39 protein-coding genes and 3 pseudogenes (2 of these 42 cut by a window edge) are annotated in these 57,671 nt (G+C 72.6%); 21 read left to right on the top strand and 21 right to left on the bottom strand.

Features of this window, described 5'->3' with window-relative positions; genetic code table 11:
• Positions 1–529, top strand: the 3' portion of a protein-coding gene (locus WME89_RS40500; RefSeq protein ID WP_438004927.1) for a hypothetical protein. 389 nt of this gene lie to the left of the window's left edge; the window shows 529 of its 918 coding nt (coding positions 390–918); its start codon lies off the left edge, out of view; its stop codon occupies positions 527–529.
• A gap of 117 nt (positions 530–646) precedes the next feature.
• Here the strand turns inward: WME89_RS40500 and WME89_RS40495 are convergent, their stop codons facing one another.
• On the bottom strand, positions 647–1,606 hold the full coding sequence (locus tag WME89_RS40495; protein ID WP_438004926.1) for a hypothetical protein: 960 nt from the start codon (positions 1,604–1,606) through the stop codon (positions 647–649).
• Positions 1,607–1,881: 275 nt separating this feature from the next.
• Here WME89_RS40495 and WME89_RS40490 point away from each other — a divergent pair, with 275 nt between their 5' ends.
• The 3 genes from WME89_RS40490 to WME89_RS40480 all read left to right on the top strand — a co-directional run bounded on the left by WME89_RS40490 (position 1,882) and on the right by WME89_RS40480 (position 5,090).
• The gene (locus WME89_RS40490) at positions 1,882–3,117 is read left to right on the top strand and encodes a hypothetical protein (RefSeq protein WP_438004925.1); all 1,236 of its coding nucleotides are present in this window, start codon (positions 1,882–1,884) and stop codon (positions 3,115–3,117) included.
• 559 nt (positions 3,118–3,676) lie between these two features.
• The gene (locus WME89_RS40485; protein WP_438004924.1) at positions 3,677–4,030 is read left to right on the top strand and encodes a hypothetical protein; all 354 of its coding nucleotides are present in this window, start codon (positions 3,677–3,679) and stop codon (positions 4,028–4,030) included.
• A gap of 52 nt (positions 4,031–4,082) precedes the next feature.
• The gene (locus tag WME89_RS40480; protein ID WP_438004923.1) at positions 4,083–5,090 is read left to right on the top strand and encodes a cupin-like domain-containing protein; all 1,008 of its coding nucleotides are present in this window, start codon (positions 4,083–4,085) and stop codon (positions 5,088–5,090) included.
• A 499-nt stretch (positions 5,091–5,589) separates the two neighbouring features.
• On the opposite strand, the gene WME89_RS40475 is transcribed toward WME89_RS40480, so the two are convergent.
• Positions 5,590–6,510 (bottom strand): transposase, encoded by a 921-nt coding sequence (locus WME89_RS40475; RefSeq protein ID WP_438012033.1) that lies wholly within the window; start codon positions 6,508–6,510, stop codon positions 5,590–5,592.
• 473 nt (positions 6,511–6,983) lie between these two features.
• Complete coding sequence (locus WME89_RS40470) at positions 6,984–7,646, bottom strand: TetR/AcrR family transcriptional regulator (protein WP_438004922.1); 663 nt, start codon at positions 7,644–7,646, stop codon at positions 6,984–6,986.
• Positions 7,647–7,761: 115 nt separating this feature from the next.
• On the opposite strand from WME89_RS40470, the gene WME89_RS40465 reads away from it, so the two are divergent.
• Both WME89_RS40465 and WME89_RS40460 read left to right on the top strand, forming a co-directional pair.
• Entirely contained in the window at positions 7,762–8,769 is a 1,008-nt protein-coding gene (locus WME89_RS40465) for a hypothetical protein (RefSeq protein WP_438004921.1), read from the top strand.
• 11 nt (positions 8,770–8,780) lie between these two features.
• Positions 8,781–8,885: pseudogene (locus WME89_RS40460) on the top strand (NAD(P)-binding domain-containing protein); the annotation flags it as partial.
• 43 nt (positions 8,886–8,928) lie between these two features.
• On the opposite strand, the gene WME89_RS40455 reads toward WME89_RS40460, so the two are convergent.
• Positions 8,929–9,663: an iron-containing redox enzyme family protein gene (locus tag WME89_RS40455; protein ID WP_438004920.1), complete on the bottom strand. Its 735-nt coding sequence runs from the start codon at positions 9,661–9,663 to the stop codon at positions 8,929–8,931.
• Between the two features lie 1,512 nt (positions 9,664–11,175).
• On the opposite strand from WME89_RS40455, the pseudogene WME89_RS40450 reads away from it, so the two are divergent.
• The 5 genes and pseudogenes from WME89_RS40450 (at position 11,176) to WME89_RS40430 (ending at position 14,959) form a co-directional block, all read left to right on the top strand.
• Positions 11,176–11,512 (top strand): annotated as a pseudogene (locus WME89_RS40450) (GFA family protein).
• A gap of 160 nt (positions 11,513–11,672) precedes the next feature.
• Positions 11,673–12,257, top strand: a complete 585-nt coding sequence (locus WME89_RS40445) for a hypothetical protein (RefSeq protein ID WP_438004919.1) — start codon at positions 11,673–11,675, stop codon at positions 12,255–12,257.
• 154 nt (positions 12,258–12,411) lie between these two features.
• Positions 12,412–12,812, top strand: a pseudogene (locus WME89_RS40440) (aspartate/glutamate racemase family protein); the annotation flags it as partial.
• A gap of 411 nt (positions 12,813–13,223) precedes the next feature.
• On the top strand, positions 13,224–14,072 hold the full coding sequence (locus WME89_RS40435; protein WP_438004918.1) for an STAS domain-containing protein: 849 nt from the start codon (positions 13,224–13,226) through the stop codon (positions 14,070–14,072).
• A gap of 101 nt (positions 14,073–14,173) precedes the next feature.
• On the top strand, positions 14,174–14,959 hold the full coding sequence (locus WME89_RS40430) for a phytanoyl-CoA dioxygenase family protein (RefSeq protein ID WP_438004917.1): 786 nt from the start codon (positions 14,174–14,176) through the stop codon (positions 14,957–14,959).
• 434 nt (positions 14,960–15,393) lie between these two features.
• On the opposite strand, the gene WME89_RS40425 is transcribed toward WME89_RS40430, so the two are convergent.
• Positions 15,394–16,242: a helix-turn-helix transcriptional regulator gene (locus WME89_RS40425; RefSeq protein WP_438004916.1), complete on the bottom strand. Its 849-nt coding sequence runs from the start codon at positions 16,240–16,242 to the stop codon at positions 15,394–15,396.
• A gap of 157 nt (positions 16,243–16,399) precedes the next feature.
• On the opposite strand from WME89_RS40425, the gene WME89_RS40420 reads away from it, so the two are divergent.
• Positions 16,400–17,227, top strand: coding sequence for a class I SAM-dependent methyltransferase (locus WME89_RS40420; protein ID WP_438004915.1), 828 nt, complete (start codon positions 16,400–16,402; stop codon positions 17,225–17,227).
• A gap of 43 nt (positions 17,228–17,270) precedes the next feature.
• Here the strand turns inward: WME89_RS40420 and WME89_RS40415 are convergent, their stop codons facing one another.
• Entirely contained in the window at positions 17,271–17,921 is a 651-nt protein-coding gene (locus WME89_RS40415) for an HAD family hydrolase (RefSeq protein WP_438004914.1), read from the bottom strand.
• A 260-nt stretch (positions 17,922–18,181) separates the two neighbouring features.
• On the opposite strand from WME89_RS40415, the gene WME89_RS40410 reads away from it, so the two are divergent.
• The 3 genes from WME89_RS40410 to WME89_RS40400 all read left to right on the top strand — a co-directional run bounded on the left by WME89_RS40410 (position 18,182) and on the right by WME89_RS40400 (position 20,604).
• Positions 18,182–18,955 (top strand): SDR family NAD(P)-dependent oxidoreductase, encoded by a 774-nt coding sequence (locus tag WME89_RS40410; protein WP_438004913.1) that lies wholly within the window; start codon positions 18,182–18,184, stop codon positions 18,953–18,955.
• The gene (locus WME89_RS40405) at positions 18,930–19,913 is read left to right on the top strand and encodes a DUF1223 domain-containing protein (RefSeq protein ID WP_438004912.1); all 984 of its coding nucleotides are present in this window, start codon (positions 18,930–18,932) and stop codon (positions 19,911–19,913) included. The genes WME89_RS40410 and WME89_RS40405 overlap by 26 nt, the downstream gene beginning before the upstream one ends.
• A 73-nt stretch (positions 19,914–19,986) precedes the next feature.
• Entirely contained in the window at positions 19,987–20,604 is a 618-nt protein-coding gene (locus tag WME89_RS40400; RefSeq protein ID WP_438004911.1) for a hypothetical protein, read from the top strand.
• A 143-nt stretch (positions 20,605–20,747) separates the two neighbouring features.
• On the opposite strand, the gene WME89_RS40395 is transcribed toward WME89_RS40400, so the two are convergent.
• The 3 genes from WME89_RS40395 to WME89_RS40385 form a co-directional block, all read right to left on the bottom strand.
• Positions 20,748–21,722, bottom strand: coding sequence for an aldo/keto reductase (locus tag WME89_RS40395; protein ID WP_438004910.1), 975 nt, complete (start codon positions 21,720–21,722; stop codon positions 20,748–20,750).
• A gap of 14 nt (positions 21,723–21,736) precedes the next feature.
• Entirely contained in the window at positions 21,737–22,480 is a 744-nt protein-coding gene (locus WME89_RS40390; RefSeq protein ID WP_437620131.1) for a dienelactone hydrolase family protein, read from the bottom strand.
• Positions 22,481–22,555: 75 nt separating this feature from the next.
• Complete coding sequence (locus WME89_RS40385) at positions 22,556–23,854, bottom strand: LLM class flavin-dependent oxidoreductase (RefSeq protein ID WP_438012032.1); 1,299 nt, start codon at positions 23,852–23,854, stop codon at positions 22,556–22,558.
• A gap of 642 nt (positions 23,855–24,496) precedes the next feature.
• On the opposite strand from WME89_RS40385, the gene WME89_RS40380 reads away from it, so the two are divergent.
• A complete protein-coding gene (locus WME89_RS40380) occupies positions 24,497–26,656 on the top strand; it encodes a choice-of-anchor Q domain-containing protein (RefSeq protein ID WP_438004909.1) in 2,160 nt (719 codons plus the stop codon).
• 105 nt (positions 26,657–26,761) lie between these two features.
• Here the strand turns inward: WME89_RS40380 and WME89_RS40375 are convergent, their stop codons facing one another.
• The 7 genes from WME89_RS40375 to WME89_RS40345 all read right to left on the bottom strand — a co-directional run bounded on the left by WME89_RS40375 (position 26,762) and on the right by WME89_RS40345 (position 32,976).
• Positions 26,762–27,655 (bottom strand): ABC transporter ATP-binding protein, encoded by an 894-nt coding sequence (locus WME89_RS40375; protein WP_438004908.1) that lies wholly within the window; start codon positions 27,653–27,655, stop codon positions 26,762–26,764.
• Positions 27,652–28,803 (bottom strand): ABC transporter permease subunit, encoded by a 1,152-nt coding sequence (locus WME89_RS40370; protein ID WP_438004907.1) that lies wholly within the window; start codon positions 28,801–28,803, stop codon positions 27,652–27,654. The genes WME89_RS40375 and WME89_RS40370 overlap by 4 nt, the downstream gene beginning before the upstream one ends.
• Positions 28,800–29,873: an ABC transporter substrate-binding protein gene (locus WME89_RS40365; RefSeq protein ID WP_438004906.1), complete on the bottom strand. Its 1,074-nt coding sequence runs from the start codon at positions 29,871–29,873 to the stop codon at positions 28,800–28,802. Before WME89_RS40365 ends, WME89_RS40370 begins: the two co-directional genes overlap by 4 nt.
• A gap of 245 nt (positions 29,874–30,118) precedes the next feature.
• Positions 30,119–30,655 (bottom strand): hypothetical protein, encoded by a 537-nt coding sequence (locus WME89_RS40360; RefSeq protein ID WP_438004905.1) that lies wholly within the window; start codon positions 30,653–30,655, stop codon positions 30,119–30,121.
• Positions 30,656–31,193: 538 nt separating this feature from the next.
• Entirely contained in the window at positions 31,194–31,877 is a 684-nt protein-coding gene (locus WME89_RS40355; protein WP_438004904.1) for a hypothetical protein, read from the bottom strand.
• Positions 31,878–32,149: 272 nt separating this feature from the next.
• Positions 32,150–32,332: a hypothetical protein gene (locus tag WME89_RS40350; RefSeq protein ID WP_437501928.1), complete on the bottom strand. Its 183-nt coding sequence runs from the start codon at positions 32,330–32,332 to the stop codon at positions 32,150–32,152.
• Positions 32,333–32,646: 314 nt separating this feature from the next.
• Entirely contained in the window at positions 32,647–32,976 is a 330-nt protein-coding gene (locus WME89_RS40345) for an RNA recognition motif domain-containing protein (protein WP_437620125.1), read from the bottom strand.
• A gap of 1,009 nt (positions 32,977–33,985) precedes the next feature.
• Here WME89_RS40345 and WME89_RS40340 point away from each other — a divergent pair.
• Both WME89_RS40340 and WME89_RS40335 read left to right on the top strand, forming a co-directional pair.
• A complete protein-coding gene (locus WME89_RS40340) occupies positions 33,986–46,198 on the top strand; it encodes a tetratricopeptide repeat protein (RefSeq protein WP_438004903.1) in 12,213 nt (4,070 codons plus the stop codon).
• A 351-nt stretch (positions 46,199–46,549) separates the two neighbouring features.
• Entirely contained in the window at positions 46,550–46,888 is a 339-nt protein-coding gene (locus WME89_RS40335) for an HU family DNA-binding protein (RefSeq protein WP_436621327.1), read from the top strand.
• A 345-nt stretch (positions 46,889–47,233) separates the two neighbouring features.
• Here WME89_RS40335 and WME89_RS40330 read toward each other — a convergent pair whose 3' ends face one another.
• Positions 47,234–47,839: a hypothetical protein gene (locus WME89_RS40330; RefSeq protein WP_438004902.1), complete on the bottom strand. Its 606-nt coding sequence runs from the start codon at positions 47,837–47,839 to the stop codon at positions 47,234–47,236.
• A gap of 224 nt (positions 47,840–48,063) precedes the next feature.
• On the bottom strand, positions 48,064–48,345 hold the full coding sequence (locus WME89_RS40325; protein WP_438004901.1) for a hypothetical protein: 282 nt from the start codon (positions 48,343–48,345) through the stop codon (positions 48,064–48,066).
• 275 nt (positions 48,346–48,620) lie between these two features.
• Between WME89_RS40325 and WME89_RS40320 the strand changes: the two genes are divergently transcribed.
• Positions 48,621–49,439, top strand: coding sequence for a hypothetical protein (locus WME89_RS40320; RefSeq protein ID WP_438004900.1), 819 nt, complete (start codon positions 48,621–48,623; stop codon positions 49,437–49,439).
• A 231-nt stretch (positions 49,440–49,670) separates the two neighbouring features.
• Here WME89_RS40320 and glyA read toward each other — a convergent pair whose 3' ends face one another.
• Both glyA and WME89_RS40310 read right to left on the bottom strand, forming a co-directional pair.
• A complete protein-coding gene (gene glyA, locus WME89_RS40315) occupies positions 49,671–50,942 on the bottom strand; it encodes a serine hydroxymethyltransferase (RefSeq protein ID WP_438004899.1) in 1,272 nt (423 codons plus the stop codon).
• A complete protein-coding gene (locus WME89_RS40310; protein ID WP_438004898.1) occupies positions 50,939–52,270 on the bottom strand; it encodes a dihydrolipoamide acetyltransferase family protein in 1,332 nt (443 codons plus the stop codon). Before WME89_RS40310 ends, glyA begins: the two co-directional genes overlap by 4 nt.
• Before the next feature lie 379 nt (positions 52,271–52,649).
• On the opposite strand from WME89_RS40310, the gene WME89_RS40305 reads away from it, so the two are divergent.
• Positions 52,650–54,605: a glycosyltransferase family 39 protein gene (locus WME89_RS40305; protein WP_438004897.1), complete on the top strand. Its 1,956-nt coding sequence runs from the start codon at positions 52,650–52,652 to the stop codon at positions 54,603–54,605.
• Positions 54,606–54,732: 127 nt separating this feature from the next.
• Here WME89_RS40305 and WME89_RS40300 read toward each other — a convergent pair whose 3' ends face one another.
• A complete protein-coding gene (locus WME89_RS40300) occupies positions 54,733–56,337 on the bottom strand; it encodes a hypothetical protein (protein ID WP_438004896.1) in 1,605 nt (534 codons plus the stop codon).
• Between the two features lie 352 nt (positions 56,338–56,689).
• Here WME89_RS40300 and WME89_RS40295 point away from each other — a divergent pair, with 352 nt between their 5' ends.
• A protein-coding gene (locus WME89_RS40295) for a glycosyltransferase family 4 protein (RefSeq protein WP_438004895.1) crosses the window boundary here: on the top strand, positions 56,690–57,671 show its 5' portion. The gene runs 65 nt beyond the window's last position; 982 of the gene's 1,047 nt are visible here — the first part of the coding sequence; the start codon lies at positions 56,690–56,692; its stop codon lies beyond the right edge, outside the window.

Here is a 57,671-nt window from a genome sequence, read left to right as displayed (position 1 = left end):
CGCCACGCGCCGTCCGCGCATGGGGATGGACGGCAGCATCGGGACCGTGGTCGCCGACGACCGACCGCCGTCCGAGCCGTGCGCGCGCCTCGTGGTCCTCAAGCTGGCGCCGTATCAGGGGGGCGGCGTCACGCTGCGCGACGCATGGAGTGAGGGCTTCGAGGTGGAGCTCGCGGACGGGCAGCGGGTGCACGTCCCTGCAGGGCGGATCCGCCTCGACGGGCCCCGCAGGTTGGAGCGCGAGCTCCCGGAGGACGAGATCGAAGCGCACCTGCGCCGCGTGGACCCGCTCCGCGCCCCCGGGGCTCGCGGCGAGCCGGACGACCTCTTTCCGTACGTCGAGGGCCGCGTCATCGCGCTGCGACCGGGAGACCGTGTGAAGATCGTCGGGGAGATCGGCCCTGATGTCGCTCACGAGCCAGGGACATACCGTGTCCCGGCGCCGCTGCCGCGCGTGCGCCCCCGCGGCGTGCCGCACCTGCGCTTCTTGCGCGAGGCGCGGCGTGCCGCCACGCCCGGCGCGGGCTGAAGCGGCGCGAGGCGGCTCCCGCTGCGAGGGCGATGGGCCCAGGGCACAACGCCGCTCCGGGACGGCGCGCGCATCAGGCGCTCTTCAGGAGCGGTCGAGCGCTGCGCGGCACGGCCCTCACGGGCCGCAGCCGGCGCGCTCCGCCCCGAGCGCGAGATCGTCGTACCACATGTTCTTGTTTCCGCCGTGGTACTTCTCGAACCCGAGCTTGAAGAGCTTGTAGTCGTACGGGCCCCAGTTCGTGACGTGCAGCTGCTCGACCTCGGTGCCGTCGACGAACACGCGCACCTCGCTGCCAGGCCCGTTGTAGTTGAACTCGAGGCAGTACCAGGTGTTCGCGGCGAGCTTCACGCCGCCGTCGCACGAGTACGTCCCGCCGTTCGAGAGCTTCTCGGCGTCGTCGGTCTTGCGGTTCAGCTCGAGCTGACACTGGTGCTCGCCGATGCGGATGTGCTCACCCTCGTTGGGATCGCCGTTGCCGGTCGTCGCCGCGACATAGGTGTTGTGACCCATCTGGATGGCGGTGTCGCTCTTGACGTAGACCCTGCCCCAGAACGCGCTCGGCACGGGGATGCCGAGCATCTGGCTGAAGCCCGAGCCCGTGACCTTGACCGAGTGCGAGCCGCTGTGGCCCGAGCTGTCCATCGTGACGTAGTCGCCCGCGCTGGCGCGCAGGTACTCGGGGAAGAACTGGAGCTCGGAGGGCAGCGAGCCGCCCTCGAAGTCGGAGCAGAAAATGCTGCACCCACCGGAACCCGTGCTCCCGGTCGCCGTGCTGGTCGTGGTGTCGCCCCCGGTCCCCGTCGTCGCGCCGGTGGTGGCCGCGCTGGTGGTGACGCCGGTGGTCGTGGTGGCGCTGCCCGTCGTGACGCCGGTGGTCGTGGTGGCGCTGCCCGTGGTGACGCCGCTGCCCGTGGTGGCGCCGCCGGTGCCGGAGGAGCTGCTCCCGGGGCCCGCGGTTTCCCCTCCGGAGCCGCCGGCGCCGCCGCTCCCGGAGCTGGAGTCGTCGCCGCACGCGGCCACGGATGCAAGCGTGAGCAGGGTCAACAAGCTGAAGGAACGAGCCAAGAAGGACATGCTGGAGATCTCCTCAACAAAGGGCGCAGAATGGCCCAAGCGATGCGCTCGACTCTATCAGTGAACCCCCCGCATGTCAGGCCCAACCGCAGGAGTGGGCGGCGTGGGCTGTCGTTGCGGGCACGAGCGCGAGGGGCGGTGCGCGAGCCTGCGCCACAAGCCCCCTCTGCCGGGCGCCGCGCCGTGGGACGCTTGATCTCGTCCACCCGCCGCTGCGATTCCTCTCCGTCGAGCTGACGCCGTCGAGCTGACCCGCCCATCGCGCCATCCAGACGATGCTGCCCGCCTCCCCGCCCTCCTTCGAGCTCACGAGCCCCCGCGTCGGGCGGCGCCATGAGGGCCTGGGCCGCGTCTTCGGGGGCCTCGCGCTGCTCGCGATCGGGGGGCCTTTCCTTGCCAGCGTGCTCCTCGTGATGCTGGCGGACTTGCTGGGCGATGCGGGCCTTCGCTCTCACTCTTTCCACACGCTGACCCTGGTGATGCCCGGCGCGCTCGTCGCCCTTGGCCTCGCCCTGGTGAGCGTGTTCCTCTCCACCACGCCCGTCACCCGGCGGGGCCCGGCGCGCGTGGCGGCGGGCGCGGGCGGCCTGCGCCTCACCATCGGCGCCGCGGAGCGCTGGATCCCGCGCGCCGAGGTGCGCTCCGGCCTTGTGCTGCCCGAGCCGCGCATGCGGGTCGAGCTCCACCTGCGCCGCGGGGAGGTGCTCGACGTGCAGGTCGCGAGCGAGGAGGAGGGCGCGCGCCTGCTCGCGGGCCTCGGGATGGGCCCCGCGGAGCGGCGCGTCGCGATCTCGCTCGGCGGCGTCCACCGCGAGCTCGTGGCCGGCTGCGCTGGGCTGCCGGCCTTGATGATCTTCTGGCTCCTCGTGCTCGGGCTCTTCGGGCGCATGAGCGGCGCGCTGGCCGTGGCGTGGCTGGCCCTCACGCTGCTGTCCACCTGGCTCGTCCGCCGCGCCGCCAGGCCCACCCAGGTTGTGGTGGGCAGCGACGGCGTGCGCGTCGAGCGGCCCTTCTCGAGCGCCTGGCTGCCCTACGCCGAGCTCACCGAGATCCGGAAGGACGGCGACGCGCTGCTCCTCGTGAGCCAGAAGAGCGGCACGCTCGTGCTCCAGACGGGGGAGGCCCTGAGCGATGCGGTCGCGAGGCGCATCCGCGAGGCGCACCAGCGCGTCGCCGGCGGGGCCGCGCCGCGCGGGGCCGAGGCGCTGGAGCAGCGCGGCCGCGACGTCGCGGCCTGGCGGGAAGACCTCCGCAAGCTGCTCGCCGCCGGCGACTACCGCGCCGCGGGCCTGGCGCCGGAGGACGCGATCCGCGCGCTCGACGACGCGGACGCCCCGCGGGATCGCCGGATCGGCGCCGCGCTCTTTCTGCGCGTCGCCGGCTACCCCGAGGCGCAGGACCGCATCCGCGTCGCCGCCGGGTCCACGGCCGACGACGCGCTGCGCGCGGCGCTCGAGCAGGCCGCCGAGGAGGAGCTCGACGACGCCGCGCTCGCGCGGGCCCTGCGCTGAGCCATGGGGGGCGCGCGGCGCAGGGGGGCCGGGGTCGCGGGGGCGACAACCACGGTGCGCCGCGGGAGCGACAACCACGGTGCGCCGCGGGAGCGACAACCACGGGAGCGACAACCACGGTGCGCCACGCTCTGCGGGGGCGCGCGGCACCGGGGTTGCGGGTTGCGGGCGGCGGCAACCACGGTGCGCCACGCTCCGGTGCGCCACTCTGGGCCAGGGCAGGGCGAGCGCTTCGGGGCACGGCCGCAGGTCGCGAGATTTCCAGCGGTATCCAGCGGTGAAGCGCTGGCACATGTCCTGCACGACAGCGACAGCGGAGGTGTTCATGTCACGTGTCTTTCTTCAGGATGATGCAGCCTTGCTATCGCCGTTGCCCACGCCCCCGCCGCGAACGGCGGCCCTGATACGGGGGGCGTCCCGCGCTGCCGCCGCGGCTGCCGCCGTCTTCGTGGTCGCCTGTGGTGCGCCGACCACCGATCAGGAAGGAGATCAAGGCGACCAGATCACCACCGAGCCTCAGCCGGAAGAGGGCTGTGGCGAATGGACGCCGATCCCGCCCATGCATCCTCCGCGCGACGACGAAGGCGAGATCATCCCCCCGATGCCGCCTCCACCGCCGGACGGCGAAGACGGCGAGATCATCCCCCCGATGCCGCCTCCACCGCCGGACGGCGAGGAGGGCGAGGTCATCCCGCCCATGCCGCCTCCGCCGCCGTGCGGCGACGAGGGCGAGGTCATCCCGCCGATGCCGCCGCCGCCGCCGGATGACGAGATCATCCCGCCGATGCCGCCGCCGCCGCCGTGCGGCGACGAGGGAGAGATCATCCCCCCGATGCCGCCTCCACCGCCGGACGGCGAGGAGGGCGAGGTCATCCCGCCCATGCCGCCGCCGATGCCTCCCCCGTGCGAGTGAGTCGTTTCAGCGTGGCGCCGGTGCATATCCTGTAACGTCATGGAGGTGGAAGATGGGCGAACGTGATCGCGAGCTCGAGGTCGCGCCCGAATGGTGGCGCTGGACCACGGAGAACCTGCTGCGCGGCGTGGCGGAAGGCCTGGTCTCGGAGCAGCTCCAGGCCGCGGGCGTGAGCGGCGCACAGGCCAGAGAGCTCATCTCGGCGATCGTCGCTTCGCCCATCTTCCTCGCCGCTCGTCCGTTCGCCCGCGCGGCGAGGCAACACGAGATGCTGGCGCGGCTGAAGCAGCGGATGGCGGCGACGGCCTGCGATCCGACGGGAATTCCACGGCGGTCCGGCGTGTCCGCCGCGGAGCTTCGCGACGTGTACGTCGCCGGGAACATTCCGGTCATCCTGACCGACGTGGTGACCCGCTGGCCCGCGTTCGGCCGATGGACACCGGCCTATCTCTCCGAGACGTTCGGCGACGTCGTGGTGGACGTGACGACGGGACGCCTGAGCGACCCCGACTACGATATGCACGCGGCGCGACACACGGAGAGCACGTCGCTGCGCGATTTCGTCGCGCGCATCGAGGCCGCGCGCACAGAGACGAACGACTTCTACATGGTCGCCAACAACCGTGTCCTCGAGCGGACGAGGCTCGGCGCGCTGCTGAACGACGTGGTGCTCCCGGACGGGTATTGCGCCGCGCAGCGGCTCCTGGGCAGCGCGGCGCTGTGGCTCGGCCCCGCGGGGACCGTGACGCCGCTCCACTACGACACGTCCAACATCCTCTTCGGTCAGGTGTACGGCAGGAAGCGCTACCGCATGATCGCGCCGTTCGAGACATCGCTGTTCGAGGGGGCGCGCGCGATGTATGCCGCTCGGGACCCGGAGCAGGGGTCGATGGATCCGGTGCTCGTGAAGGACGTCGTGCTCGAGCCGGGCGAGGCGCTCTTCATTCCGGTTGGCTGGTGGCACCATGTCCGCGCGCTCGACGCGAGCATCAGCCTGGGGATCAACAGCTTCCCGTTCCACAACAACTTCGACTGGTACCGGCCGAGCAACGTCACATAGGTCGCCGGGTTGAACAGAGCGCGATGTGACCGAGACCGACGACGACCCAACCCAGGTTGACTCAGGGCGACCCGACCCGACCCAGGTTGGCTCCGCCGACCCGACCCAGGTTGCCCCGACCCGACCCAGGTTGACTCTGCCGACCCGACCCAGGTTGACTCCGCCGCCGACCCAGGTTGACTCCGCCGACCCGACCTGACCCGGGTTGACCCAGTGTTTCACTCGACGCGGGTCGAGCTATCCAATCCAGCCAGACCCGGGTTGAGTTATCCGGCCGTCGACCGACCCGGGGGGCGGAGTTGGTTCGGAGTTATCCGGCCGACCGACCCGGGTTGTGTTCCGATCGACCCGGCGTTCCGAGCGGCCCGAGCGGCCCGACCGACCCCGAACTCGACCCAGATCGCGGTCTTGGCGCGAGTTGCGGTCTGGGATCTTGACCCGGGTCCCAACCGGCCCGCCCGCTCCTCCCCGTATCGTTGTCGTGCGCACGCGATCGGCTTTACGCCGCGAGCACCGCGTCATTCACGCTGGCCCCATGAAATATGCGCATCCACCATGTCCCCACCGGAAATACAGCGCTGCGCACGCCAGCGCACCATCGTTCGAGCGCAGCGCGGTACGACGCGCGAAACGCACGCACCGCAGCAGCAGCGGTTCGCCACGCATCACCCTGCTCACGACCGACTGCGAATGTCGGATTGCGCTCACGCAGGTCCTCGAAGCTCGTGGCTCGCTCGTAGGGGGAGACATTGCTGGCTCGCTCTGCGCCCAAGAAGTCGAAACCTCGCCGGTGCACCTCCGCATGGGCATGCGCTTCCATACGGGCTAGCTCATCAGCCACCTGATGACGGAAGCCCTCCGCGTTCTCCTGTGCGATGACGGGCGGCAGCACGAGCGGGAGCGTCGCCTCGTCGAGCCACTGCGGATTTTCCGGGTCGAGATACGCCGAGGGACGCGTCGCGTGAAGCGCGCCACGGCCCAGCTCTCCCACATCCACCTTGACACCTGGCCACTCCGTCGCATGCAGGACCAAACCAGCAGCCACCGGATTTGCGAGTACGTAGGCGATCTTCTCCACCACCGCCGCCTGCGTCAGCAGCTTCACCACGCTCGTGGCCTCATGATCCCATACCGGCCCCTCCCACTTGCGCAGCACCTTCGTGCCCAGCGCGACGAGGCGATGGAAGAACTGCAAGAAGCGCGGCAGCACACCCCGCACATCGGTCACAACGAGATGCAGGTGCGTCGACATGGCGCAGAGGGCATGAACCTCGACACCGTAGCGGCGCGCCGAGACGGCCAGGGCATAGACCAACAGCTGGTTGATGGTCGCATCAGGTCGCAACAGCAGGTGCCGGCGCAGGACGCGTCGGGTGATCAGGTATGTGACACCTGGAGCGATCTCGCGAGGCTGGCTCATGGCCGGGGTGAAGAAACAAGCGCTGTGCCGGAAGGTGGCGTGGATCATTTCAAGGATTTGTCCGGCTCAGTGGGTGGCGGTCGCCAGTTCCGCCATGGCGCCGCCATCTCGGCCGATGCGTGCTGCGCTGCCCCGCTGCCCCGAGTTGGGTCGGGTCGCCCTGTGGGTCGCCGCCGGCGCCGCGCTGGCGGGCGCTGGCGCTGCCCCAACCTGGCGCTGGCGCGCTGGCGCTGGCGCTGCCCCAACCTGGGTAACCTGGGTCAGGCCGCCCAACCTGGGTCGGGTCGCCAACCTGGGTCGGGTCGCGGGGTCAGGCCGCCCAACCTGGGTCGGGTCGCGCACGTCAACCTGGGTCGGGTCGCGACCTGGGTCGGGTCGCGGGTCGCGCAACCTGGGTCGGGTCGCGCACGTCAACCTGGGTCGGGTCGCGTCAACCTGGGTCGGGTCGCGCAACCTGGGTCGGGTCGCGCACGTCAACCTGGGTCGGGTCGCGCAACCTGGGTCGGGTCGTGGCTCTTCGAGAGCCACTGCACGATCAGCGACTCGAGCACCTTCGCCGCGGCGGATTCGTCGGTGCGGCCGTGGAACATCTCGGCTGCGAGCGCCTCGGCGGCGCCGATGATCGAGACGCAGCGGAGGTGCAGCTCACGCTTTGGGAGGTGGGCGAACGGCGCGAGCGCGTCCCGGTAGATCATCACGTACCTGTCGAGGAGCTCCTGCTCGACGGCATCCATCTGCTCGTCGCCCTTCAGCGCCGCCAGGATCGCGTGCCACTGAGGGCCGACCGTCGCGCAGCAGTGCATGTACGCGGCGCTGACGACGCGCGCGACGTCTTCGAGCCGCTGGCGCGTCCGCTTCAACGCGTCGAGCAGCGCCGCCACCTGACGGTCGTCGATCTGCCGCGCCAGGGCGATGAGGAGCCCGGACCGCGTCTCGAAATGCTGGTACGCGATCGGCTTGCTGACGCCCGCGCGCTCCGCGAGGTGTCCGAGCGTCAGCGCCTCGGTTCCCTCCTCGCGCACGATCCTCTCGGCCGTCTCGAGCAGCTGCTCGCGGCGCTCCGCCTTCGGCAGGCGCTTGCCGGAGGTCTCGCTCGTCGGCCGGGTCGCGGATCGCGCGGCGTTCGCTCTCGCCATTCGCCTTGACACTACCACGGGTCGGTACATATTACCAAAGGTAACTTACCAACAGTAAGTTCGCGTCGAACACACCTCGGGCGCCCGCGCGACCTGGCGGGAGGAGTCCATCCGCATGACCCAACGAACGATGTCACCTGTCCTCTTGATCGGCGGCTCCGGCCACGTCGGCGCGCGCGCGGCGAAGGCGCTCCGGCGGCTGCAGCCAGACCTCCCGATCGCGATCGCCGGACGCGACGCGCGCAAAGCGTCCGCGGTCGCCGTGGAGGTCGGCGGTCCCACGACGGCGACGACCGTCGACGTCGACCGGGACGATCTCGGTCTCGATCGTGGCGCGTCGTTCAGCGCCCTCGTCGTGTTCGTCAAGGACGGGGCGTCCAACGCCATGAAGCGCGCGCAGGCGGATGGCGTGCCTTACGTCGCCTTCTCTGACTTCGTCTCGGAGATCGGTCCTGTTGTCGCCCATTACATTGCGCGACCGACGCGCGCTCCCATCCTCATGCTGGGCCATGCCCTCGGCGGGACGGCGACGCTCGCGGCGCTGCACCTCGCGCAGGAGCTTCGAAGCGTCGACGCGATCGCGATCGGCTGCGTGATCGACGCCGACGACCACGGCGGTCCCGCAGCGCAGGCCGATTTCGAGCGAAACCAGCAGATCGCGCAGGCTGCGCTCCTCCTCGAGGACGGGAAATGGACCTGGGCGCGAGGCGACGCCTCGACACGGCGCCTCGTCGACGTGGAAGGTGTGGAGGTCGTCGGCCAGGCCTTGCCGCTCCTCGACGTGGTCAGCCTCGCAGCGGCCACCGACGCACGATCGATCCGTGTCGATATCGCCGTGCGAGACGCGGCGAAGCGTGGCGCCGGGCAGGTGACGGATCTCGTCATCGAGGTGTCGGGGCGGCGCCATGACGGGTCGAGCGCGCGGCTGCGCTACGACATCATCGACGCGGACAGCCATGGGCGCCTCAGCGCGTACGGCGCCGCGATCGCGACGGAGCGCCTGCTGGGGCTCGCCGGCGGTCCTCCGGTCGGCCCGGGCCTCTACCACCCGGAGAGCGTGCTCGACCCCGCGCGCTTCCTTGCGCGGCTCGAAGAGCTCGGCGCGCGCATCCGCCGCACCTGAGCGGAGGGCGCATGAAGATCGGAGTCATCGGTGCGGGCCACGTCGGCGGGACGCTCGCGCGCGGCCTCACGGAGGTCGGACACGAGGTGTTCATCGCGAGCTTGCGCGCGGGCCGCACACGCTCGCGGGTCTCCCGCGCTCTTCGCGCGGGAGGCCCCCTCACCCCGGTCGAAGCCCCATCGCGCGCGCCACGCCGTCCCGGTACTCCACCCAGGCCGCGTGCGCTGCGGCCACCGCCGAGGCGACAGCGTCCGCCGTCGGTCCCTCGTCCGGCAGGTGCCCGAGGACCATCTCCCACGCGTCCCGCCGGTGCCCGCCCTCCACCGCCCGGTGCGCCCTCGCCAGGCGCATCTGCTCCGGGGGACATCCGTAGTGACGCACCATGGGGTGCGCGCGCAGCGCCTCCTCGATCGGCAGCACCTCTCGCCGCCCCTCGAGCTCCGCGCGCTCGTGCACGCTGCCCTCCACGAAGATGGTCAGCACCGCCGCGCCCACCACCCACGGCGGCGCCGCGCTCACGCGGTCGAGCAGCGTCCGGTAAGCGCGGGCCTCGGGCTCGAGCGGGATGGACTCGTCCTCGATGGCCGCGCGCGGGATGCCCAGGCCGTCGATCATCTCGAGGAAGAGATCCGGATGCGACGCGCCCAGCGAGAGCTTGCCGGTCTGCTCCTCGAAGAGGTTCTCCGCCAGGGCGCTGCGCACCGGGGCCGGCGGCGACTGGCCGAGCACGCGCGCGAGCAGCACCGGGAAGTCGCGCACGTAGACCCGGTACTCGTGCCGGAAGTGGACCGCGAGCTGGTCGCGCGTGAGGCCAGGGCCCGTGAGGTGCGTCCAGGCCCAGTGGTTCTTGCGGTCCATGATCGCGAGCAGGCGCTCCTGAAGACGGCTCGTCATGCGGCAGCTCCTCGGCAAAGGGAGGCTTTGTTCTACCGCGCGAGCGACGTCTGCCCAGCGCCGTCGCCGCCGTTCGAGCGGAGGAGGTCGCGCCGCCGTCGCGCCGCCACGGCACGCAACCTGGGTCGGGTCGCTCAACCTGGGTCGGGTCGCTCTGCTGCGCTGCGGCGCCAACCTGGGTCGGGTCGCTCTGCTGGTCGCTGGTCGCTGGTCGACCTGGGTCGGGTCGCTGCTCCAACCTGGGTCGGGTCGTTCGCGAGCACGAGCTTAGCCGTCGAGCAGCTCTGCTTTATGATGCGGCGCATGTGGTCGTCTTCCATTCCTGCATCGGGGCGGTGTCGCTGCGTCGGTGGCATGTCGTCGGCTCTCCTGCGGATTTTCCTGGTCGCTGCGCTCGCTGGATGCTCCGCCGAGCAACGCAGCTTCGTCGACAAGAGCTCCGGCGGTGCTGGCGGTGCTGGCGGTGCTGGCGGGACAGGCGGCGCGGACGCCGGTGGGGCAGGCAGCGACGGCGCTTCGAGCACTGGTTCCGGCGAGAGCTGCGTGGCGCCCTCGGACTGTCCTGCCCCGGCGGACCCGTGCCAGATCCCTGCGTGCGTCGAAGGCAGGTGTGGCGTGGCGCCGTTGCCGGAAGGCACCGAGGTTACGCCGGCGGCCGGCGACTGCCAGCAGATCTTCTGCGATGGTCGCGGCGCTTCGATCGTCGTTGCTGCCGATGAGCCCGAGGAGGATGACAATCCGTGCACGTCTGACACCTGCGACGGGACAGCGCCCATCCACTCGCCCCAGCCGGGGCCGTGCCCAGGGGGGCGCTGCGACGACGCTGGCCGCTGCGTGCCGGTCGAGTGCGAGCGCGACGGCGAGTGCGGCAGCTCGACGGAATGTTACCGATACACCTGCGATAACGGGCTCTGCGCGGAGGGTCCCGCGCCGGCAGGTACCTTGTGCAACATGCAGCAGGATCAGTGCAACGGGGCGGGCCAGTGTATCGACTGCGTGAACAGCGGCGGATGCGGAGAATGCTGCGTCTGCACTGCCGGCGGGGTCTGCGTCCCGTGGTGAGCCGCTGTCGGTGAGTCGATCGGACCCAGGCTGGTCGACCCGACCCAGGTTGGCGGCCCGGTGGTCCAGTGCCATTGCTCCATGTGCCGGCGCGCGAGCGGCACCGCGTTCGCCACGAACGCGCCGGTGCACGCCGGCGCGTTTCATATCGAGTGCGAGCGCGACGGCGAGTGCGGCAGCTCGACGGAATGTTACCGATACACCTGCGATAACGGGCTCTGCGCGGAGGGTCCCGCGCCGGCAGGTACCTTGTGCAACATGCAGCAGGATCAGTGCAACGGGGCGGGCCAGTGTATCGACTGCGTGAACAGCGGCGGATGCGGAGAATGCTGCGTCTGCACTGCCGGCGGGGTCTGCGTCCCGTGGTGAGCCGCTGTCGGTGAGTCGATCGGACCCAGGCTGGTCGACCCGACCCAGGTTGGCGGCCCGGTGGTCCAGTGCCATTGCTCCATGTGCCGGCGCGCGAGCGGCACCGCGTTCGCCACGAACGCGCCGGTGCACGCCGGCGCGTTTCATATCGTGCAAGGGCAGGAGCTCATCACCGAGCACGAGGCGTCGCCGGGCATTCTGCTCGCGCTGCGGCTCGCCGCTCTACTCCCGCATGCTCGACCGCCCCGGTATCCGTCGCGTGCGGCTCGGCACGCTCGAGGAGGCCCCGGGCGCCCGCCCGGTGGCCCACATCTGGGTCAGCGCGAAGGCGGCCTGGGACACGCTCTGCGATGATGGGCTGGAGCGGTTTGACGAGGCGCCGCCGCCTTACTACGGCTCACCCGGCCCGCGGCGCTGATGCGAGCCCGCCACGGCTCTCGGTTGATCGCTCTTCGCGGTCATGGTCGGTTATCCTTTCCGCCGGCGGGCGCTTGCCGCTAGGATCGCCGCATCGCGCGCCCGCGCGCAGCCACTGGGCGCCCGTGCGCCGCGACTGGTTGATGACAAGGAGGCCCTCCGTGCACCGTCGACATGCGCTCTGGATCCTGATGCTTTGCCTCGCTCCCCTGCTCGCCGCGTGCGGGCACCCCTGGAAGACAATTCGTCAGGCTGCGCCGAACCCGTTCTACGGCAAGGGGCGTTTCGGGGTCGTCCCGGTGACGTTCATCGCCCTCCAGGTCGGCAACAAATCCGAGGCCGAATGGATGGCGGAGAAGGACGCCGAGCAGCAGCAGAGCTGGCAGGAGGACAAGGCGGGGATCAACGAGCAGTTCACCGCGGCTCTCATGGCGGAGGCAGCGTCGGAGGACGCCATCGTCGTCAAGGCGACGAGCGCGGCCGACGCGCCGTTCTTCATCCGCTCGAACGTGACGTTCTACGAGCCCGGCGTCTTCACCGGCGTCTTCAACATGGACACGGTCGTCAAGGTGACGGTGCAGATCACCGACCCGGCCGGGATGGTGCTCGACGAGGTCCTGTTCGAAGCGAAGTCGCCGGCGTCGCTGATCAATCCGTCGACCGGCGGGCGCGCGCGGGACGCGGCGAGCCAGCTCGGAAAGCTGGCGGCGATGTACCTCAGCCATCGCATCCGCGGCGAGGACTGAGCCCAGGACCGCAGCGCCGCCGTCGAAGCTGACCGCGGCGGCCGACGGCACGCGGCGCCCGGCGGCTCCACGACGTACGCCAGGCAGACGGACATCGGCAGCAGCGCAACGGCCCTCTTGCCCCACGTCATCGAACACGAGCGTCATGCCCCGGCACATCGCCGAGATCGTCGCCGGGGAGGCCGCCCGGCGCGGGCACGGGCGTCTCGGCCTGACGAGAACTCGATGGCTCGTCGAGGGCGAGACCTCTCCGGAGAAGCTCGCGGCGCGCGGGATCGAGCGCGTGCGACCGAGCGCCGCCGAGCGCGAGGAGAGCCACCGCATCATCATGGATGAGCTGGTCCTCGCGCGCTCAGGCCCGAGTCGGTCGCTTGCTTTCAGCGGATCATCGGGTGGATGAAAGAGGTGGGGTGTGACGGCGTCGTGCTCGGCTGCACCGAGATCCCGTTGATCATGAACGACGGGAGCTCCCCGCTGCCGACGCTCGATTCCACACCATGGCTCGGGCGCGCGGCGCTGCTCCGGGCGGTGCGGCGCGCAGCCGCGCCGGCCTGATCCGGGCCCTCCGGATCTGCAGCGGAGGAGGGCCTGCCACACGGACCGACATCGAGCCGGCGACGCCAACCAGCGATGAGCCCTGCGCGTGAGGGCAGCTCGTCCGCCGGCGAGAGGCCTTGCCACGGTTACATCGCTCCGATACGATGGGTGGGTGACGCGATTCACGGTCGTCCAGCCTACTCGAGGATAGCCACCCTGCGGCGTTAGCGCCGGTGTGGCCGGCTCGGGCTGTCCTCGCGGCATGCAGGAAGAGCGCTGTCGAGCGATGGGCGAGGAGAGCGCGTCAGCACGATGGGGGAATGCATGGATGACGAGTTGGCTCACGCAGCTGCGTCCCTTTCCGAGCTCGCCGCGGCGCGGCAGCGGATAGATGCGCTGGAAAGGGCGCTTGCGGAGTCGCAGGCCGCCTTGACGGCGTCGGAGGCCGCGCTGAACGAGGCGCGATCGAGCTATCAGAGCCTGTACGACATGCTCATGCACGCCCAGGCGCCAGTCGCGATGTGGCGAGGCGACGACTTCGTGTTCACCCTCGCGAACCCGCACTACTGCGCCGTCCTGCCGGACCGCACGTTCCTGGGCAGGCCGCTCCTCGACGTCCTTCCCGAGGCGAAGCAGCAAGGGTTCTGGGATCTCGTCGATCAGGTCTATCGCACCGGCAAGCCGTTCGTCGGCAACGAGATGCCCGTGACGTTCCGTCACAAGGACACAGGCCGCGAGGAGCAGCACTGGCTCGACATCGTGTACGCGCCCGTCCGCGATGGGAGAGGTGGGATCGTCGGCGTTTGCCACTTCGGCGTCGAGATCACCGATCAGGTGCGGGCGCGGCAGGCGGCCGAGGCCAGGGCCGACGAGCTGCGGCGGAGCGCCGAGCTGATCGCGGCGCAGCAGGAGACGATACGTGTCATGAGCACGCCGCTCCTGCCTCTGGCCGACGGCGTGCTCGCGATGCCCCTCATCGGGCCGATCGACGCCCGGCGCTCCGAGCAGATCATGGAGGGGCTGCTCCGAGGCGTCGCGAGGGAGGGCACCACGATCGTGATCCTGGATGTCACCGGCGTCGACACGAGCGACACGCAGGCCGCGAACGGCCTGCTACGGGCGGCTCATGCGGTGCGGCTCCTCGGCGCCCGCGTGCTGATCACGGGCATTCAACCCGCGATGGCTCACGTGCTGGTGCAGCTCGGCGTCGATCTACAGGGCATCGCCGCCTACGGCACGCTGCGGTCGGGGATCGCTGCGGCCATGAGCGCGAGGTAGTTGCCGGAGCGACCGATCCCCAGGTAAGGGCAGCCAGAGCGCGGGCGAGCCCGTCCCTGCGTGCTGGCAGGGTCGAGAGAGGCCGTACGGAGTGGAGCCACATGAACGAGCTGAGCCGTTCTCAAGTAGAGCACTTCATTGCGGAGGGATTCGTCCGTATCGACGCGGCGTTTCCTCGGAGCTTCGCCGACGAGGGCCGCGCGATCCTGTGGCGCGACACCGGGATGGACCCGAACGACCCGAAGACGTGGACGAAGCCGGTCGTTCGACTCGGGTTCTACGGTCAGCGACCGTTCGCTGACGCGGCGAGCACGCCGGTGCTTCGGGCCGCGTTCGATCAGCTGGTCGGCCGCGGGCGCTGGCAGCCGCAGACGGTGCTCGGCACGTTCCCCGTTCGCTTCCCGTCGCCGGAGGACCCGGGAGATGCGGGCTGGCATATCGACGCGAGCTTCGGCACCGAGAACCCGGACTTCATGTCGTGGCGCGCGAACGTCGCGTCGCGCGGCCGCGCGCTGCTCATGCTGTTTCTCTTCTCGGATGTCGGCGAGTCCGACGCGCCGACGCGGATCCGAGCTGGGTCGCATCTGGACATCGCGAGGCAGCTCGCGCCGGCGGGCGAGCAGGGGCTGACGTTGCGTGAGCTGGCTGCCAACGCCTTCGAGGAGACAGCGCATCGACCGGAGGTGCTCGCGACGGGCGAGGCGGGGACGGTCTATCTATGTCATCCGTTCCTGGTGCACTCGGCGCAGCCGCACCGCGGCACGCGCCCGCGCTTTCTGGCCCAGCCGCCGCTGCTCCCGGCCGAGCCGCTGCGGCTCGAGCGCGAAGGCGGCCAGTATTCACCCGTGGAGCAGGCCATTCGCGGGGCGCTGAGCGGCGCTCTGTGATCCGCGTGACCCATTCAGGCCGCAGCGACGACGACCCGACCCCGACGACGACCCGACCCAGGTTGGGGACGATGCTGTCGATGCCGTTGTGGATGGAAAATTGAACTTGATTTGAAATGGATCAAGGGGATCACCCGACCCAGGTTGAGGATGACCGACCCAGGTTGAGGATGACCGACCCAGGTTGAGGATGACCGACCCAGGTTGAGGATGACCGACCCAGGTTGAGGATGACCGACCCAGGTTGAGGATGACCGACCCAGGTTGAGGATGACCGACCCAGGTTGAGGATGACCGACCCAGGTTGAGGATGACCGACCCAGGTTGAGGATGACCGACCCAGGTTGGATCACCCGATCCGGCCCGACCGACCCAGGTTGGAAGCGCATGGCTAAAAAAATCGCGCCAGATCGCAGCCTGGGCCGGGCCGCTGCTCAACCTGGGTCGGGTCGCGGGGGCTGCTCGCGGTGCTGGGCGCGCCAGGCGGCGGGGGTGACGCCGTGGTGGCGCCGGAAGAGGCGCACGAAGTGGCTCGGGTCGGCGTAGCCAACGCGCTCGGCGATGACATCGACGTATTCGTCGGTCGCCAGGAGCCGGCGTCGCGCCTCGGCCAGGCGTCCCTCCGCGATCCACGCCCCAACCGTGCGTCCGGTGGCCTGCTTGACCGCGGTGGTCACGTGGGCAGGCGTCCGTCGCACCGCCTCCGCGACCTCCTTGAGCGAGAGCGGCCCCAGGCACCGGGCCTCGATCACGGTCAGCGCCTCCGCCACGATCGAGGGACGCTGCGGCGGCGCGACCCGGACGCTGCCGCTCGCGCGCACGACCTCCGCGAGCACCAGCGCCAGCAGGCTCTCGGCGACCACCGGCATCGCGCCCCCGGCCTGCTGCTCACGCTCGAGCTCCCGGAGCAGATCGAGCACGTACGCCTGTCGCGCCGTCGGTAGCTCGACCACAGGAGACCCCCCGCGGCGGACGCGGTCGATCGGGGCGAGCAACTCGCCGTAGCGCGCCGGGTCGAGGCACGTCCGGCAGAAGCCCAGCCCCCATACCTCGGGGCGGCTCGCGGACAGCACGCGGTGCGCGTCCCCGGCCGGAATGAGGTGGAGGTGTCCGGCCCGCAGCTCGAACTCTCCGCGATGCTCGACCCGCATCCGACCTCCGACATGCACGGCGAGGGCAACGTAGGTGTGGACCGCCGGGCTCCGCATCGGCCTCACGACGTCGCCGCAGCCCGCATGCCGCATGAACCGGATCGGATTGGGGTCGAGATCGTCGTGGCTCACCCGCGGAGCGTACCACCATCGCCGTGGCCTGGCGGCGGCGCGGGGCGCGATCGAAAAGGAGGCCAAGGCCACCGAAAAGGCGTCCAAGGACGCGCGCCTCCACCGGCGTCAGGCTCCTCGTGCCGGACCGACATCCGCACCACCCGAGGATCACCCGATGCCTGACCGAGCTGAGCACCTCGCCACCGGTGACGAGGCGCGCTGGAACGCCGTTGCGGCCAGCTACGAGCGCTGGGCCGAGCCCCTGACATCCCATTTCGCGCGCGCGGCGCTGTCGCTGGCGGGCAACGTCGAGCGCGGCGAGCGCGTGCTCGACGTCGCGGCCGGGACGGGCGCCCTCGCGCTGGCCGCGGCCGAGGCGGGCGCGCGCGTGCTCGCGACCGACTTCTCGCCCGGCATGGTGGCGCGCTTGCGCGACCGACTCCAGCCCTTCCCTGGGAGCGAGGCGCGCGTGATGGACGGGCAGGCGCTGGCGGTGGAGGACGCGACCTTCGATGCGAGCTTCTCCATCTTCGGCGTCATGCTGTTCCCCGACTGGCGGCGCGGACTGGCCGAGCTCGTCCGCGCGACCCGGCCCGGCGGCCGGGTGGCCATGGCAACCTGGGTCAACCCCGAGGGCGCCGGCCCTGCGCCGCTCTTCTTGCAGGCCTATCGACGCGCCTTCCCTGGCGCGGCGATCCCCCCGCCGCCGCCGGGCATGGTGGTCCTCTGCTCGCCGGAGGGCCTGAAGGCGGAGATGGTCCGGGCCGGGTGCGGCGAGGTCGCCGTGCACGCGGTCGACGGCGCCTGGGGCGGGCCCTCGGTGGACCTCGTCATGGGGGACATCGACCAGATCCTGCGTCTGATGCCGCTCTACGCCGCGCTCGACAGCGAGGGGCGCGCCCGGCTGAGCGGACCGCTGCGCGCCGCCATCGAGGCCTGCGCCGAGCCAGGCGGCGCCGTTCGCGTGCCGGCGACGGCGAACGTCGCGATCGGTCGCCGCTGACGCGCGCCCCATTGGCGTCGCCGTGGAGCCGCATCCGGGAGCGCTAGAGGGCGCGTGCTTCACGCGCGATGCCCAGCAACCCGGGGAGCTCCGAGAGGCTGCGCACGACGCGAACGCCGTCCGCGACGCGCTCCTCCGCGCGCTCGCCCAGCAGTGCAACCACGGTCATCCCTGCGGCGAGGCCAGCGGCGATCCCGGGGCCGCTGTCCTCCACGACGACGCACTCGGACGGCGGAATGCCCATCGCGCCCGCTGCATGCAGGAACAATCCGGGGTCCGGCTTCCAGGCGCCTACCTCGTACGAGCTGAAGATGCGGCCCGAGAAGAACGGCAACAGGCCGGTCACCGAGAGGCTCAGCTCGATCTTCTCCCGCGGGCCGCTCGATGCGACGCAGAAAGGGATGGAGAGGGCGCTCACCAGGGCCAGGGCGCCGTCCATCGGGCGCAATCGCTCGCGAAACGCGGTGGCCGTGCGCCGCCTGAGCTCCGCGACGAACGAAGGAGGCAGCGCTCTCCCCGCGCGCGCCTCGAGCGCCGCGACGCAATCCGCCATCTTGCAGCCCCGGAACAGCGCCGTCGCCTCGTCGACCGTCATGCTGACGCCGTATCCGGCCACGTGCTCGACGAGCACCTCGTTGCCCAGGCGCTCGCTGTCCACCAGCGTGCCGTCACAGTCGAAGATGATCGCGCTCATGCGCCCGTCCTCGCCGGCCACGATACCGCATCGCAGCGGGCCGCCTCCGCTGGTCGCCTCCCGGGCGGAAACGGGTCGTGCCCATGCCGGAGCACCAGATCACCACCGGCTGCTGCCTGCGCAGCAGCGCTGGCGGCAGATCCACGTCGCGCGGCGATCTGGGGGGCCGACCCGGTGCCGACCGTGGCGAGCCCGGTGGGCGGCGCGACGCCCTGTGGCGAGCGAGGCAGCGGCATGGGAGTTGTTTTCACAGGAGCACCATGGATCTCGGCTTGAAGGGACAGGTCGCCATCGTCACCGGGGGCAGCGAAGGCATCGGGAGAGCCACCGCTCTGCGGCTCGCAGAGGAGGGGGCGCGGGTGGCGATCGCCGCCCGGCGGCCGGACGTGCTCGCGAGCGCGGAGCGGGAGATCCGGGACCGGGGCGGGGAGGTGCTGGCGATCGTGGCAGACGTCACGAAGCCGGCCGACGTGGAGCGCCTCGTGGCGGACACGGTCGCCCGGTTCGGTCGGCTGGACATCCTGGTCAACAACGCCGGCACCGGACGGGCAAACCACTTCGAGGAGGTCGATGACGAGACCTGGCAGGCCGATCTCGACCTCAAGCTGCACGCGGCGATCCGCACGTCGCGCGCCGCCATACCCCACCTGAAGAAGCAAGGGGGTGGGCGCATCATCAACGTGACGACGCCCGCCGGAAAGCAACCCGGGGCGCGGTCGCTCCCGACGTCGGTCAGCCGCGCGGCGGGCATCGCGCTCACCAAGGCCCTGTCCAAGGACCTGGCCGAGCACGGCATCCTGGTGAACACCGTCTGCGTCGGCGTCATCAAGAGCGGCCAGCAGCGGAGGAACGCCGAGCGCCGCGGGCTCAGCCCCGAGGAGCACTACGCGGCGCTCGGGAAAAACGTGCCGCTCGGGCGCGTGGGCGAGGCCGAGGAGGTGGCCAGCGTGATCGCCTTCCTCGCCTCGAGGGCCGCGAGCTACGTGACCGGCACCAGCATCAACGTGGATGGCGGGACCTCCGGAGCGATCTAGTATCGGCCCTGCGCCGCCGCGGATGTGCTGTCTGTGCAAGGGGCGCTCGCGGGGGCCGTGGGCGGCGTTGACCAAGGCGTCCAGTCGCCAGGCGAAGCGGGCAGCGGGCAGCGGCAGGAGCGTTCGCAGACCGCGTGACGACGATCTCGCCGAAACCGGCGTACACGCCGGCCGTATCGATGGCATGCGCCCTCTGCACGCAACCCTCGCCGCCCTCGCCTCCCTCGCCGTCGCTGTCACCCTTGCCCGCCCGTCGACGAGCAACGTCACGCCCATGGAGCGGCAGCCGGTGCTCGTCGAGCTCTTCTCTTCCGAGGGCTGCTCGAGCTGCCCGCCCGCCGACGCCGTGCTCGCTCGTCTGTCGAAGGAACAGCCTGTGGCAGGCGCGGAGGTCATCGCGCTGGAGCTACACGTCGATTACTGGAACGACCTTGGCTGGAACGATCCGTTCTCGAACGCGGCGTTCACGGAGCGGCAGCGCGCTTACACGGACGCCTTCGGGCAGCGCGGTGCGTACACGCCGCAGATGGTGATCGACGGCCACGCAGAGCTCATCGGTTCGAACGGACCCGCGGCCCGCGCGGCGATCGCGGCCGCAGCGCGCGAGCCGCGGGCGAGGATCGCGATCGCGAGGAGCGGAGACAGGGTGTCGATCACGGTGGAGGGCCTGCCTGATGGAGAGGTGGCCGATCTGTGGCTCGCCATCACCGAAGACGACCTCACCACCGCGGTGCCGCGCGGCGAGAACGCGGGAGAGACGCTCGCGCACGGCCCCGTGGTCCGATCGCTTCGCCGCGTGCTGGAGATCAACCCGGGGACGCGAGGACCGGTGCAGGCAAAGGATGTGTCGGTGAGCGTGGAACCGACCTGGAATCGCGCCGCGCTGCGGGCAGTGGCGTTCGTGCAGCGGCGCGCATCGCGGCGAATCGCCGGAACGGGCGCGGCTTCGCTCAAGTGAAACATCCCTCGATGTGGCGCTCATCATCATCCAGTCAATCCGCAATGGTCCATTTCCCGAGGACTGACACGACATGAACACCCTGCGGCACCTCAAAGGCTGGTCCCTGCTCTGCGCGAGCCTGCTGCTCATCGCCGTACTCTCATTCACGATCCTGTGGCACCACGACTTCTCCGTGGAAGGCGTGCGGCTGGTCATACGCATGACCGCGCGAACCTCGCTGCTGCTGTTCCTGCTGGCGTTCACCGCATCGGCCGCGTTCCGTCTGTGGCCCAGCCGGTGGACGCGCTGGCAGCGCGCCAATCGGCGCTACCTTGGCCTCTCGTTCGCGGGTTCGCATGCCATGCACGCGGTGGCCATCACGGCCTTGGCCCGGATGGATCCGGTGCTTTATCACTCGCGGGTCAAGCTCGCGACCTATGTGCTCTCGGGTCTTGGCTACGTGTTCATCATCGCCATGGCCTCCACGTCCTTCAAGCGCACCGCGGCCTGGATCGGCCCGCGGGCGTGGAAGGTGCTGCACGTCACGGGCGCCTATTACCTGTGGCTAACGTTCATGAAGGCCTTCGTCACGCGCGCCCCGGCAGACTCATTCTACTGGCCGTTCGTGGGCGTGCTGGCGGCCGCAATGCTGCTCCGCATCGTCGGCATGGCCAAGGTCAACACACCGGCTCACATCGTCGCTTCGTAGGCTTGGTCCTCGAGAAGGACACTCCCATGCATCGAAGGAGCCGCGTTCACTCCACAGCCTGCGGGGCTCACTTTGCAGGCCGCGACGCCCGCCCGCCATGCGGCGGGCGTCGCTCCGCGCAGGCCGCTCGCCAGAGCCGCTCCTCAGAGCTGGCTGCCCGCGGACGCCTGCGCCGCGCTGAGCGGGCGTGTGCTCGCCGCCGGCACGGGCTCCGGCACAGAGCCCGCCTCGCTCAAGCGCCGCTTCGCCTCGGTGAGCACCTCGCTCGGCAAGGGACCCTTCCTCGCGAACTGCAGGTTGTCGCGCAGGTGCTTCGGATTCCGGGTTCCGACGATGGTGGTGCTCAGACCCGGGTGCGAGAGCGTGAAGCGCAGGGTGAACTCGATCCGGCTGAGGCCATCGAGCAGCTCGTCGAGCCTGGCGCGCTCCCAGCGGTCTTGCATGGTGGTGCCCGGCAGCATGTAGTTCGTGCGCTGCCAGTCGGTGGGCGCGCCGCGCGCCACGCCGCCGCGGATGATCGTGCCCGCGCCGGCCTCGGCCGCCTTGCTGATCACGTCCTCGTGCTCGCGCTGCAGCGCGGAGTACGGGATCTGGAAGGCGTCGAAGACGCCCAGCTCGATCTGCTCCACCAGGTTGGGCAGCGTGCCCGAGACGCCGAGGAAGCGAACCTTGCCCTCGCTCTTGAGCTTCAGCGCCTCCTCCAGCGCGCCGTCCTGCTCGAACTCTCGCCGGGTGAGGCTCCGGTGGAACTGCACGAGGTCGAGGTGGTCCGTCTTCAGCAGGCGCAGGCTGTTCTCCACGCCGTGGCGGATGTTCTGCGCCGTGTGCACGTGCTCGCCCTGCGCCCCGCCGACGACGCATCCGCACTTCGAGGCCAGGAAGTACTCGTGCCGGCGGTGCGAGATGAAGCGCCCGATCCGCTCCTCGCTGCGACCGTAGTCGATGGAGGTGTCGATGAAGTTGATCCCGGCGTCCAGCACGTCGTTCAGGACGCGCTCCGCCTCCTGGTCCGAGAGCTCGGGGCCGCGCGGGGCGCCTCGCAGCTCCATGGCGCCGAAGCCGAGCGTGGTGACGCGGACGCCGGTGCGCCCGAGCTGGCGAGTGGGTAGATCCGTCATGGTGCTCCTCCTCTTCAGTTCTTCGGCGGCGCCGACTTGAGCGTGGCGTCGAACAGCGCGAGCAATGTCTGGTAATGGCGCTCGGACGCGTCCCGGTTGTACACCGACGAATCGGAGGGGACCCAGCCATGCTTCGCGCCTGCATACGTCTCGACCGTGTGCTGTACACCGGCCTGCTCGAAGGCCTCGATCAGGCGCTGCTTCTGCTGGTCCGGGAACGAGGCGTCCTCGACCGCGCCCGCGACGTAGACGCGCGCCCGGATGCGCGGCGCCAGGAGGTGCGGGCTCTCCGGATCGTCGGTCGCCAGGTTGCCGCCGTGGTAAGACGCCGCCGCGATCACGCGATCGGGGAAATGGCCGGCGGCCGACAGCGACAACCCGCCTCCCATGCAATACCCCGTGGTGCCGATCGCCAGGGACCTGACGTCGGGCTGCGCTGCCAGGAAGGCGAGGAACGCCTCCGTGTCCGAGCGCACGTTGGCCTTGGTGGCGGTGGACATGTACTTTTGCTGCCACTGCTTGCGAAGCTCCGGATCCCGGCTGAACGCCTCGGCGTCCGGCGCCTCGTAAGGGCCGGCGCGGTAGAACAGATCCGGCAGCAGGACGAGGTAGCCGCCCTGCGCGATGCGCTCTCCCAGCTCGAAGAGCGCGGGCCGGATGCCGCGGCCATCCTGATACACCAGCACCGCGGGCCAGGGACCCTCGCCGGAGTCGGGGCGGAAGACGGAGGCCTCGGTTTGCCCGTCTCGGGTCTTCAAGGTGACTGTAGCTCGTGACATCGTTTCCTCGTGCACGACGGTTGGGAATGAATGGACGGATGATCGAAGGGGCGCTCAGCGCGCCGCCGGGAAGAATCGGTTGGCGGGCCGCGCGAGCCCCAGGTTCTCGCGCAGCGTTCGCCCTTCGTACTCACGCCGGAACAGGCCTCGGCGCTGGAGCTCAGGGACGACGCGATCGACGAAATCGTCGAGCCCGCCCGGCAAGTAGGGGAACATGATGTTGAAGCCGTCGCAGCCGTTCTGGACCAGCCACTCTTCCATCTGGTCCGCGATGGTCCCGGGCGTACCGACGAACGCGAGCCCCCCGAAGCCGCCGAGGCGCTGCGCGAGCTGCCGCACCGTCAGCCCTTCTCGACGCGCCAGATCGATCGCGCGTTCGCGCCCGCTCTGCCCGGCGTTCGTGTGCGGGATCTCCGGGAGCGGCGCGTCCGGATCGAACCGCGAGGCGTCGCAGCCGAGCGCGATCGAGAGCGAGGCGATGCTGCTGTCGAAGTGCACGAGGCTGTCGAGCCGCGCGCGCTTCTCCTGCGCTTCCTCGACGGTGTCCCCCACCACGACCAGCGCGCCCGGCAAGATCTTGAGCGCGTCGGGGTGCCGCCCCAGGCGCTCCAGCCTGCCCTTGACGTCGGCGTAGAAGCGGCGCGCGCCTTCCAGCGTGGATTGCGCCGCGAACACGACCTCGGCGGTCTCGGCCGCGAGCTGCCGGCCTGCTTCCGAGGCGCCCGCTTGCACGATCACCGGCCAGCCCTGGACCGGGCGCGCGATGTTCAAGGGCCCGCGCACCGAGTAGTGCTTGCCCCGGTGATCCAGGACGTGCAGGCGCGCCGCGTCGAAGTAGATCCCGGCCTCGACGTCGCGCACGAAAGCATCGTCGGCGAAGCTGTCCCAGAGCCCGGTGACCACGTCATAGAACTCGCGCGCGCGCCGGTAGCGCTCGTCATGCTCCACGTGCTCGGTGAGCCCGAAGTTCAGGGCTGCGTCCGGGTTCGCGGTGGTGACGATGTTCCAGCCGGCGCGCCCGCCGCTCAGGTGATCGAGGGACGCGAAGCGCCGGGCCACGTGGAACGGCTGATCGAACGTGGTCGACGCGGTCGCCACCAGGCCGATGTGCTCGGTGGCGCCGGCCAGCGCGGAGAGCAGCGTGAACGGCTCGAAGGACGTGACCGTGTGGCTGCGCACGAGCGCGTTGAGCGGCATGTTCAACACGGCCAGGTGATCGGCCATGAAGAACGCGTCGAAGCGAGCCTGCTCCAGGCGTTGCGCGAAGCGCTTGAGGTGCGCGAAGTTGAAGTTCGCGTCCGGGTAGGCGCCTGGGTAGCGCCAGGCGCCGGTGTGAATGCTGACCGGGCGCATGAACGCGCCCAGCTTCAGGGTGCGTGCGACCACCGTGGAACCCCGAGCCGCGCGAGCGGCCACTCCGAGCGTTTCGCCGTCATGCGGCGTGTCTACTATAACGGATGCTACGACGCTAGGGCGGATGGCGACCGGCGACCCGATCCGGGGTGATCGAGCAGCATCGGCCCGACCCAGGTTGAGGCGACCCGACCCAGGTTGAGGCGACCCGACCCAGGTTGAGGAGGCGACCCGACCCAGGTTGAGGCGACCCGACCCAGGTTGAGGCGACCCGACCCAGGTTGAGGCGACCCGACCCAGGTTGAGGCGACCCGACCCAGGTTGGATTGCACGCAACCAGAAAAATTCGACAAGATCAGAATCCAGTGCCGCCGGTTCTATTCGATCGCACTGAACCCCCCTCCTCGCCCCGACGCCTCGCGGACCGACGGCTGTCCGAACGATGCGCAAGTGTACGATCGTTGCGCAAGATCGCGTGATCGCTCGAGCCATCGAATCGCGCCATCAAGGCGATCGCCTCGTCGTCCTCGCAGGATGAGCGTCATGGCCGCCTGCTTGCAATGTCCTCGCGTCGAAGCACCTGGTGAACGCGTCGTGGACGCGACTCCAGCGTCATCAGCCAAACAACGAGGACCACGACCCATGAACCGATCGCGCAAGAACCGGATGACTCACACGATGCATCGGTACGCTCCGCCCGGCGCCCTGCTGCTCGCCGTCGGGCTCTTTCCCGCATGCGCGACGCAAAGCGGATCCGATGAGCCCGACTCCGACACGCTGGGCGCCGGGCTCGCCTCGAGCGCGACGATGACCTGCTCGAAGCTGACCGTCCTCAAGGGGTCCACCGGAGGCCAGGGCGCTGCGGCCCTGGCGACGAAAGATCTGAGCGGCACGGCCGATACGTGGAGCAAGTATGTCGAGTTCAACCCCGGCAGCCAGGCTCAGTGCGAGTACGCATTGCCGGCCGGCGCGTCGGACGCCGACGTCTCGGCGCTCAGCCTGTCGGTGAACTACCGAGGTCCCACGAAGGCCGAGATGCTCTGGACCTTCGACGCCTGGGACTTCAGCACCAGCACCTGGGTCAAGATCGGCGACAACGCGTTCGCTTCCTCCTGGAGCTGGAGCACCGCTACCCTCGCGCTCCCGGCGCCGCACGCTCGATTCGTGTCGGGCGGCAAGCTCAAGATCCGCTATGGAACCACGAGCAACGCCGACGCGTCCGACGTCGACCTGCTGGTCCTCAACGCCACCCTCACCAGCGGGCCGCCGACCGAGTGCGTCCCCGAGACCGACGCGCAGCTCTGCTCGCGGCTCGCCAGGAGCTGCGGCCCGCTCTCCGCCAACGACAGCTGCGGCAACCCCCGCACCGTGGCGAGCTGTGGAACGTGCTCTGGCACCCAGACGTGCGGCGGTGGCGGGTCGTCTGGCGTGTGCGGCGACGCCGGCTCCACCTCCGATCCCGATCCCGATCCCGACCCCAACCCCACCCCCAGCTCGGTGGCTGGAGCGTGCGGCGATCGCTCGAGCGGCAGGACCATCACCGTCGCGCCCTCCGGAGGCGACCACAGGACGATCCAGGCCGGCCTCAACGCGGCGGCCGCAGGCGACACCGTCGTCGTCAAGGCGGGCACCTACAACGAGAAGGTCTCCTTCTCGCGGAGCGGCACCGCTGCGGCCGGTTGCATCACCCTCAAGGGCGAGACCGGCGCGATCCTCGACGGGACCGGCAAGAGCGGCGTCGGCATCGACATCTCCAGCAAGAACTACATCAAGGTCACCGGCATGACGGTGCAGAACTTCAAGGGCAGTGGCGACACCCCCATGGGCATCAGCGTGAGCGGCAGCTCGAGCTTCCTCGAGATCCGCAACAACCTCGTGCACCACATCGAGAGCTCCGAGGACGCCCACGGCATCGCCTTCTACGGGACGTCCGCGACGCCGATGACCGACCTCCTCGTCGACGGGAACGAGATCCGGAACTGCAAGCTCGGCTCGAGCGAGGCGATGGTCCTCAACGGCAACGTCACCAAGTTCGTCGTCTCGCGCAACACGGTCCACGACAACGACAACATCGGCATCGACTTCATCGGCTTCGAGGGCACCGGCCCCTCGGGCTCGGACCAGGCGAGAGACGGCGTGTGCGTGGACAACGTCGTCTACAACATCTCGTCGGCCGAAAACCCCGCGTACGACGGCGAGCGGTCGGCCGACGGCATCTACGTCGACGGCGGCAAGGACATCGTCATCGAGCGAAACAAGGTCGACACGAGCGACATCGGCATCGAGATCGCCAGCGAGCACGCGGGCAAGACCACCAGCAACATCACCGTGCGAAACAACTTCGTGTCGCGGAGCTACCAGGGCAACATCATGATCGGCGGCTACGCCACGAACAGGGGCAACGCGGCGGACATCGCGGTGCTCAACAACACGCTCTACCAGGCCGCCGGCGGCGAGATCATCATCCAGAACAACTCGAGCGGCGTGCTCATCCAGAACAACATCCTCCGCGCCACGTCGGGGAACGACTACGTGAGCAGCGGCAGCAACAACAGGAACGTGACCGTCGACAACAACATCTTCTTCGGCGCGAGCCGCAGCTCGGCGGGCGCCTTCTCCGACCCGCACGCGAGGTTCGTCGACCCGCTCCTCGTCGGGCCCCCGTCGGACCTCCACCTGACGAGCGGCTCGCCGGCCGTCGACGCTGGCATCGATCTGGGCAGCCGGAGCGGCGCCACCGACATCGACGGCGGCGCGCGGACGAGCGGCGCGCGCATCGACATCGGCGCCGACGAGCGTTGAGGCCGCGCTGGCCCCGCGAGGCGCGGGGTCACGCACGCCGGGTCGGGCGCCCTCGCCCGGCCCGCGTCGCCATGCCGCGGCCGACGGCGCCTCGCCCGGCCCGCGTCACCACGCCGCGGCCGAGGGCGGATCGCCCGGCCCACGACCCGCCGGCGCGCCCCGCTGGTGAATCAGCTCCTCCAGCCGCCTCTTCGTCGCCAGGAAGTGCCGCGAGAGCAGCTGCTCCGGGCCGCGCGGGCGCGCCACCGGCACCTCGATGATCTCGAGCACGCGCCCGGGGTTCGCCCCGAGGACGACGATGCGATCCGACAGGTAGATCGCCTCGTCGAGGTCGTGCGTGATGAAGAGCACCGTCACGTCGACCCGCTCCCAGATGCGGAGCAGGTGCGCCTGCATGCTCGCCCGCGTCTGCGCGTCGAGCGCGCCGAACGGCTCGTCCATGAGCAGGATGCGCGGCTCGTTCGCGAGCGCGCGGGCGATCGCCGCGCGCTGCTTCATCCCGCCCGAGAGCTGGGCAGGGTAGTGATCGGCGAAGTCCGCGAGGCCCACGACGTCGAGCCACTCGAGCGCGAGCCGCTCTGCCTCGCCACCCGCCACGCCCTTCATCTTGAGCCCGAACATCACGTTCTTCCTCACCGTGAGCCAGGGGAAGAGCGTGTAGCTCTGGAACACCATGCCCCGATCGGCGCCCGGCCCCGTGACCGGGCTCCCGTCGATCAGCACGTCCCCCGCGCTCGGCGCGTCGAGGCCGGCCACGAGGCGGATCAGCGTCGACTTCCCGCACCCGGACGGCCCGATCACGCTGATGAGCTCCCGCCGGCGCACCTCGAAGCTCACCCCGTCGAGCGCCGTGACGCGGCCTCGATCGCCCTCGAAGCGCCGAGAGAGCCGCTCGAGGCGCAGCACCGCCGGGCGCGCGCGGAGCTCGGCGAGGCGCGCGGCGACCTCCGCCGCGTGGTGCCTGTAGCTGGGGAGCTCGATCCGGTCGTCCGCCGTCATCGCGGGTCTCCCTGGAGCCGCGGGGCGAGCGCGGGCGCCTCGACGCCCGGCCGGGCGGCGCGGCGCTCGGGCGCCCGGAGCCGCCGGCGAAGGCCGCGCGCCCAGCGCGCGAGCGCGGTGTTGCCCGTCTCCCACGGGAACAGATACCGCCCGACGAACGCGAGGAGCTGATCGGTCGCGAGGCCGATGAGGCCGATCATCACGATCCCGGCGACCACGTTGGCGAAGTTCCGGTAACGCTGCTGCTGATAGAGAAACGCGCTCAACCCCGATTTCTCGCCGATCAGCTCGGCGACGACGAGGTACGTCCAGGCGCAGCCGATGAGGAGGCGCAGGTCGCGGAACAGCGCCGGCAGCGCCGCCGGGATCACGACATGGGCGACGAGCTGGCGGGGCCGCGCGCCGAGCGTCTGCGCGGCGTGGAGCAAGGCCGGATCGACCGAGCGCACCGTGTTGGCAACGACGAGGACCATCTGGAAGAAGACGCCGATGAAGATGATGGCGATCTTCGGCGCGTCGCCGAGCCCCAGCACGGCGACGGCGAGCGCGCCGAACACGGGCGCCGGCATGTAGCGGATGAAGTCGACGAACGGCTCGACGAGCCGCGAGAAGAGCGCGAACGCCCCGCAGAGGACGCCGAGCGGCACGCCGAGCAGCGCGGCGTAGAAGAAGCCCCAGAAGATGACCTTGCAGCTCTGGAGCAGGCTCTCGTGGAGCCAGTGGTCCCCCGTGCGCTGCGGAGGCGTGGTGAAGGCGGTGTAGAGGGCGCGGCCGACCTCGTGCGGCGCCGGGAGGAAGATCGGGTTCGCGCGCTCCCCGCGGGCCAGCCGCTTCCCCGCCTGCGAGAGCTCGAGGTTGCGCCGCTCGAACACCTCGCGCTCGACGAGCTGGCCCTCCGCGACGTAGGCATAGACGCCGGGAACGGCCGTGTCGCCCGGATCGATCACGCGCACCAGCGGGTGCCAGACGAATGGCACATAGCTGATGACGCACCACGCGGCGAGCGGCAGGAGAAAGGCGAGCGCGGCGAGCTTCAGGCCCGCTCCTCCCCGGAGCGGCGCCTGCACCGCGAGCAGGCCGCGCGGCGCCGCGCGGCGCGCGCCGCCGGCCGGCGCCGCCGACGCGGGGAGGGGATCTCCGGCGCTCACGGCGCCTCACCTGCCCTGAGGGCCTCCGCGGTGAGGCTCGGATCGATGTAGTCCTCGACCTTCAGCGGCGCCTTGTAGACGCTGTTCTTGACGTTGAACTCGTCGACGATCCTGCTCGACCCGTGGAGCGAGGCGAGGCCGTCACCCTTCTCCAGGTGCTTCATGCCGCCCGCGAGATCGAGGAAGAACGTGCCCTTCAAGAGCGGCCGGTACCGCTCCGGGGTGAGCCCGACGCGCGCGCTCATGATGCGCACGGCCTCGTCGAGGTTCTTCTCGTCCTTGATGAACCGGGCGACGCGGTCCCACACCCGCACGACCTTGCCCCAGTCGGCGCGGCGCTCGGCGAGGCTCTTCGGGCTCACCGCGAGGACGTCGTAGATGAGCCCCGGCACGTCCGCGCTCGTGAAGATCGCGGTCGAGCCCGGGAGCTCGCGCAGCGCCTGCCCGCTGTTCGGCTGCCAGGCGACGATGGCGTCGACGGTGCCCGATCTCAGCGTCTGCGGCGTCTGGTCCGTCGGCACATTGACGATCTGGATGTCCTCCTCGCCGAGGCCCGCAGACCTGAGCGCGTTCAGGAGCAGGAGGTGGCTGACGAAGCCGACCTCGACCCCGACCTTCTTCCCCTTGAGCTCGGCCACGCGGGTGATGCCGGGCCGCGCGACCACCATGTCGTTGCCGTTGCTGTAATCGTTGACGACGATCGCCACGCTCGGCGCGCCGCCGTTGCCGGTGACGAGCGCGTCGCCGTTCGTGACGCACACCGCGTCCACCTTGCCGGCCGAGTAGGCCTCCATCGAGGGCACGTACTCGAACCAGGTGAAATCGACCTCCACGCCGGCTTCCGTGAACCAGCCTTTCTGGATGGCGATGTCCCAGGCGACCCACCCCGGCCAGTCGCTGTAGGCGATTCGCAGCGCGGCCCCGGCGGGCTCGTGCCGGGGGAGCGCGGGCGTCCCGGCCCGGGCGGCGCCGCCGTCGCTCGAGCCCTCCGCGGGCCCCGGGCCCTTTCCGCACGAGGCGCCAAGCAGCAGCAGCGTCACGAGCCCGACCAGCCGAACAAGCCACGTCATCGTGCGACCCTTTCCCCGGTTGCCTCGGGAGCAACGCGGAGAGTGCCTGGTCGCCTGTTGCGCGAAGCTTTCGCGCATGTTGCGCGAGCCATGACGCGCGCCTTTTTTATTTCACGCCCGCTTTCGAGCGCGCGCCGGTCCTCGCCGTCCAGCCGGTCGCGCGGTGATCCTGCGCGCGGTGCGCCTCGCCGGCCGGCGCCCGGCGCGGGCGACGGCCTGCCAGCGAGGCGCGCCGCGCGTCGCCGTCAGGGCTGGTCGGCGCCCTGGCCGTCGTCGTCGTCGCCGCCGGCCAGATCAGGGCACTTCTGCGTGATCAGGGCGCACTCCTGGACCGGCGACTCGATCGTGCTCGCGGTCGAAGCGCACGTGAGCGCCCGGAGCCTCGTGACGTGGGCGAGCAGGCAGGCCTCGTACTCGGCCACGGTCGCGGTGCAGCCCGTGCGCGCCTCGGCGGGAGGCAGACAGCTCGCCGGCGCCGCAGCGGCGTCGTCGGGCTGGGTCGCTGGCGGGTCGGCCTCGGCCATGCATTTCTCCTTCACCGTGTTGCACTCCTGTCCGACGGTGGACCACAGGATGCCGGCGAACTCACAGGTGTCCTCCTTGGAGAGCGAGAGGCTCGGCGCGAGCGATTGGCACGTGGACTCGACGTCCGCGGTCGTCAGGTCCTTGAGCTGCTTGCTGCTCACATCGGCAGGTATCGGAGCGGCCGCCACGTCCTTGCCGCCCCAGAGGACGAGCGACAGGAAGGCCGAGAGTGCCCCGAATCGAGTCAGTCGGTTCATTCGTTCTCTCCCTTGTAAGAGCGGCCGTCTCCGGCCGCCGGATGGCTCGGAGCAACCGACGTACCGTGGGCCTCGTTGTGCACGATGGGACCGCGCGCGCCCGGCGCGGCGCGGCGGGAGAGGCGTGATAGCTCATCGGTCTTCCAACCTTCCCGCCTTCCTTCACGGGCGCTATGACGAGTTCTCGTGAGCTCCACCCTGCCGATCTGTCCTCTCGCGCGCGGCGGCCGGCGCGGGCAGGATGGGCACAGGGCTGCTCGCCCTGGCGCGAGGCCGCGCTCTCACCCGGGACGGCGCTCTTGTGCTCGGACGACACGACGAGGAACCGCCAGGGACGAAAGCGGCGGCAGGCAGCCGCGCTTTCCGGGTTCTCCTGGCGTCCTCGGCGTCCTGGCGGTCTTCTTCGCCTGACCCGCTCTACCGGACGCGGCCGATCGTCATGCTGGCGTGAGCGACAGCCGGTACCGCCGGGACGAGAGCGACGGCGCCGCGCGTCGCCGCGGCGCGCGGGCCCCGGCCGGGCCGGGGCCGGTGGTCGTCAGACGAGGTCCCGCTCTCCGCCCGGATACACGAAGGAGTCGCGGGGCGAGTACCACGAGGCGCTCTTCACCACCTGGAGCGGGCTCCCGGGCCGCAGCGCGTACACCGGGTGATCCTTCGCGAGGAACTCGACGGAAATGAGCTCGTAGGGGTCGGCCATGTCCGCGATATAGGGGTAGTTGCCGGCGACGAGCCGATCCCCGAGCCTCGTCACGTAGGTGAGGTGTCCGCGCGCGACGACGCCGATCTTGTTGCCGACGTGCGCCCTGGTCCGGATGATGGGCACGCCGTCCACCGAGGTCGTGGCCACGAGCTCCTTGCCGTGCAGCTCGAGCGTCGTCGCCCCGGGCGACGCCGGCACGCCGCGCTCGGACACGTACCGGCGCACCGTGTCGGAGGAGTTGAAGTAGTGCGTGAAGAAGCGGGCCGGGCCCGCGCCGTCAGGCGTCGTGTGACCCGCGAGATCCAGCCCCAGGTACGTGAGCGAGTAAGCTCCGAAGCCGGAGGTCTGCTCCGGCCTGTCGACCACGTACTGGTTCATGTAAATGGCCCTGTTCTCGGCGGGCCTGAGCCCGTTCGGCAGGAGCGCGGCGGCGGCGTCCGGATCGGCTGGGACCCAGCTCGAGTAGAGCATCCGGCTATCGATGACCATCTGCGGCGCGGCGAGCTTCGACTCCGACATGGTGCTTTCCTTCTCCCCCCGGGAAGACGAGCACTATCACAGCTCGCGGACCGCGATCCGCAGCGGCCCGGGGAGAGGACCCCGGACTCACCTGGTCACGGAGGTGAGAGGCTGTCGTCGAATCTGCTGCTCGCTCCGCGCGCCGCGGAGAGAGGGGGAGCCAGCGCCTGTGCTGAAGCGAGGAGCCGGGCGCGAGCGTCAGGGAGGTCTGCCCCGGCAGGCATCGGCTCGCGATCCGCGCCGCGCGGAGCCGCGCGGCGCGGTGGCCGGGCTCAATCGACGGCGGGCGGCTGCGGTCCAGGGACGATGCCGGCGATATCCGGATCTTCCCCCGGCGCCTGGGCGCCGCTCGACCCCTTGTCATTGCGGCGCTCGTGGCGGTTCGCCGTCTTCTCGCGCTGCTTCTCGATACGGGCGCGCTCTTTCTGGCGTTTCAATGCGGTCTGTCGTTGCATGATGACTCCAGCTCCAGGACACCCTCGAGCGGGCGTCCCGAAATAGGCTTCTCGGTGGGATTTGTGGGCGCACGCCCGGACAGGCTGACAGGTGGTCATGGCCGTGCCGGAGCGTGTGCCCCCACTTTACACGAGCAGCCTGGTTTCTCTGGCACGTTCGACGAGGCGAGCACGCGGAGAGCGCTGCGCTCTCTACCGCGCGCTCGGCCGCCCGCCCGAGCTCGACTGGCTCGCGCGCAGGCTCGCGGGGCGGCAAAAAAAAGCGGCGGACCTCGGGGGTCCGCCGCCCTATGTCGACTGAGCGAGCAGCGCGATCAGTAACGACCGCGCCCGCCGCCACCGCCGCCGCCGCCGAAGCCGCCGCGTCCACCGCCGCCGCCGCCGCCGCCGCCGGCCGGGCGCTCCTGCGCCTCGTTGACCTTGAGCGCGCGCCCATCGAGCATCAGGCCGTTGAGCTGCGAGATCGCGCTGTTCGCATCCTGGGCCGAGCCCATCGTGACGAACGCGAACCCGCGCGGCTGGCCGGTCTCACGATCGGTCGGCATCGAGATCTCGCGGACCTCGCCGCTGCCGGCGAACGCGCTCTCGAGGGACTCGCGCGTGGTGTTGTAAGAGAGATTGCCGACGTAAAGACGATTACCCATGACACATTGCTTTCACGGCCTGCAGATGCGCTCGAGAGCGCTGTTCGCCCGCCATTCGATGAAGCCGTCGCAGATCGAACGGTGACGTGCCGCGCGGCGAATCCCGCGCAGGCACACGGTGCGTCGTCCAGTCATCCGCGCGAGCAACGCCTCCCTCGTGTAGAGGGAGAAAAAGCATCGTGTCGAGAGCCAGTGACGTCGTGAGGCAGCCAGGGTACTCCGGCATGGCGTGGTGCGCAAGGGGTACCGCGCCGGTTTCTTCGAAGGCGCTGCGCCTCGCGGAAGATCTGCGAGATGTCAGGGACAGCCGCGCCTCGCAGGAGCCGGCGCCGGGTCGCCGGCGATGAGCCCGCCGCCGTGGCCGGGCTCCAGAAGAGCTCCCTGGTACCCAGCCGGGGCCTCGTCAAGGTGCCCGGTGCGCTGCCATCGAGTCGGTGAGCTCATGATGGGAATCGCTGGCCGTGTCGAAGCAGGCTCGGGCATTGCGAACGAAGGAGTGGGACGGGCGATATCGCTTGATAGGCAATTCTACGCGACGAGGCGCGACGCGCGCGATCGAGCAGCTCCCGAGCCGCCATCGCCCCTCGCTCGGGCCGTCCTGGCGCCGGAGTAGCGAGACGGCGGCGGCGCGCCTACCCGGGCGCCCCGGAGGAGACAACGCACGACCCCAGCGCGCGCGCCTGCTCGCCGGTCGTTCGATGCCGCCTCGGCAGGGACCTGGCCCGCGGCGCGCGCGACCGAGGCAGGCGCGAAGGGCCCCCGCGGCGGCCCCTGGTCCTCCGCCCCGGCCGCTCTTTGCCGCTTTCGCCGCGCTCTAGCGCGCCGCACACCGCCGCCCCCGGCGGCGGAGCCTGCCCCGGCAGCGTCCAAGCCGCCGATCCACGAGCCCATTTGGGAAACGCTCCTGTTACCTTGGGCGGCGCTCCGCAGCGCACTGCGGGCGCAGGTTCGACGGCAGCGCCGGCACGCCGGCCTCTCGCCCCATCGCCAGCCGAGGTTCGGATCCAACATGCAGCAGGACTCGAAGAGCGCGCGCGTCTCGTTTCGTATCGAGAACCTCGAAGCCGCGCTCGAGCAGGGGATCGACAACGAAGCGGCCGCGCTCGACGTGCTCGTGGCCGCCGCGGCGAAGGGGAGCCCGCACCCCGAGCTGTGGGCGAAGCTCCACGAGGTCACCGCGCGCAACGACCGGTTCTCCGAGCTCGCGTTCGCCTACGAGCGCTTCGCCGGCGAGCGGCGGTTCGGGATGCTCCCGCAGGCCGCCCAGGCCGAGTTCCTCGTCCACGCCGCCGAGTTCCTCGCCGACTCCTTCGGCGACCCCGGCGGCGCGCGCCCCTACCTCGAGCGGGCGCTCTCCGTCCTGCCGTCGCACCAGGAGGCCTTCTTCCGGCTCGAGCGCATCCTCGTGGAGGCGAACGAGCCGCCGAAGCTCGCGGATCTCTACGCCCTCGCCGCGAACCACCGCGCCGACCGCGCCGAGCAGCTCTCCCTGCTCCGCCGCGCCTTCGAGCTCATCGAGGCCAGCGGGAAAGAAGAGGAGCGCGCGATCAAGCTGCTCCAGCAGATCCTCCGGATCGACCCCGCCGACGCCTCGGCGCGCTGGGCGCTCGAGGCCCGTTACGCCCGCGCCGGGCGCCTGCAGGACGTCGCGCGCCTGCTCGAGCAGGCGCTCACCGCGGAGCCGCCGCCGCCCGACGCGCTCGAGATCCGCGCGCGGCTCGTCGACCTCTACAGCGGGCCGCTCAAGGAGATCGAGCGGGCGCTGCCGCACGTCGAGGAGGTGCTCGCGCACGACCCGACCCACGAGGCCGCCTTCCGCGCCGGCGAGGCGCTGCTCGGGCGCAAGACCGCCCTCGTGCGCGCCGCCGCGGCGCTCGAGTCGGCCTACGCGCGGCTGGGCAAGGCCCAGGACGCGGCGCGCATGATGACGCTGCAGATCGAGAACCTGCGCGGGCCGCGCCGCGTCGAGGTGCAGAAGCGGCTCGTCGAGCTGCTCTTCCAGAAGCTCGGCGACCTCGCCGCGGCGTTCGCGCTGTCGGAGCAGATCCTGGCGGTCGATCCGTCCGACGAGGCCGTGCGCGAGCGCTTCCTCGCGCTCGCGCCGGCGCTCGACCGCCGCGTGGACGCGGCGCGCGTGCTCGTGCGCGCGTCCTCGGGCGCCAAGGACAAGCCGCTCCGGGCGCGCATCGCCGCCGAGCTCGGCGAGCTGTACGAGGGCCTCGGCGACGGGAAGCGGGCGCGCGCGGCGTTCCTGCAGGCGCTCGACGGCGAGCCCGACGGCGCGGCCGTGCGGCGCGCGGCGCGCGGGCTGGCGAAGCTCTGCGAGCGGGAGCGCGACGCGCGCGGGCTCGCCGGCGCGCTCGAGCGGCTCGTCGAGGCCGAGACGGACGCCGAGGCGCGCGAGGCCGCGGCGGAGCGGCTCGCGCGCCTCTACGAGGAGGAGCTCGGCGACACGGCGGGCGCGATCGCCGCCTACCGCAGGCTCGCGGAGGCGGGCTCCTCGCGCGAGCCGCGCGCGCTCGCCGCGCTCGAGCGGCTGTACGAGGCCACCGCCGCGCACGACGGCCTCGCGTGGGTCCTCGAGCGGCGCGCCGAGGCCGAGCCGGACCGCCGCGCGGCGCGGGAGCTCGCCTTCCGCGCCGCCGAGCTGCGCACCCGCCTCGCGGACCTGCCGGCCGCCGTCGCCGCCTGGCGCCGCTACCTCGCGGCGTTCGGGCCGTCGCGCGAGGCGCACGCGCGGCTCATCCCGCTGCTCGAGCAGGAGCGGCGCTGGGCCGAGCTCGAGTCGCTCCTCGAGGCCGAGGCCGAGCTCGCGACCGGCCAGGAGCGCGCCTCGGTGCTCGCCCGGATCGGCGCGATCCGCATGGCGCGGCTCGACGATCCGGCCGGCGCGATCGCCGCGTACCGCGGCGCGCTCGCGCTGGATCCGACCGACCGGCCGAGCCGGCTCGCGCTCGAGAAGATGCTCGGGCCGCCCCCGGGCAGCGGCGCCGGCGGCAGCGGGGTGGAGTCGTCCCCGTCGCGGCAGAGCGCCCACCTCCACCTGACCGACGACCAGCGGCTCGCGGCCTGCGCGGTGCTGGAGCCGATCGCTCGCAAGGAGGGGGCCGCCCCGCTGCTCGTGCGCGTGCTCGAGACCCGGGCGGAGATCGCGCCCGTCGTGTGGACCCCCGGCGCGGCCGCGCCGGCGCCGGCCGACGTCTCGGGCAGGCTCGCGGCGCTCGAGGAGGCGGTGGGCATCGCCGAGCGCGAGCTCAGGGATCCGAAGCGGGCGCTCGACCTGGCGGCGCGCGCGCTGACGCTCGCGACGGCGTCCGCGCCGGAGCGGCTCGCCCGGTGGGTCGCCGAGGTCGAGCGGCTGACCGAGCACGGCAGCGAGTCAGCGCGCCGGGCGCCGGCGCTCGCCGGGGCGCTCGGCGACCGCGCGGTGGACGGCCCGGCGCTGTCGCACCTCGCGCGGCGGGCGGGCGAGGCGCTGCTCGCGAGCGGCGACGTCACGCACGCGCTCGTCCTCTACCGGCGGGCGCTCGCCTTCGAGCCCTCGTCCCCCGAGCTCATCGCGCGGGTGGACGCGCTCCTGCGCGAGCAGGGCAGCCCCGAGGAGCGGCTCGCGCTCTACCGCGAGGCCCTCGCGCAGCCGTGCCCGCCGGCGCGGCGGCGCGAGCTGCTGCACGCGATCGGCACGATCCAGCGCCGCGATCTCGGCGACCTCTCCGGGGCGGCGGCGACGTACCGCGCGGCCATCGAGGACGACCCGGGCGACGACGCGGCGTACGAGGCGCTGCTCGAGACGTACGCGGCGGGCGGCGCGTGGGACGCGCTCTACGGCGCGCTCGCCGAGCGGCTCCCGGGCGTCGCGCCCGAGGAGCGCGTGGCGCACGAGCTGCGCATGGCCGAGGCGGCGGCCCGGGGCGGGAAGATCCCGGGCGCGGTCGCGCACTACCGCGAGATCCTCTCGGGCGGCGCGGCGCTCTCCGACGCGGCGCTCTCCGCGATGGAGGCGCTCGCGCTCTCCGCCGGCGAGGCGCAGCTGCTCCGCGACGTGCTCGAGCGGCGCGTCGCCGCCTCGGGCGATCCGCAGGACGAGGCGCTCTGGCTGGAGCGGCTCGGCGACCTGGCGGCGTTCGGGATCGGCGCCGCGGACGCTGCGGGCGTTGCGGGCGCTGCGGACGCCGCGGGCACTGCGGACGCCGCGGGCGCTGCGAACGCCGCCGGCCCCGCGGGAGACGCGGGCGCCCCCGCGGCGCGCGTCACCCCGGCGCCGGGCGACCTCGAGGCCGCGGTGGCGGCATGGCTGCGCGCCGCCGCGCTCGCCGAGGGGCCGCTCGCGGATCCGGAGCGGGCGCAGAAGCTCTACGAGCGCGTGCTCTCCGTCTCGCCGCAGCACCGCGACGCCGCCGGCCGCCTCGCGTCGCTCTACCGCGGGCAGGGCGCCTGGGATCGGCTCGCCGCCGTCGGCGAGGTCCTGCTCGACACGGCGCCGACCGGCGATGAGGCGCTCTCCGCGCTCGCGGCCCTCGAGGACGCCGCGATCCGCGCGCGCGCGACGTCCCGCTTCGTCGACGCCGCGCTCAAGCTGCGCGACCGCCTGTCGGCCGAGGGGGAGGGGAGCGCGCCCGCCGGCAAGTCGGCGGCGCGGGGCCGCGCGATCGACGCCGCGCTCGCGCGCGTGCTCGCCGCGGATCCCGACCGGCAGGACGACGCCGCGTCCGTCTACCGGCGCCTGCTCGCGCCGCCGGCGGGCGGCGACGCCGCGCCGGGCGCGCTCGACCCTGCCGCGCTGGAGGCGTTCCGCGCGTTCCTCGCGCAGAGCCCGGACACGCTGGCGCGCCGCGTGGACCGGCGCTGGCTCTTCACTCTCTTGACGGACCGCACGGGCGAGGGCGAGCGCCTCCGGGCGCTCGCCGCGTGGGCCGCCTGGGAGGAGGAGATCGGCGACCGCGCGGCGGCCGCGGCGCTCTACGGCCGGCTGATCGAGGCGGATCCCGAGAACGACGACGCGCTCGCGGCGCGGGCGCGCCTCCTCTCCGACCTCGGCGATCACGAGGGCGCGGCCGAGGTGCTCGCGATGCGCCGCGACCGCAGCGAGGGCAGCGCGCGCGTGGCGCTCGACGTCGAGCTCGCGACGCTCCTGCTCGACCGGCTGGATCGGCCGGCCGACGCGCTCGACGCGATCGCGCCGGCGATCGAGGCCGGCACGATCGAGCCCGCGGTGCTCGAGGTCGCCGAGCGCGCGCTCCGGCGTCCCGAGACGCAGGCGCGCGCCGCGCTGCTGCTCGAGCGGGCGTGCGACGCGCTCGACGATTCCAGCGCGCGCGCGGCCCTGCTCGAGACGCTCCTCGCGAGCTCGCCCGCGCCGCGCCCGCGCGCCGACGCGGCGCCTGGCGCCGCCGGCGGCGCGCTGGGCGGCCTCGCGTCCGCGCAGGGCGCCGCCGTCCGCCGCGGCTGGTTCGAGCGCCTGCTCGAGCACCACGAGCACGACGCCGAGCGCGGCCTCGAGGTCGCGCTGCGCGCCGTCTCCGAGCTGCCGGGCGAGCTCGCCCTCTGGGATCGGCTCGATGACCTCGGGCGCCGGGCGAAGCAGCCCGAGCGCGTCGCCGCCGCGTACGCCGCGGCGCTCGACGACGCGGGCGCGGCGCTCGCGCCCGACGTCATCGAGGAGATCGGCCGTCGCGGCGTCGAGCACCACGAGGAGTGGTTCGACGCGCCGGAGGCCGCCCTCGCGCTCCTCCGCCGGCTGGTGGAGCTCGTGCCGGGCTCGCTCTGGGGCTTCGAGCGGCTGAAGCTCGCCTACAACGCGGCCGAGCGCTGGGAGGACCTCTTTGCGCTCTACGACGCGATGCTCGAGCGCACCTCGGCGACCGACGAGCGCATCTTCCTGCTCGAGGACGCCGCGGCCGTCGCGCGCGACCTCGCCGGCGACGGCGAGCGCACGATGCGCTACCTCGAGCAGCTCCTGCCGCTCCAGGACGACGCGCGCACCCGCGCCGCGCTCGAGCGGCTCTACGAGCGCCACGGCAGGCACCGCCCGCTCATCGATCTGCTGACGGTCGAGCTGCCGAGGCTCGCCGGCGACGCCGCGGAGCGGCTGCGCGAGCGGATCGCGCTGCTCTGGATCGAGGGGGTGGGCGAAGCCCCGTCGGCGCTCCCGGTGATCGAGCAGCTGCTCGACGCGCACCCGAGGTCCAGCGCCGCCTTCGCGCTGCTCGAGCGGGTCCTCGCGGCGATCCCGCCCGCGCAGGCGCCCGCCGGCGAGGCCGGCGCTCGCGCGACGTCGCGCGCGGCGCGGCAGCGATCGGCCGTCCTGCTCGCGAGGCACTACCGCGAGGTGGAGCGGCCGGAGGACCTCGTGCGCGTGCTCGAGATCCAGCTCGAGGGCGCCGACGTCGACGACCGCCCGGCGCTGCTGCGCGAGATCGTGCGGCTCCGCCGCGACGCCCTCGGCGACGAGCCGGGCGCGTTCGCGCGGCTCGCGGAGCTCGTCGAGATCAGGCCGTCGGAGCCCAGCGATCGCGTCGAGCTCGCCGAGCTCGCCGAGCGCCTCGGCCGGCACGACCGCCTGGCCGAGGTCCTCGCCGCGGCCGAGCCGCGCGCCGCCGACGCGCAGCAGGCGCTCGCGCTCGTGCGCGACGCCGCGCTCCTCCGCCGCGACCGGCTCGGCGACCCCGAGGGGGCGATCGCGCTCTTCCGCCGGCTCTTCTCGCTCGCCGAGCGCCACGGCGACGCCGCGGCCGCGCGGGGCGCGGCCCGCGCGCTCGACCGGCTCTTCGCCGAGGGAGACCGCGTCGCCGAGCGGTGCGACGTGCTCGACATGCTCGCCGCGCTCGAGGAGGACCCGGCGGCGCGGCGCGCGGCCCTCGGCGAGCTCGCGCGGCTCGCGTCGGCGCGGCTCCACGACGAGGCGCGGGCGATCGCGGCGTACTCCGCGCGCCTCGCCGACGACCGGCAGGACCTCGAGGCGCTCGACGGGCTCGCGGCCATCCTCGAGGAGGGCGGGCGCTACCGGGAGCTCACGGCCGTGCTGGAGCGCCGCGCGGCCGTGCGCGGCGGCGCGGGCGCCCGGCGCGATCTCGCGCGCGTGGCGCGCCTGTTCGAGCGCGAGCTCGGCGACGTCGAGCAGGCCATCGCCACCTGGCGCCGCGTCCGCGAGGAGCTCTCGCCCGACCCCGAGAGCGGCGACGCGCTGGCCGCGCTCTACACGCGCACCGAGCGCTGGGACGACCTCGTCGCGCTGCTCGAGGCGGAGGCCGCTGCGGCTGGCGCGCTCCCGGGCGCGGCGGCGGCGGCGCGCAGCGCGGAGCTCTTCCGTCGCCTCGGCGACACGCACCGCGATCGCACGCTCGCGTGGGAGCGCGCCGTCCAGGGCTACCGCGGCGCGCACGAGGCGGAGCGGGCGGCCCTCGCCGCGCTCGGCGACGGCGACGAACGCGGCGAGGGGACCGCTTCCTCCGCGCGCGCGGGCCTCGAGGAGCTGCTCCGCCGCGTCGATCCGGCGTCGGCGGAGCACCGCGGCGCGCTGGTCGCCGCCGTGGGCGCGCTGCTCGAGATCTGCGCCGCCGCCGACGACTGGCGCGGCCAGGTCGCGCTGCTCGAGCCGCGGCTCGCCGCGGCCGAGGCGGACGCCGAGCGCGTCGCCATCCTGAAGGCCTCCGCCGCGCTGCTCGAGGAGCGCGGCGGCGACCGGGAGGGCGCCTTCGAGCTCGCCTTCCGCGCGTTCCTCCTCTCGCCCGGCGCCGAGCCGCCCGAGGGCCTGCTGCGGCTCACCGATCTCGCCGCCCGCTGGCACACGATCGCCGACGCGCTCCCCGAGCTCGAGCGCCGCGGCGACGTCCCCGCCGCCACGCTCCGCGACCTCACCTTCCGCGTCGGCCGCTGGCACCGCGACGCGCGCGCCGACCAGGAAGCCGCCGAGCGCGCCTTCGAGCAGGCGCTCCTCCACGACCCCGCGAACAGCGCGATCCTGCTCGACCTCGCGGAGCTCCTGCGGCACCGGCGCGGGCCCTCGCTCGTCCCGACCCTGCTCCGGCTCGCGGCGGCGACCGGGCACGACCTCGCCCTCTACCGCGAGGCCGTCGAGACGGCGCGCGACGTCGCGGGCGACGCGGCCCGGGCCCGCGAGATCGCCGCGGAGCTCCTCGAGATCGCCGTGCGGCGCCTCGGCGACGACGGCGCAGAGCCCTCGAGCCCCGGCGCGTGGCCCCCCGCGCGCGCCGCCCTGTGGGCGATCGACGCGCTCATCGGCATGCTCGCGGACGCGGGCCAGAGGCCGCAGATCGTCGCGCTCTGCCGCCGCGGCGCCGCGCTCCCGCTCGCGTCGAGCGAGCAGCGCCGGCTCCTCCGCGTCGCGGCCGAGGCGGCGGAGCCCGAGGAGGCGATCGCCCTCTACAGCGGGCTCTTCGACGAGGATCCGGCGGACGAGCCGGTCGGCGAGAGCCTCGCGGCGCTGCTCCGGAGGGCCTCTCGGCGCGACGAGCTCGTGCGCCTGCGCGAGCGGCAGATCGAGGTCTCGGGCGACGTCGAGCGCCGCGTCGCGCTCCGGTACGACGCCGCCGACCTCCTCTCGGAGACCCCGCGCACGACCGAGGCGATCGCGCTGCTCCGCCAGAACCTCGCGGAGAGCCCCGGCCACGGCCCGTCGATCGACAGGCTCGCCGCGCTGCTCGAGGCGGGCGGCCTGCACCGCGAGCTCATGCTGCTGCGCGAGGAGCAGGCGACCGCGCGCGAGGCGTCCGGCGGCGGCCTGGCGGCCGCCGAGCTCTGGCTCGAGGCGGCTTCGCTCGCCGAGCACGAGCTCAACGAGCCCGAGCGCGCGATCGCGAGCTACCGCCGCGCCGCGGAGATCGGCTCCGCCGAGGCGCTCGACGCCCTCGCCCGGCTGCTCGCGCGCCGCGGCGAGCACGCGGCGGCCGCCGAGGCGCTCGAGCGGCTCTGCGCCGGCGCGCCGGCCGACGAGCTGCACCAGGCCGCGCTCCGCCTCGCCGACGCGTACCTCGCCGCCGGCGAGCCTGACCGCGCCCGCGCCGCCCTCGAGCGGGCGCTGCCCCGCGCCGCGCAGCCCGCGCCGCTCCGCGAGCGGCTCGCGTACCTCTACCGCGCGTCGGGCGCGTGGGGCGCGCTGGCCGAGCTCATCGCGGGCGACGCCGCGCGCGCGGACGACGCGCCGGCGCGGCTCTCGCTCCTCCGCGAGGCCGCGGACCTCTACCTCGCGCGCGGCGGCTCGCCCGCCGCCGCGGTCCCGCTGTTCGACGAGGCCATCCTCCTCGCCCCGGACGACCTCTCGCTGCGCCTCGCGCGGAGCCGCGCCCTCTCCGCCGCGGGCAGGACCGACGACGCGACCGCGTCCCTGCGCGGGATCATCGCCGACTTCGGCAGCCGCCGCCCCAAGGAGCGCGCGCTCGTCCACCACGAGCTCGCCCGCGTCGCCCTCGCCACGGGCGATCGCGCCCGCGCGATGGCGGAGTTCGACCTCGCGCTGCGCATCGATCCCGCTCACCCCGACGCGCTCCACGGCCTCGCCGGCCTCGCGCTCGAGGACGGCCAGCTCGAGCGCGCGCACCGCGCTTACCGCGCGCTGCTGCTGGTCGCGCGCCGGCCCCACGAGGGCGAGGGGCTCGGCGGCGGCCGTCGCAGCACCATGCCGCCGACGCGCTCCAGCGTGGGCCGCCCGGCGGCGGTCTCGTTCAGCCGGGCCGAGGTCCTCCTCGCGCTCGGCGAGATCGCGCGGCTGCAGGAGGCGCCCGACCGCGAGGCCGAGTACGTCGAGTCTGCGTTCGAGGCGGCGCGCGAGAGCGAGGCCGAGCACGAGAAGCTCCTCGCCGCGCTGCGCGCCCGTGGGCGCCACGACCTGCTCGCCCGCGCGCTCGAGGCGAGGCTCGCCGGCCCCGCGCTCGAGCCCGCCGAGGACGCCGCCGCGGCGCTCGGCGAGCTCGCGTCGCTCTACGAAGGGCCGCTCGACCGCCCCGAGCCCGCGCTGACGGCGCGCCTGCGCGCCCTCGACCTCACCCCGGGCGCGGGCCCTGCCCACGACGCCGCCCTCGATCTCGCGCGCCGCCTCAGCCAGACGCCCCGGTACCTCGAGCTCCTCGAGCGGCTCGTCGGCCGGGCGGCCGGCGAGCCGTACGAGGTAGCGCTCCTGCTCCGCTTCGGCCGCGCCCTCGAGCTCGAGCCGGGCGACCACGAGCGCGCCGCGGCCGTCTACCGCCGCGCCGAGGCGAGGATCGCTGCCGGCGCGCCCTCGGCGGGGCGCGACGCGGGCGCCGACGTCGAGCAGCTGTGGCGCTCGCTGGAGGTCCTCTACGAGCGCCTCGGCGACCGCCCGGCGCAGGCCGACGTCCTCCGCAAGCGCGTCGCCCTCGCCGACGCCACGCGCGCCGACGACGCCGCGGCCCGCGTCGAGCGCGCCGATCCGCGCTACCGCCTGGCCACGCTGCTCGCGGCCGATGCGGCGGAGGTCGACCAGGCGATCTCGCTCGTCGAAGAGGCGCTCGAGCTCCACGCCGATCCGGACCGGGCCGAGGCGATCTTGCGCGACGCGCTCCGCACCGACGCGAGGAACCCGCGCGCGATCCGCCTCTTCGAGCGCCTCGCCCGGCAGAGCGGCCGCCCGCGCGCCCTCGTGGACGCGCTCTTGCTCCTCGCGGAGGTCGAGGGCCCCGGGGTGCTCGAGGAGGCGGTCCGCACGGCCCGCGCGCTCGGCGACCGGGACCAGGCGGAGACGATCCTGCAGCGCATCGTCGGCTCGGCCGCGCCGCCCTCGTCCGACCCGCCCGGCGCCGCGTGGGCGATCGTCGCGCTCGCCGAGCTCCGCGAGGAGGCCGGCGACCTCGCGGCGGCCGCGTGGCTGTCGGAGCGCGCCGCGCGCGCCTCGGCGCCCGAGGAAGAGCGCGCGCTGCTCCTGCACGCCGCGGCCCTCGCCGCCGGTCCGCTCGACGACGTCCAGCGCGCCGCGCGGCTCTACGAGGAGCTCCGCGCCCGCGAGCCCGCCGAGCGCGAGATCTGGATGCCCCTCGCCGGCGTGTACCGGCGGAGCGGCGACGCCGCGCGCCTCTCCGCGCTGCTCGAGGAGACGGTCCCCCTCGTCGACGACATGTCCGAGCGCTGCGCGCTGCGCCTCGAGCGCGCGCGCCTCCTCGCGCAGGAGTCGCCGGCGCAGGCGGCGCTCCTGCTCCGCGACATCCTCGACGAGGATCCGGCGCAGGTGGAGGCCGCCATCCTCCTCGCCACGATGCTCGAGGAGGCCGGCCGCACCGAGGAGCTCGGCGAGCTCTTCGCGCTCCAGCTCGACGCCGCGAAGGATCGCGGCGACATCGCCTCGATCGCGTCGATCTCGATGCGCCTCGGCGCGCTCCTGGAGCAGCGGGGCGACGACCGCGGCGCGCGCGACGTCTATCTCGGGGCCGTGGACTGGGACGCCTCGAACCGCGACGTCCTGCGCGCCCTCGTGCGCCTCGGCCGCAAGCGCGACAACGCGGACGACCTCATCGACGCGCTCGAGAAGCTCCTGCGCGTCGAGCAGGGCGGCGAGGCGGCGCAGCTCGCCCTGGAGCTCTCCGAGCTGCACGCAGCGCGCGGCGACGACGCCGCCGTCGAGGCCGCCCTCAGGGCCGGCTACGCCGTCTGCCCCACGAGCGATCGGCTCCGCGAGGAGCTCGCGTCGCGCTACGCGGCCCGCGAGGCCTGGCACGCGCTCGCCGAGCTGCACGTGCTCACGGCGCAGGTGGCCGGCGGCGAGGAGGAGCGCGTCGAGTCGCTCTGCCGGGCCGCCGAGATCCTCCGCGACCGCGCGGGCGACGCCGCGGCCGCGGCCGAGCTCCTCGAGCGCGCCCTCCGCATCGCGCCCGGCGACCGCGACGTCCTGCTCGCGCTGATCGACGCGTGCAGCGCGGTGGGCGAGCACGCCCGCGCGGCCCGCGCGCTCACGGCGACGCTCGAGGCGAGCCCGGACGACCCGTGGCTCTACCGCGCGCGGGCCGAGGTCCACGGGGCGCTCGGGCAGGGCGATCGCGCGCTCGCCGATCTCGAGCGCGCCTACGCGCTCGGCGGCGCCGAGTACGCGCGTGAGCTCGTCGCCGGGCTCGAGCAGGCGCTTGAGCGGGCGTCCGCGGCGTCCCCGGCGTCCGCGGCGTCGGCGCGGCCCGCGGAGGTCGAGGCCGCGTCCGCCGAGGCCGCGGTTGATGGGGCCGGGCCCGTCTCGCCGCACGCGCTCCGGCTGCGCCTCGCCGAGATCCTCGCGCGCTCGGGCGATCTCGAGCGCGCGCGCGCCCACCTCGGCGACCTGCTCCACGCCGACTCCAAGGATCGCGCCGCGCTCAAGGCGCTCGCCGGCCTCGAGGAGTCCGCCGAGCGGTGGGACGCCGCGAGCGCGGTCTACCGCAGGCTCATCGCCCTCGAGGAGGGCGACGCCCTCGTCGCCACCGCGCTCCGCCTGGCCGGCGCCTGCTCGCGCGCGGGTCACCTGGGCGACGCCCGCGGCGGCCTCGAGCGCGCGCTCCGCGCCGCGCCGGGCAACGCCGCGATCCGCGACCGCCTGCGCGCGCTCTACGCCGAGATCGGCGCGAGCCGCGAGCTCGCCGCCATCACGCTCGAGGACGCCGCGGCCGCGTCCGACGTGGCCGGTCGCTTCGCGCTCCTCGTCTCGGCCGGCCGTCTGCTCCTCGATGTAGGCGACGCGGCGCAGGCGGCCCCGGTGCTCCGGGAGGCGCGCTCCCTCCGCCCGCAGGATCACGAGGTCGCGCTCCTGCTCGTTGACGCGCTGACGGCCGCGGGCAGCCCCAAGGAGGCGCGCGCTGTCACTGCGGAGCTCATCGCCGCCAACAAGGGTCGTCGCTCGCGGCTCCTCGGCGCCGTCTACCACCGCCTCGCGCGGATCGAGGAAGCCGAGGGGAATGCGCGCGAGTCGCTCACTGCGCTCTCGAGGGCGCTCGAGAACGACCCTCAGAACGGCGAGCTCGCCATGGAGCTTGGCGAGGCCGCGCTCGGGCTGGGGGAGCAGGACATCGCCGCGCGGGCTTACCGCGCGGTCACCCTGATGAAGATTGCCCCCGAGCCCGCCGAGGGCGGCACCACCCTGGCCGCGCGGGCGCTCGCCTATTACCACCTCGGGGCGATGGCGCTCGCCGCCGGCGACCGCCGCAAAGCGCGCCTGATGCTCGACAAGTCCGTCTCCGAGGACGCCTCCCTCGAGGCGGCCCGGGCGCTCCTCGACGAGCTGCGCGCCGGCTAAACCCCCCTCCCGCGCCTCTCCTCAGGTATGCCCGGGTCGCGGCGACGCCCCTCGCGGCCGCCCCAGGCGGCGCGCCGACGCGCGGAACCGCGCGATTCCAGCCGCTTTTCCGCGTGTTCTTGGCGCCTCTCTGCCCCATCGACGCGCCGTTCCGGCGGTCCTCCGAGCGGCTCGTTCCCCCTCTGGCGCACCGCTCCGAGCGGCCTTTCAGGGGTCCGCGCGATGCCCGTTCTCAGAAATAGCGATTTCTCCCCGCATTTTTGTCTTTTTTTGTCCTGTGTCGTGTGTAAGGTTCGCTAAGGCTGTGCGCGGCGAGGTGTCGCGCGCGAGCTCATGTCCCAGGAGAGTGCCATGGCAACCAAGAAGACGGCCGGGGGCGGCGCGAAGAAGACGTTGAGCAAGAGCGGCCTGATCCAGGCCATCACCGAAGCTGCCGGTGATGAGCTGAGCCGCAAGCAGGTGAAGAACGTTCTCGAGTCCCTCATCACGATCGGTCATCGTGAGCTGAAGAAGTCGGGCGCGTTCACGCTCCCCGGCTTCGCGAAGTTCCGGGTGGTCAAGCGCCCTGCAACGAAGGCGCGCCAGGGGATCAACCCGTTTACCAAGCAGCCGATGACCTTCGCCGCGAAGCCGGCGAGCAAGTCGGTCCGCGCTCGGCCGATCAAGGCCATCAAGGACGCGCTCCTCTAGGCTCAAGGATCTCTCATCGGAGCGCAGGGCGGCCACGGCGACGTGGCCGTTCTTGCTCCATGCCCCCTGCTCCGGTGCGAGCGCCGGGGGCCGTCGCTCTCCGCCGCGCGTCCTCGCTGGCCTCCTGGCCCGCTCGACCCGGCAGGTCCCCGCGACGGACGGTCGACCCAGAGGCGGTAGACCCCCCCAGAGGCGGTAGATCCCCCCAGAGGCGGTAGACCCCCCCAGAGGCGGTAGACCCCCACCGGAGACGTCAGGCCCGCCGAGCCCCCTCTCCGGCGGGCCGGGCAGCTCGGAATACCTCGCCTGCCGCCAGTCGGTGCGCCCGCCTCCCGCGCTACCGCGTCACTTCTTGCGGCTGTAGGCCTGCGCCGCCACCGGCCCCGACCCGGTGCGCGCCTTGACAACGAGCTTGGCCGTCGCCGGGAGCGGGAAAGGCCACTGGTAGCAGCTCTGCTTGGCTCCGATGGCCGCAGTCGGCCCGGTATCCGAGTCGACAGCGAGCACCGGTTTCAGGTTGAACGCGGCGAGCCCCGGCTGCCCTCCCGCGTTGAGGTCGATCTCCAGCTGCAGGTCGACCTCGGTGACCGTGGGGAGCGCTTGCGCCAGGAACGTGTAGCAATTGCCCGGCTGGAGCATGAAGGTCTGCCCCGAGGCCGTCTGCCCCTCGGGCACCACGTTGCACACCGGCGCCCCTTCCGCCTGCATCCTCGGCGCCTCGGCCGAGGCGCGGCCCTGGAACATGGTGGTCATCGCGAGCGACTGGACTCCATCGCAGGGGGACGTCGTGGGCACCGCCACCGGGGGCAGGCCGGCGTCCGGGGCCGGGACGGACGCTGTCGGCTGCGGGGGCGGCAGCGTCCCTGCGTCCGGGGCATCGTCCGCGAACTCCGACTCCTTGCTGCCGCCGCCGCAGCCCAGCGCTGCCGCCGAGAGAGCCAAGAGCACCACTGAACCCAACGACCTACCCGTCACCGTCATCTGCGGCCTCCTCGCGCACAGCCCTGCCGCACGCCGCGGCTCCTCGTTCGGAAAGCTGTGCTCGCGGGCGCTCATACACCCGACGGAGGCCGGGAGCTATGCGCGAGGCGCTTTGCGCGGGCGGGCCAGCGCGGGCGTCGCCACGGTCGTACCGCTCCGCCGCGGTGCCGGGCGCCGCTCCGCCGCGGGGTCGCTCAGCCGCTGGCCCCGCCCACGAGCTCGCGCAGGACGCACATGCGCGCGATCAGCAGCGCCTCGGGCCGGATCGCACGGTCGAGGTACGCGGCCGAGTTCGCCTCCGTCAGCGACTCGCGCAGCATCCCCTGCTCCAGGAAGGCGACGGCGCGCCCGAGGTGCAGCCGCGCCCTGTCGGTCGCGAGCCCCATGCCGGCGCTCGCCAGCATCTCTCGTTCCAGGAACCACCGCGCAAACTCTCCGGGATGATCGAACTTCGCACGGGAGCCGTGGTCGGTCATGCCGTAGGCTACCTCACTTTTCCCCGTCGGCCAGCCGAGCCTGACCGTCAAAACCCGGGAAATCGTGGCAGGAGCAGCATCAATCCGTCGGGCGGGTGCGATGAAAGCGGGGGCGTGACCCGTCCAAAACGACATCCGGCGGACGGCCCTCGGAGCTCGGTTCGTCCGGCTCCGGGGCAGGTCGCTCCGGGGAGCTCCCGCGAGGGACCCGTTGCGTCGCGAGCCCGTCAGTGAGATTGAACGCGGCGTTCCGCCGGAAATTCGAGGAGGTTCTTTTGCTCCGTACGATTGGCGTCCTGTCAGCCATGGTCCTCACCGCAGCCCTCGCTGCTGGTTGTCAACAGCGAGAGGCTTCCACGCCGCCGAACTACGCGAACCAGCCCCCGCCCGGCTACTACCAGCAGCCGGGCTACCAGCAGCCCGGCTACCAGCAGCCGGGCTACCAGCAGCCCGGCTACCAGCAGCCGGGCTACCAGCAGCCGCAGTACCCGCCGCCCGGGTACCAGCAGCCGCAGCAGCCGGGCTACCAGCCCGCGCCGACGCAGCCCGCGCCGACGACGCAGCAGCCGGCTCCGCAGCAGCCTGCCACGGCGCCCGGCGGCTTCCCGTGGCCGTTCCCGCTTCCTGGCCAGACGACCACCGGCGGCCAGCAGCCGGCCCCGAGCGGCGGTGGGACGAGCTCCGGCAGCGCGTCAGCGATCGACCCGAACGTCGCTTCTGCCGCGACCATCCCGCTCAACAACCTCGCCGCGACCGAGGCGCAGGGCATGACGAAGGAGGGGGGGCCGATCGCGGGTCAGTTCAGCGCCGGGCAGACGCTCGAGCAGCAGATCCAGCTGATGCCCGGCAAGTGCTACACGGTCCTCGGCGTCGGCGCGGGGATCACCGAGCTCGACATCAGCCTGGTCGCGCTGACCCCGATCCCGATGGGCTCGTCGGTGCTGGCGCAGGACACCTTGACGGGCTCGAACGCCGCGCTCGGCGGCCGGGGCAATTGCTTCCGCTGGTCGTTGCCCGTCGGCATCAACGCCAAGTACATCGTGAAGGCCACCGCCGGCTCGGGCATCGCCGCCGCGCAGCTTTACGTGAAGTGACGCCGCCAGCACGCCGAGGACGCCGGGAGCTCTCTCTCCTCGGCGCCCTCGGCCGCGTGCTCCGCCGAACCGCTGCGAAACGAGAGCGGTCCCAGACGAAGAAGAACACAACCCACCAAGGCGCCAAGGGAACCAAGAGTCTTTCTTGGTGCTCCTGGCCCTCGTGGCGTCCCTGGCGGTTTGTAGTCTCTTGATCCGGATCGCGCTGGCCAGACCCGGCCGCGCAACGCGCTAGACGCGGATGCCCGGGGCCGGGAAGCCGCGGCAGAGCTCTGCGACCTCGGCGGCGACGCGCGCGATACGCGCCTCGTCGTTGATGTTCTGCGCGACGTCATCCATCCACCCCGCGAGGCGCTCCATCTCGGCGACGCCCATGCCGCGCGACGTCACGGCCGGCGTGCCGATGCGGAGCCCCGAGGGGTCGAACGGCTTGCGCGGATCGAACGGAATCGAGTTGTAGTTGGCGACGATGCCCGCGCGGTCGAGCGCCTGCGCGTACGGCTTGCCGGCGATCCCCTTCGGGGTCATGTCGATCAGCAGCAGGTGGTTGTCGGTCCCGCCGGTGATGAGCCGGAAGCCGCGCGACTCCAGCGCGCGCCCGAGCGCCTGCGCGTTCTCGACGATCTGCTTCGCGTAGCCCCGGAACCCGGGCTCCGAGGCCTCCTTCGCCGCGACCGCGATGGCCGCCGTCGTGTGGTTGTGCGGCCCGCCCTGGAGGCCAGGGAACACCGCCTTGTCGATCGCGCTCGCGTGCTCCTTCTTGCTCAGGATCATCGCGCCGCGCGGGCCCCGGAACGTCTTGTGCGTCGTCGACGTCACCACGTCGGCGATGCCCACCGGCGACGGGTGCGCCCCGCCGGCCACGAGCCCCGCGATGTGCGCGATGTCCGCCGCCAGGATCGCCCCCACCTCGTCGGCGATCGACCGGAACGCCGCGAAGTCGATGGTGCGCGGGTACGCCGTCGTCCCGCACCAGATGAGCTTCGGCCGGTGCGTGCGCGCCAGGTCGCGGACCTGGTCCATGTCGATGCGGTGATCGCTCTCGCGCACCCCGTACGGGACGCTCTTGAAGTACTTCCCGGTGATGCTCACCGACCAGCCGTGGGTCAGGTGCCCGCCCGCGGGCAGGCCGAGGCCCATGATCGTGTCGTTCGCCTGCGCGAAGGCGAGGTAGACGGCCAGGTTGGCCGGGCTCCCCGAGTAGGGCTGCACGTTCACGTGGTCGGCCCCGAACAGCTTGGCCACCCGCGTGCGCGCGAGCTCCTCGACCACGTCGATCTGCTGCTGGCCCTCGTAATACCGCTTGTGCGGGTAGCCCTCGGAGTACTTGTTCGTGAGCACCGAGCCGGTCGCCTCGAGCACCGCCCGAGACACGTAGTTCTCGCTGGCGATGAGCCGGAGCGTGTCCGCCTCCCGCCGCTCTTCCAGCCGGATCAGCTCGGCGATCTCCGGATCGACCTCGCTCAGCGGTCTCAGGCCCTGCACGTCGCTCTTCACGCTCATACTTCGAACTCTCCGCGTGTGAGGATGTCGGTGACGCGCCAGAGGAACGAGTTCGCCAACACCCCGTCGATGATGCGGTGGTCGTAGGACAGCGCGAGGAACATGACCGGATGGATCGCGATCGAGTCCTCCTTGTCCTTCGTGACCACCACGACGCGCTTCTTGATCTCACCCATCCTGAGGATGCCGACGTTCGGCTGTGAGATGATCGCGCCGCCGAACAGGTTCCCCTTGAGGCCGGGGTTCGAGACCGTGAACGTCGTGTTCGCGAGGTCGTCCGCCGTGATCTTGCCCGACCGCGCGCGCCCCGCCAGCTCGTCGATGCTCTTCGCGATGCCGCGGAGCGACAGCCCGTCCGCCTGCTTGATGCTCGGGACGATGAGGCCGCCGGGCGTGTCCACCGCCACGCCGAGGTTGACGTCGCGCAGCACCACGTACGAGTTCTCGAGCACCCGCGCGTTGAACTCCGGGTGCTCGCCCAGCGCCCGGACGGCCGCGGCGCAGATGAAGGACAGGAACGTCAGCGACACACCCGCCTTCTTGAACGCGTCCTTGTGCGCGTCGCGCAGCTTCGACGTCTCGTGCAGGTCGACCTCGGCCACCGTCACCACGTGCGGCGAGGTCACCTTGGAGTAGACCATGTGGTCCGCGGTGATGCGGCGGCGCCGGCTGAACGGCACCACCTTGTCGCCGGGCTTCGGGGTGTAGGGCGGCACCTTGTAGGCGCCGAACCCGACGCCGGGCACCGGCGGCACGAACCCGCCGCTCGCCTGGATGAGCTGCGACAGCTCGGCCGCCTGGCTCGCCGCCTGGGGCGGCGCGCTCGCCTGTGGCGCCGGCCCCGGCTCGGCCGTCGAGCCGTGCGCCGCGCGCATCACGTCGTCGCGGGTGATGCGGCCGTGATCGCCTGTCCCCTGCACCTCGCGCAGGTCGACGCCCGACTCGCGCGCGAGCTTCTTCGTCGAGGGGCTCGTCAGCGGGCGGGCGCCCTCGTCGTGCCCGTTGCTGCCCGACGCCGGCGCGGAGGGCCGCGCTTCGGCGGGCGCCGGCGCGGGCGCCGCGCCCTGGGCCGTCGCCTGAGACTCCGCCTGAGCGGTCTCGTCGATCTGGCAGAGCAGACCTTCCTTGGCGACGACGGTGCCCTCGGACACCGCGATCCGCGCAACGCGGCCCGCGACCGGCGCCGGGATCTCCGTGTCTGCCTTGTCGGTCGCAACCTCGAGCAGCGGCTGCTCGCGCTTGACGAAATCGCCCTCGCGCACGAGCCACCTCGAGACGGTCCCCTCGAGCACGCTCTCGCCGAGCTGTGGCATGCGAACATCGACCATCGCTTCTCGCTCCTCCAACGTGCGCCGCCGGGAGCGCCCGTTTCGCCGGGCAACGGCGGCACGGTCGTATACGCCGCCCGCCCTTCGAGGGCAACGACACATGTTCGTCCGGTGCGCATCCTTTGCATCATTTGTCAGCATGTCGGCGGCGCGGGGTCCCGGCGCGCTCCTCGCCGCCCCCCGCGCGCCGGGACGCCGCGCCGCGCGCCACCACCCGCGGCGCCGCGCGCCACCACCCGCGGCGCCGCGTGCCGCCCATCCGCCGGCCAGGCGGAGGGGCCGCCCTGGTGACGGCGAGGCGGCCCCACCGGGGCGCCGGGCGCAGGAGGACCGGAATCGTACGTAGACGCTGGCGCGCCCGAGCCGGTAAAAGACCCCCGTGCGTGACGCCGCGCCGGACGTGACCGCGGTCCCTTGTCCCCTGGCCACCTCGAGCGGTGAGGCCGCGAGCGGCGAGACCGCGGGCGGTGAGGCCGCGAGCGGCGAGACCGCGGGCGGTGAGGCCGCGAGCGGCGAGGCCGCGGGCGAGCGCCGCGCCGCCGGGCCTTCGCGCGTCGCGGGCGCGCAGGCGATCGGGGCGATCGCGATCGGCGCCATCGCGTTCCTGCTGCTGCAGATCCTGACCTACGGCTACGGCCGCGATCAGGGCATCTACGCCATGGTCGCGCGCGCGGTGCTCGACGGCGGCATGCCCTACCGCGACGCCTTCGACTTCAAGCCGCCGGGCATCTTCCTGATCTACGCGGTCGCGCGCGCCCTCTTCGGCCCGGCGCAATGGGGCATCCGCGCGCTCGAGGTCCTCGGCCTCGCCGGCATGTGCCTCGCGATGGTGTCGCTCGCCGGGCGCGCTTTCGGCGACCGCCGGGTCGGCGTCGTCGCCGCGGCGCTCGCGGTGCTCGTGCACGCGCAGCTCGATTTCTGGCACACGGCGCAGCCCGAGTCGTTCGGCGGCATGCTCACCGTCTTCGCCCTGCTCGCGGCCACGCCGCGCAGCGCGGCCGGCGCGCCGCGCCCGGCGCCCGGCGCCGCCGCGCTGATCGCGTCGGGCGCGCTCTTCGGCGCGGCCGGCCTCCTCAAGCCGCCGCTCGCCGGCGGCGGCGTCGTGCTCGCCGTCGTCTTGGCCGCGCCCGGCCTCGCCGAGCTCGCGGGGCGCGGCGCGGCGTTCGCCCGGCGCGCGCGGCGCAGCCCGGCGCGCGGCGCCGACCGCCGCGCGCCCGAGGCTCCGGGATCTGCGCGCGCTCCGGGGGCGGCGCGCGCCTCGGGCGAGCGCCTCGCCGCGCCTGATTCCGGTGAGGCGCGCGCCTCGACGACCGCTCCCGAGCTGGCGCGCCCGGCGCCCGCGCTCCTGTGGGAGGCGCTCCGGCCCGCCCTGCTCATCGCGCTGGGGGGCGTGCTGCCCGTGCTCGCCTGCGTCTCGTGGTTCGCCGCGAAGGGGGCGCTCGGCGACCTGCGGGAGGTCCTCTTCGTCTTCACGCCGCACTACACCGCGCTCGGGTGGCGCGGCGTGGGCGTGCTCGACATGGCGTGGCACGGCGTCAGCGAGTGGCTCGTCCGGTATTCGGGCCCGCTTGTGCTCGGCCTCTGCTGCCTGCTCGCGCTGCACCCGGACCGCCACGAGCGCGCGGGCGTGGCGCTGCTCGCGGGCGTGATCGCGATGCACCTCGTCGGCGTGGTGATGCAGGCGAAGTTCTTCCCTTACCACTACGGCGCGACCTGGCCGCTCACGGCGATGCTCGCCGCGCTCGGCCTCTGGAAGGCGTGGCAGCGCTGCGTCCGGCACGGCGCGAAGGCGGTCGCCGCGCTCGTCGCGGCGCTCGTCGCGACGGCCTTCGCCCGCTCGGCGACGAAGGACGTGGACGAGGACTACCTCGATCGCTGCGCCGAGCGCGTCGCGTTGCTCGCCGCGGGCGCGCGGGATCTGGATCGCCTCGATCACCTCGCTTCGGTCGCGGACGTCAACGCCGCGGCGAACCGCGCGGTCGCCGCGTGGCTGCGCGAGCGCGTCGCGCCGGGGCGGCCGGTGTTCGTGTGGGGCTTCGAGCCGGTGATCTACGACCTCGCCGAGCGCCCGCCGGCGACGCGCTACCTCTACAACGTCCCGCAGCGCGCGGCGTGGGCCCGGCAGGAGGCGCGCGACGCGCTGATGCGCGACCTCGCCGCGCGCCCGCCGGCCGCGATCGTCGTCGAGCGCCGCGACGTGTTCCCCTCGGTGACCGGCGACGGGCTCGACTCGCGCGACACGCTGGACGGGTTCCCTGCGCTCGCGGGGCTCCTCGAGGAGCGCTACGAGCTCGCCGTGCTCATCGAGGATTTCGAGATCTACCTCGAGCGCTGAGCGGCGGGCTCGCACGCCGCTCGGCGGGCGTGAGCCGCGAGCGGCGGGCGTGAGCCGCGAGCGGCGCGCCTGAGCCGCGAGCGGCGGCGCGGCCCGGCGGGCCGCGCGCCGCGGAGCGCCTCGCGCTTCAGGGGCAGGAGACGGTGTTCGGCTCGCCCGGGGTGGGCTCTGCGGCCCGGAAGCGGCGGCCGTCGCGGGGACCGTCGGCGCAGCGCTGGATCGACTGCGCAGTCGCCAGCGCGGGCGTCGCGCCCTCGTCGACCTGGACGCGCTCGGGCGCGGTCGCCTCGCTGGAGATCAGCGCGCTCAAGAGCCCCGTGTCCGCCGGATCGTTCGTGCCGTAGACCACGGCGTCGAGCAGGCGCGCCGCCGTGGCCGGGGTGCCCGCGGGGAAGGCCGCGGGCCGCGCCTGGTACAGGCCGACGCCATCCGCGCCGTTCTGCAGGTTGTCGCTCTCGGCGGTCGCGTCGAGGAGCACGTCAGGCTCCGGGGTCACGGCGGGGTTGCCGACGAGCAGCAGGCCCCGGCCGTTCGTCGTTCCGTTGAGCTCCACCACCCGGTAGGACGGCTCGTCTGCGAGGCTGCCGTTGAAGAGCACGAGCGAGTAGCCGGCGAGGCTCACGTTCCGCACGCCCGTGCTGATCTCGATGAACTCGCGGTCGTCGTTCACCGGCGCGGTCGGCGTGTCCGCGTCGAGCTCGTTGATCAGCAGCCGGATCACCGTCACCGGGAACGACGTCCACAGCGCGCCGGGCCGGCTCACCACGATGTCCTGCGGGCCGACCGACGTCTCCTCCGACAGCGCGGCGATGGTGATCTGCGTGTCCGAGTCGACCGTGAAGGGCTGCGGCACGAAGCCCACGGTCACGGCGGTCGCGCCGGTGAACCCGCTGCCGGTGAGCACGAGGGCACCCCGCTGAGCGATGACCGGGTAGTCGACCAAGGTCACCCTGGCCGGCGGTCCGCAGTCCGCGCAGGAGGAGCCGCCGCAGTCGATGCCGCCCTCGTCGCCGTTCAGGATGCCGTCATCGCACGAGGGCTCCTGGCACATGTGATCGATGCAGACCTCGGTCGGGCAGTCCGCGTGGACCAGGCACTGCACGCACGCCCCCTCGGCGCTGCACAGCCCCCCGTCGGCGAGGGAGCACGACGTACCGACCGCGACCGGCTCGTTGACCGGGGAGCCCTCGCGGCAGGAGTCGATCGTGCACTCGCTGTGGTCGTCCGGCACGTCGTCGTTGTTGTCGACCTCCACGACCGCGCCGTCGCCGTCGCAGCGGCGCTCGCTGCAGTCGCCGTCCATCTGCATCTCCGCGGGCGTCCCCGCGGCCACCGGCTCGCTGGCGCACGCTCCGTCGACGCACACAGCGATCGCGCACTCGCTCGCCGGCTCGGCGCAGTCCGCGTCGGCGGTACAGGTCCCGCCGCCGGAGCCGCCAGCACCGCCGGAGCCGCCAGCACCGCCGGAGCCGCCAGCACCGCCGGAGCCGCTCCCGGCGCCGCCGTTCCCGCCGTCGCTTCCCCCCGCGGCGCCGGCGCCGCCGGTGCCGCCCCCGGCGCCGCCGTTCCCGCCGTCGCTTCCCCCCGCGGCGCCGGCGCCGCCGGTGCCACCCCCGGCGCCGCCCTGTCCTCCAGAGCCCTCCGGTCCGTCGTCCCCTCCGCAGCCCGAGATGGCCAGAAGGCAGATGCTCAGCGCGAGCGCGGAACCGTATCGATTCGATCTCAAAGTCATTGACCACCCTCGTGTAGTTTGGACCGGGCGCTCGAGCCCTCGAGGCTTCCTGCGCTGCCTCGCGCGCAGGGACGAGCAGCCGGGCATCCTAGACGCAGGGGGCGCGTGACGAAAGCGCCGCTCCGCGCACCTCCGAGCTGGCCCGAGCTGGATCGCGCGAGCCGGCGGCGACTGCTGTGCTCGTGGCGCGCGGCTGCCCTCGTGCGGCTGGTCACGAGGGCGGGCGAGAGCGCGCGTGGGGCGCGCGCTGCTGGCATGCTCATTGATGCGTCGATCTGCCGCCATGTACTCCGCCGCGAGCGGGGCCGATACCAGGCCCCGCCTACGGCGCGGCGACCCAGGAGCGACAACCATGCGGATCGGGATAGTTTCCACCCCGTTCATCCGGGTGCCGCCCTCCGGATACGGGGGGACCGAGCTGTTCTGTTATGAGCTCGCCGAGGGCCTCTCTGCGCGCGGACACGACGTCACGCTCTTCGCGACGGGCGATTCGGCGGTCAGCTGCCGCCGCCGGGCGCTCTACGCCTGCGCGCGCTGGCCGCCGGTGCCGGAGGACGAGGTCAACCACGTCGCCTGGGCGTTCTCCGAGGTCGTGCGGGAGGACAGGCTCGACGTGCTCCACGTGAACAGCCCGTTCGCCGTCGCGTTCACCCCCTTCGTCCGCGTTCCGGTCGTGCATACGGTGCACCACGCGCGCTGCGACGAGAGCTCGCGCATCTACGCGCGACACCCGCAGATCGCGTATGTCGCCATCAGCGAGCGGCAGCGCTCGCTGGAGATCGCGCTCCCGCGCTCGTGCGTGATCCACCACGGCGTGACGTCGGCGCGCTACCCGACGAGCCTCACCGACGAGGGCTACCTCGCGCACATCGGCCGCTACGCCGAGGAGAAGGGGACGCACCTCGCCCTCGACATCGCGAGGGCCGCGGGCATGCCGATCCGCCTCGGCGGCCGCGCGCACCCCAAGGACCATGCCTATTACCTGCAAGAGGTGGCCCCGCGCCTCCGGGAGAGCGGGGCGTCGGACCTCGGGGAGGTGGATCACGACCGCAAGGTCGCGCTCCTGCGCGCCGCGCGCGCCCTGCTTTGCCCGCTCCAGTGGGAGGAGCCGTTCGGGCTGATCGCCGTCGAGGCGATGCTCTGCGGCACCCCGGTGCTCGGCTTCCGTTGCGGCTCCTTCCCCGAGATCGTCGACGAGGGCGTCACGGGGTTCCTGGCCGAGCCGGGCGACGCCGCGCGCCTCGGCGCCCTCGCGACGCGGCTCGCGCGCTTCGACCGCGCCGCCTGCGCGCGCCGCGCGCGCGAGCGCTTCTGCAACGCAAGGATGGTCGCGA

This window comes from Sorangium sp. So ce321, assembly GCF_051530195.1.
Taxonomy (GTDB): domain Bacteria; phylum Myxococcota_A; class Polyangia; order Polyangiales; family Polyangiaceae; genus Sorangium.
Note: the sequence above shows the minus strand (reverse complement) of the source record. Positions and strands in the feature narration are given on the sequence as shown.

Excerpts from the sequence above, each read along its gene's own strand:
- WME89_RS40475 (WP_438012033.1), bottom strand. The coding sequence starts at position 6,510 with ATGAGCCAGCCTCGCGAGATCGCTCCAGGTGTCACATACCTGATCACC.
- WME89_RS40335 (WP_436621327.1), top strand. The coding sequence starts at position 46,550 with ATGGCAACCAAGAAGACGGCCGGGGGCGGCGCGAAGAAGACGTTGAGC.
- WME89_RS40485 (WP_438004924.1), top strand. The coding sequence starts at position 3,677 with ATGCATCCTCCGCGCGACGACGAAGGCGAGATCATCCCCCCGATGCCG.
- WME89_RS40345 (WP_437620125.1), bottom strand. The coding sequence starts at position 32,976 with ATGGGTAATCGTCTTTACGTCGGCAATCTCTCTTACAACACCACGCGC.
- WME89_RS40400 (WP_438004911.1), top strand. The coding sequence starts at position 19,987 with ATGAACACCCTGCGGCACCTCAAAGGCTGGTCCCTGCTCTGCGCGAGC.
- WME89_RS40300 (WP_438004896.1), bottom strand. The coding sequence starts at position 56,337 with ATGACTTTGAGATCGAATCGATACGGTTCCGCGCTCGCGCTGAGCATC.
- WME89_RS40495 (WP_438004926.1), bottom strand. The coding sequence starts at position 1,606 with ATGTCCTTCTTGGCTCGTTCCTTCAGCTTGTTGACCCTGCTCACGCTT.
- WME89_RS40380 (WP_438004909.1), top strand. The coding sequence starts at position 24,497 with ATGAACCGATCGCGCAAGAACCGGATGACTCACACGATGCATCGGTAC.
- WME89_RS40470 (WP_438004922.1), bottom strand. The coding sequence starts at position 7,646 with ATGGCGAGAGCGAACGCCGCGCGATCCGCGACCCGGCCGACGAGCGAG.
- WME89_RS40325 (WP_438004901.1), bottom strand. The coding sequence starts at position 48,345 with ATGACCGACCACGGCTCCCGTGCGAAGTTCGATCATCCCGGAGAGTTT.
- glyA (WP_438004899.1), bottom strand. The coding sequence starts at position 50,942 with ATGAGCGTGAAGAGCGACGTGCAGGGCCTGAGACCGCTGAGCGAGGTC.
- WME89_RS40395 (WP_438004910.1), bottom strand. The coding sequence starts at position 21,722 with ATGACGGATCTACCCACTCGCCAGCTCGGGCGCACCGGCGTCCGCGTC.
- WME89_RS40350 (WP_437501928.1), bottom strand. The coding sequence starts at position 32,332 with ATGCAACGACAGACCGCATTGAAACGCCAGAAAGAGCGCGCCCGTATC.
- WME89_RS40340 (WP_438004903.1), top strand. The coding sequence starts at position 33,986 with ATGCAGCAGGACTCGAAGAGCGCGCGCGTCTCGTTTCGTATCGAGAAC.
- WME89_RS40430 (WP_438004917.1), top strand. The coding sequence starts at position 14,174 with ATGAACGAGCTGAGCCGTTCTCAAGTAGAGCACTTCATTGCGGAGGGA.
- WME89_RS40360 (WP_438004905.1), bottom strand. The coding sequence starts at position 30,655 with ATGAACCGACTGACTCGATTCGGGGCACTCTCGGCCTTCCTGTCGCTC.
- WME89_RS40490 (WP_438004925.1), top strand. The coding sequence starts at position 1,882 with ATGCTGCCCGCCTCCCCGCCCTCCTTCGAGCTCACGAGCCCCCGCGTC.
- WME89_RS40405 (WP_438004912.1), top strand. The coding sequence starts at position 18,930 with ATGGCGGGACCTCCGGAGCGATCTAGTATCGGCCCTGCGCCGCCGCGG.
- WME89_RS40465 (WP_438004921.1), top strand. The coding sequence starts at position 7,762 with ATGACCCAACGAACGATGTCACCTGTCCTCTTGATCGGCGGCTCCGGC.
- WME89_RS40420 (WP_438004915.1), top strand. The coding sequence starts at position 16,400 with ATGCCTGACCGAGCTGAGCACCTCGCCACCGGTGACGAGGCGCGCTGG.
- WME89_RS40375 (WP_438004908.1), bottom strand. The coding sequence starts at position 27,655 with ATGACGGCGGACGACCGGATCGAGCTCCCCAGCTACAGGCACCACGCG.
- WME89_RS40415 (WP_438004914.1), bottom strand. The coding sequence starts at position 17,921 with ATGAGCGCGATCATCTTCGACTGTGACGGCACGCTGGTGGACAGCGAG.
- WME89_RS40410 (WP_438004913.1), top strand. The coding sequence starts at position 18,182 with ATGGATCTCGGCTTGAAGGGACAGGTCGCCATCGTCACCGGGGGCAGC.
- WME89_RS40355 (WP_438004904.1), bottom strand. The coding sequence starts at position 31,877 with ATGTCGGAGTCGAAGCTCGCCGCGCCGCAGATGGTCATCGATAGCCGG.
- WME89_RS40385 (WP_438012032.1), bottom strand. The coding sequence starts at position 23,854 with ATGCGCCCGGTCAGCATTCACACCGGCGCCTGGCGCTACCCAGGCGCC.
- WME89_RS40480 (WP_438004923.1), top strand. The coding sequence starts at position 4,083 with ATGGGCGAACGTGATCGCGAGCTCGAGGTCGCGCCCGAATGGTGGCGC.
- WME89_RS40365 (WP_438004906.1), bottom strand. The coding sequence starts at position 29,873 with ATGACGTGGCTTGTTCGGCTGGTCGGGCTCGTGACGCTGCTGCTGCTT.
- WME89_RS40455 (WP_438004920.1), bottom strand. The coding sequence starts at position 9,663 with ATGACGAGCCGTCTTCAGGAGCGCCTGCTCGCGATCATGGACCGCAAG.
- WME89_RS40310 (WP_438004898.1), bottom strand. The coding sequence starts at position 52,270 with ATGGTCGATGTTCGCATGCCACAGCTCGGCGAGAGCGTGCTCGAGGGG.